At 55.0% G+C, this 56,926-nt stretch carries 56 protein-coding genes (2 of these 56 cut by a window edge); 16 read left to right on the top strand and 40 right to left on the bottom strand.

What is annotated here, in order from left to right; translation table 11 throughout:
• The 4 genes in view from yjfF to ytfQ are tightly spaced (at most 54 nt apart) and all read right to left on the bottom strand, a layout consistent with a single transcriptional unit that may run on beyond the window.
• Positions 1-290: the beginning of a galactofuranose ABC transporter, permease protein YjfF gene (yjfF, locus tag IP581_RS02385; RefSeq protein WP_017459122.1), read on the bottom strand. It extends 709 nt beyond the left edge of the window; only the first 290 of its 999 coding nucleotides appear in the window; its start codon is at positions 288-290; its stop codon lies off the left edge, out of view.
• On the bottom strand, positions 277-1,302 hold the full coding sequence (gene ytfT, locus IP581_RS02380; RefSeq protein ID WP_162494956.1) for a galactofuranose ABC transporter, ATP-binding protein YtfT: 1,026 nt from the start codon (positions 1,300-1,302) through the stop codon (positions 277-279). Before ytfT ends, yjfF begins: the two co-directional genes overlap by 14 nt.
• A gap of 10 nt (positions 1,303-1,312) precedes the next feature.
• Positions 1,313-2,815 (bottom strand): galactofuranose ABC transporter, ATP-binding protein YtfR, encoded by a 1,503-nt coding sequence (gene ytfR / locus IP581_RS02375; RefSeq protein ID WP_193821665.1) that lies wholly within the window; start codon positions 2,813-2,815, stop codon positions 1,313-1,315.
• 54 nt (positions 2,816-2,869) lie between these two features.
• On the bottom strand, positions 2,870-3,826 hold the full coding sequence (ytfQ, locus tag IP581_RS02370; RefSeq protein ID WP_086872959.1) for a galactofuranose ABC transporter substrate-binding protein YtfQ: 957 nt from the start codon (positions 3,824-3,826) through the stop codon (positions 2,870-2,872).
• A 400-nt stretch (positions 3,827-4,226) separates the two neighbouring features.
• On the opposite strand from ytfQ, the gene ppa reads away from it, so the two are divergent.
• Entirely contained in the window at positions 4,227-4,757 is a 531-nt protein-coding gene (gene ppa, locus IP581_RS02365) for an inorganic diphosphatase (RefSeq protein WP_020456272.1), read from the top strand.
• 137 nt (positions 4,758-4,894) lie between these two features.
• On the opposite strand, the gene IP581_RS02360 is transcribed toward ppa, so the two are convergent.
• From IP581_RS02360 to tamA, 4 genes are all read right to left on the bottom strand, one after another.
• On the bottom strand, positions 4,895-5,347 hold the full coding sequence (locus IP581_RS02360; RefSeq protein WP_193821664.1) for a hypothetical protein: 453 nt from the start codon (positions 5,345-5,347) through the stop codon (positions 4,895-4,897).
• A 61-nt stretch (positions 5,348-5,408) separates the two neighbouring features.
• Positions 5,409-5,759 (bottom strand): gamma-glutamylcyclotransferase family protein, encoded by a 351-nt coding sequence (locus IP581_RS02355; protein ID WP_086872962.1) that lies wholly within the window; start codon positions 5,757-5,759, stop codon positions 5,409-5,411.
• Between the two features lie 2 nt (positions 5,760-5,761).
• The gene (tamB, locus tag IP581_RS02350) at positions 5,762-9,538 is read right to left on the bottom strand and encodes an autotransporter assembly complex protein TamB (protein ID WP_193821663.1); all 3,777 of its coding nucleotides are present in this window, start codon (positions 9,536-9,538) and stop codon (positions 5,762-5,764) included.
• Entirely contained in the window at positions 9,535-11,268 is a 1,734-nt protein-coding gene (gene tamA, locus IP581_RS02345; RefSeq protein WP_086872964.1) for an autotransporter assembly complex protein TamA, read from the bottom strand. The genes tamB and tamA overlap by 4 nt, the downstream gene beginning before the upstream one ends.
• 245 nt (positions 11,269-11,513) lie before the next feature.
• Here tamA and msrA point away from each other — a divergent pair, with 245 nt between their 5' ends.
• Complete coding sequence (gene msrA, locus IP581_RS02340; protein WP_097401754.1) at positions 11,514-12,158, top strand: peptide-methionine (S)-S-oxide reductase MsrA; 645 nt, start codon at positions 11,514-11,516, stop codon at positions 12,156-12,158.
• Positions 12,159-12,340: 182 nt separating this feature from the next.
• Complete coding sequence (locus tag IP581_RS02335) at positions 12,341-13,675, top strand: hemolysin family protein (RefSeq protein WP_017459132.1); 1,335 nt, start codon at positions 12,341-12,343, stop codon at positions 13,673-13,675.
• A 74-nt stretch (positions 13,676-13,749) separates the two neighbouring features.
• Here IP581_RS02335 and IP581_RS02330 read toward each other — a convergent pair whose 3' ends face one another.
• Positions 13,750-13,956, bottom strand: a complete 207-nt coding sequence (locus IP581_RS02330) for a DUF1107 domain-containing protein (RefSeq protein ID WP_004857160.1) — start codon at positions 13,954-13,956, stop codon at positions 13,750-13,752.
• Positions 13,957-14,291: 335 nt separating this feature from the next.
• Between IP581_RS02330 and IP581_RS02325 the strand changes: the two genes are divergently transcribed.
• Positions 14,292-14,849 carry a YtfJ family protein gene (locus IP581_RS02325; RefSeq protein WP_097401755.1) on the top strand — a complete coding sequence of 186 codons (558 nt, stop codon included), beginning with the start codon at positions 14,292-14,294 and terminating at the stop codon, positions 14,847-14,849.
• On the opposite strand, the gene cysQ is transcribed toward IP581_RS02325, so the two are convergent.
• The gene (cysQ, locus tag IP581_RS02320) at positions 14,843-15,583 is read right to left on the bottom strand and encodes a 3'(2'),5'-bisphosphate nucleotidase CysQ (RefSeq protein ID WP_086872967.1); all 741 of its coding nucleotides are present in this window, start codon (positions 15,581-15,583) and stop codon (positions 14,843-14,845) included. The genes IP581_RS02325 and cysQ overlap by 7 nt on opposite strands.
• A gap of 189 nt (positions 15,584-15,772) precedes the next feature.
• Here cysQ and IP581_RS02315 point away from each other — a divergent pair, with 189 nt between their 5' ends.
• Entirely contained in the window at positions 15,773-17,716 is a 1,944-nt protein-coding gene (locus IP581_RS02315) for a bifunctional 2',3'-cyclic-nucleotide 2'-phosphodiesterase/3'-nucleotidase (RefSeq protein ID WP_193821662.1), read from the top strand.
• Here the strand turns inward: IP581_RS02315 and IP581_RS02310 are convergent, their stop codons facing one another.
• A complete protein-coding gene (locus IP581_RS02310; protein ID WP_193821661.1) occupies positions 17,717-18,127 on the bottom strand; it encodes a winged helix-turn-helix transcriptional regulator in 411 nt (136 codons plus the stop codon).
• An 85-nt stretch (positions 18,128-18,212) separates the two neighbouring features.
• Between IP581_RS02310 and IP581_RS02305 the strand changes: the two genes are divergently transcribed.
• From IP581_RS02305 to IP581_RS02295, 3 genes are all read left to right on the top strand, one after another.
• Positions 18,213-19,061: an SDR family oxidoreductase gene (locus IP581_RS02305; RefSeq protein WP_193821660.1), complete on the top strand. Its 849-nt coding sequence runs from the start codon at positions 18,213-18,215 to the stop codon at positions 19,059-19,061.
• Between the two features lie 81 nt (positions 19,062-19,142).
• Positions 19,143-19,967 carry an AraC family transcriptional regulator gene (locus tag IP581_RS02300; protein ID WP_097401759.1) on the top strand — a complete coding sequence of 275 codons (825 nt, stop codon included), beginning with the start codon at positions 19,143-19,145 and terminating at the stop codon, positions 19,965-19,967.
• A 75-nt stretch (positions 19,968-20,042) separates the two neighbouring features.
• Complete coding sequence (locus tag IP581_RS02295) at positions 20,043-21,008, top strand: DMT family transporter (protein ID WP_193821659.1); 966 nt, start codon at positions 20,043-20,045, stop codon at positions 21,006-21,008.
• Positions 21,009-21,194: 186 nt separating this feature from the next.
• On the opposite strand, the gene IP581_RS02290 is transcribed toward IP581_RS02295, so the two are convergent.
• Positions 21,195-22,850 carry a methyl-accepting chemotaxis protein gene (locus tag IP581_RS02290; RefSeq protein WP_086872973.1) on the bottom strand — a complete coding sequence of 552 codons (1,656 nt, stop codon included), beginning with the start codon at positions 22,848-22,850 and terminating at the stop codon, positions 21,195-21,197.
• Between the two features lie 273 nt (positions 22,851-23,123).
• Between IP581_RS02290 and ytfE the strand changes: the two genes are divergently transcribed.
• On the top strand, positions 23,124-23,786 hold the full coding sequence (ytfE, locus tag IP581_RS02285; RefSeq protein WP_097401762.1) for an iron-sulfur cluster repair protein YtfE: 663 nt from the start codon (positions 23,124-23,126) through the stop codon (positions 23,784-23,786).
• Between the two features lie 61 nt (positions 23,787-23,847).
• Here ytfE and cycA read toward each other — a convergent pair whose 3' ends face one another.
• On the bottom strand, positions 23,848-25,260 hold the full coding sequence (gene cycA / locus IP581_RS02280) for a D-serine/D-alanine/glycine transporter (protein ID WP_193821658.1): 1,413 nt from the start codon (positions 25,258-25,260) through the stop codon (positions 23,848-23,850).
• 300 nt (positions 25,261-25,560) lie between these two features.
• On the bottom strand, positions 25,561-26,181 hold the full coding sequence (gene fklB, locus IP581_RS02275; protein WP_020456255.1) for an FKBP-type peptidyl-prolyl cis-trans isomerase: 621 nt from the start codon (positions 26,179-26,181) through the stop codon (positions 25,561-25,563).
• 263 nt (positions 26,182-26,444) lie between these two features.
• Here fklB and IP581_RS02270 point away from each other — a divergent pair, with 263 nt between their 5' ends.
• Positions 26,445-27,095, top strand: a complete 651-nt coding sequence (locus IP581_RS02270; protein ID WP_193821657.1) for a LysM-like peptidoglycan-binding domain-containing protein — start codon at positions 26,445-26,447, stop codon at positions 27,093-27,095.
• A 20-nt stretch (positions 27,096-27,115) separates the two neighbouring features.
• Here the strand turns inward: IP581_RS02270 and IP581_RS02265 are convergent, their stop codons facing one another.
• The 5 genes from IP581_RS02265 to rpsF all read right to left on the bottom strand — a co-directional run bounded on the left by IP581_RS02265 (position 27,116) and on the right by rpsF (position 29,760).
• Complete coding sequence (locus IP581_RS02265) at positions 27,116-28,045, bottom strand: DMT family transporter (RefSeq protein WP_193821656.1); 930 nt, start codon at positions 28,043-28,045, stop codon at positions 27,116-27,118.
• A gap of 275 nt (positions 28,046-28,320) precedes the next feature.
• The gene (gene rplI, locus IP581_RS02260) at positions 28,321-28,770 is read right to left on the bottom strand and encodes a 50S ribosomal protein L9 (RefSeq protein ID WP_017459146.1); all 450 of its coding nucleotides are present in this window, start codon (positions 28,768-28,770) and stop codon (positions 28,321-28,323) included.
• A 41-nt stretch (positions 28,771-28,811) separates the two neighbouring features.
• Positions 28,812-29,039: a 30S ribosomal protein S18 gene (gene rpsR, locus IP581_RS02255; RefSeq protein WP_000135199.1), complete on the bottom strand. Its 228-nt coding sequence runs from the start codon at positions 29,037-29,039 to the stop codon at positions 28,812-28,814.
• Between the two features lie 4 nt (positions 29,040-29,043).
• On the bottom strand, positions 29,044-29,358 hold the full coding sequence (gene priB, locus IP581_RS02250) for a primosomal replication protein N (RefSeq protein WP_057066577.1): 315 nt from the start codon (positions 29,356-29,358) through the stop codon (positions 29,044-29,046).
• A 6-nt stretch (positions 29,359-29,364) separates the two neighbouring features.
• Positions 29,365-29,760 carry a 30S ribosomal protein S6 gene (gene rpsF / locus IP581_RS02245; RefSeq protein ID WP_020456251.1) on the bottom strand — a complete coding sequence of 132 codons (396 nt, stop codon included), beginning with the start codon at positions 29,758-29,760 and terminating at the stop codon, positions 29,365-29,367.
• Between the two features lie 343 nt (positions 29,761-30,103).
• Between rpsF and IP581_RS02240 the strand changes: the two genes are divergently transcribed.
• On the top strand, positions 30,104-30,376 hold the full coding sequence (locus IP581_RS02240) for a YdgH/BhsA/McbA family protein (RefSeq protein WP_193821655.1): 273 nt from the start codon (positions 30,104-30,106) through the stop codon (positions 30,374-30,376).
• 154 nt (positions 30,377-30,530) lie between these two features.
• On the top strand, positions 30,531-31,712 hold the full coding sequence (locus IP581_RS02235) for an MFS transporter (protein WP_193821654.1): 1,182 nt from the start codon (positions 30,531-30,533) through the stop codon (positions 31,710-31,712).
• On the opposite strand, the gene yjfP is transcribed toward IP581_RS02235, so the two are convergent.
• Positions 31,709-32,458 carry an esterase gene (gene yjfP / locus IP581_RS02230; protein WP_193821653.1) on the bottom strand — a complete coding sequence of 250 codons (750 nt, stop codon included), beginning with the start codon at positions 32,456-32,458 and terminating at the stop codon, positions 31,709-31,711. The two genes, IP581_RS02235 and yjfP, sit on opposite strands and share 4 nt — an antisense overlap.
• Before the next feature lie 187 nt (positions 32,459-32,645).
• On the opposite strand from yjfP, the gene bsmA reads away from it, so the two are divergent.
• The 3 genes from bsmA to IP581_RS02215 all read left to right on the top strand — a co-directional run bounded on the left by bsmA (position 32,646) and on the right by IP581_RS02215 (position 35,490).
• Positions 32,646-32,975: a biofilm peroxide resistance protein BsmA gene (gene bsmA / locus IP581_RS02225; protein WP_193821652.1), complete on the top strand. Its 330-nt coding sequence runs from the start codon at positions 32,646-32,648 to the stop codon at positions 32,973-32,975.
• A gap of 123 nt (positions 32,976-33,098) precedes the next feature.
• Positions 33,099-33,386 (top strand): DUF1471 family protease activator YjfN, encoded by a 288-nt coding sequence (gene yjfN, locus IP581_RS02220; protein ID WP_086872983.1) that lies wholly within the window; start codon positions 33,099-33,101, stop codon positions 33,384-33,386.
• A 169-nt stretch (positions 33,387-33,555) separates the two neighbouring features.
• Entirely contained in the window at positions 33,556-35,490 is a 1,935-nt protein-coding gene (locus IP581_RS02215; protein WP_086872984.1) for a methyl-accepting chemotaxis protein, read from the top strand.
• Here IP581_RS02215 and IP581_RS02210 read toward each other — a convergent pair.
• Complete coding sequence (locus IP581_RS02210) at positions 35,487-37,106, bottom strand: isovaleryl-CoA dehydrogenase (protein WP_193821651.1); 1,620 nt, start codon at positions 37,104-37,106, stop codon at positions 35,487-35,489. The two genes, IP581_RS02215 and IP581_RS02210, sit on opposite strands and share 4 nt — an antisense overlap.
• Before the next feature lie 193 nt (positions 37,107-37,299).
• Between IP581_RS02210 and IP581_RS02205 the strand changes: the two genes are divergently transcribed.
• Positions 37,300-38,589 carry an MFS transporter gene (locus IP581_RS02205; protein WP_193821650.1) on the top strand — a complete coding sequence of 430 codons (1,290 nt, stop codon included), beginning with the start codon at positions 37,300-37,302 and terminating at the stop codon, positions 38,587-38,589.
• Between the two features lie 42 nt (positions 38,590-38,631).
• Here IP581_RS02205 and IP581_RS02200 read toward each other — a convergent pair whose 3' ends face one another.
• The 19 genes from IP581_RS02200 to tsaE form a co-directional block, all read right to left on the bottom strand.
• Positions 38,632-39,795, bottom strand: a complete 1,164-nt coding sequence (locus IP581_RS02200; RefSeq protein WP_193821649.1) for a glutathionylspermidine synthase family protein — start codon at positions 39,793-39,795, stop codon at positions 38,632-38,634.
• A 2-nt stretch (positions 39,796-39,797) separates the two neighbouring features.
• On the bottom strand, positions 39,798-40,424 hold the full coding sequence (locus IP581_RS02195) for a DUF1190 domain-containing protein (RefSeq protein ID WP_086872987.1): 627 nt from the start codon (positions 40,422-40,424) through the stop codon (positions 39,798-39,800).
• A 9-nt stretch (positions 40,425-40,433) separates the two neighbouring features.
• Positions 40,434-40,832, bottom strand: a complete 399-nt coding sequence (locus IP581_RS02190; RefSeq protein WP_193821648.1) for a DUF350 domain-containing protein — start codon at positions 40,830-40,832, stop codon at positions 40,434-40,436.
• Positions 40,833-40,846: 14 nt separating this feature from the next.
• Positions 40,847-41,506, bottom strand: a complete 660-nt coding sequence (locus IP581_RS02185; protein ID WP_193822631.1) for a DUF2491 family protein — start codon at positions 41,504-41,506, stop codon at positions 40,847-40,849.
• A complete protein-coding gene (locus IP581_RS02180) occupies positions 41,506-42,204 on the bottom strand; it encodes a PspA/IM30 family protein (RefSeq protein ID WP_086872990.1) in 699 nt (232 codons plus the stop codon). Before IP581_RS02180 ends, IP581_RS02185 begins: the two co-directional genes overlap by 1 nt.
• Positions 42,205-42,224: 20 nt before the next feature.
• A complete protein-coding gene (locus tag IP581_RS02175; RefSeq protein ID WP_097401774.1) occupies positions 42,225-42,626 on the bottom strand; it encodes a YjfI family protein in 402 nt (133 codons plus the stop codon).
• Positions 42,627-42,752: 126 nt separating this feature from the next.
• Entirely contained in the window at positions 42,753-43,487 is a 735-nt protein-coding gene (rlmB, locus tag IP581_RS02170) for a 23S rRNA (guanosine(2251)-2'-O)-methyltransferase RlmB (RefSeq protein WP_045513728.1), read from the bottom strand.
• Between the two features lie 323 nt (positions 43,488-43,810).
• Positions 43,811-46,246, bottom strand: a complete 2,436-nt coding sequence (gene rnr / locus IP581_RS02165; protein ID WP_086872991.1) for a ribonuclease R — start codon at positions 46,244-46,246, stop codon at positions 43,811-43,813.
• A gap of 38 nt (positions 46,247-46,284) precedes the next feature.
• Positions 46,285-46,710: a nitric oxide-sensing transcriptional repressor NsrR gene (gene nsrR, locus IP581_RS02160; RefSeq protein ID WP_017459165.1), complete on the bottom strand. Its 426-nt coding sequence runs from the start codon at positions 46,708-46,710 to the stop codon at positions 46,285-46,287.
• Between the two features lie 152 nt (positions 46,711-46,862).
• Positions 46,863-48,161 (bottom strand): adenylosuccinate synthase, encoded by a 1,299-nt coding sequence (gene purA, locus IP581_RS02155; protein WP_017459166.1) that lies wholly within the window; start codon positions 48,159-48,161, stop codon positions 46,863-46,865.
• 102 nt (positions 48,162-48,263) lie between these two features.
• A complete protein-coding gene (locus IP581_RS02150; RefSeq protein ID WP_017459167.1) occupies positions 48,264-48,461 on the bottom strand; it encodes a DUF2065 domain-containing protein in 198 nt (65 codons plus the stop codon).
• Between the two features lie 72 nt (positions 48,462-48,533).
• A complete protein-coding gene (hflC, locus tag IP581_RS02145; protein WP_020456232.1) occupies positions 48,534-49,538 on the bottom strand; it encodes a protease modulator HflC in 1,005 nt (334 codons plus the stop codon).
• 2 nt (positions 49,539-49,540) lie between these two features.
• Positions 49,541-50,800 carry an FtsH protease activity modulator HflK gene (gene hflK / locus IP581_RS02140; RefSeq protein ID WP_086872992.1) on the bottom strand — a complete coding sequence of 420 codons (1,260 nt, stop codon included), beginning with the start codon at positions 50,798-50,800 and terminating at the stop codon, positions 49,541-49,543.
• Positions 50,801-50,881: 81 nt separating this feature from the next.
• On the bottom strand, positions 50,882-52,162 hold the full coding sequence (gene hflX / locus IP581_RS02135) for a ribosome rescue GTPase HflX (protein ID WP_086872993.1): 1,281 nt from the start codon (positions 52,160-52,162) through the stop codon (positions 50,882-50,884).
• 75 nt (positions 52,163-52,237) lie between these two features.
• Positions 52,238-52,543 carry an RNA chaperone Hfq gene (gene hfq / locus IP581_RS02130; RefSeq protein ID WP_017459171.1) on the bottom strand — a complete coding sequence of 102 codons (306 nt, stop codon included), beginning with the start codon at positions 52,541-52,543 and terminating at the stop codon, positions 52,238-52,240.
• A 96-nt stretch (positions 52,544-52,639) separates the two neighbouring features.
• A complete protein-coding gene (miaA, locus tag IP581_RS02125; protein ID WP_193821647.1) occupies positions 52,640-53,590 on the bottom strand; it encodes a tRNA (adenosine(37)-N6)-dimethylallyltransferase MiaA in 951 nt (316 codons plus the stop codon).
• A complete protein-coding gene (mutL, locus tag IP581_RS02120; RefSeq protein WP_193821646.1) occupies positions 53,583-55,436 on the bottom strand; it encodes a DNA mismatch repair endonuclease MutL in 1,854 nt (617 codons plus the stop codon). The genes miaA and mutL overlap by 8 nt, the downstream gene beginning before the upstream one ends.
• Positions 55,437-55,447: 11 nt before the next feature.
• Positions 55,448-56,776, bottom strand: coding sequence for an N-acetylmuramoyl-L-alanine amidase AmiB (gene amiB, locus IP581_RS02115; protein ID WP_193821645.1), 1,329 nt, complete (start codon positions 56,774-56,776; stop codon positions 55,448-55,450).
• Positions 56,777-56,792: 16 nt separating this feature from the next.
• On the bottom strand, positions 56,793-56,926 hold the final stretch of the coding sequence (tsaE, locus tag IP581_RS02110) for a tRNA (adenosine(37)-N6)-threonylcarbamoyltransferase complex ATPase subunit type 1 TsaE (protein WP_017459175.1). Its footprint extends 328 nt past the window's final position; only the last 134 of its 462 coding nucleotides appear in the window; the start codon falls outside the window, past its right edge; its stop codon occupies positions 56,793-56,795.

Genomic DNA, 56,926 nt, shown 5'->3' with positions numbered 1-56,926 from the left:
ATCAGCAAAATCAACGGGAACGCCAGCAGCGGCGAGATGCCCCAGTCGCCAATGGCTTTCGCCAGAAAAACACCGGTAAAGGCAATCACCGAACCAACGGATAAATCAATACCGCCAGAGAGGATCACGAAGGTCATACCAACGGCGATAATCCCCAGGAAAGCGTTATCCGTCAGGATGTTGCAAATCACGCGCGTCGAGGCGAAACCGGGAAACTGCGTCAGGCAGTAGAGGTAGCCGAGCACAAACACGCCCAGCGTTATCATTAGCGGTAAATTACGTTTTATCATGACCGCGAGCTCCTTTAATCAGCGCGATAAAGCGCGGCGACTGAACAATCAGTACGCACATCACCACCACCGCTTTCACCACCTGGTTGAGTTCCGGCTGGAAACCGGAGAGCAAAATGCCGGTATTCATGCCCTGAATAATCAGCGCCCCCACGACCGACAGTACCAGGTTGAAGCGCCCACCCATCAGCGAACCGCCACCGATAACCACCGCCAGAATCGCGTCCAGTTCCAGCCACAGTCCGGCGTTGTTGGCATCCGCACCGCGAATGTCCGCCGCGACAATCACCCCGGCTATCGCCGCGCACACGCCGCTCAGCACGTAAGTCAGCATTACCACAACGCGGGTATTCACCCCTGCGTTTTTCGCCGCGCGAATATTGATGCCGACCGCTTCAATGAACATGCCGAGGGCGGTTTTACGGGTGAACAGCCAGAACAGCACCAGCGTAACCAGCGCGATAATCACCGGCGTGGGAAACAGCAGCAGCGAACCGCTGCCCAGCCATGCCAGCGACGGGGCGTTAAAGGTGACAATCTGCCCGGAGGTGATCAACTGCGCGACCCCTCGCCCGGCGACCATCAAAATCAGCGTGGCGACAAACGGCTGGATCTTCAAAATCGCCACCAGAATGCCGTTCCACAACCCGGCCAGCACACCGGTGCCAATCGCCGCCAGCAGTACCACCGTCAGGCTGTGTCCGGCGACCGTTAACGACGCGGCCGTCGCGCCGGCAATCGCCATTACCGCCCCGACCGACAGATCAATGCCGCCGGTGGCAATCACCAGCGTCATTCCAATGGCCAGCAGCGCCACCGGCGCGGCGCGGTTAAGAATGTCTATCGGGCTACCGAACAGGCGACCATCCTGTAACACCACCTGATAAAAATGCGGTGCAACCAGGCTATCCACCACCAACACCAGCAGCAGCGCTATCAACTGCGGCGTTCCGGTCGGCCAGTTAAAACGGCGCTTTGGCGGCGTCGTTTGGCCAAGTGATTGAGGCATCACACTTTACTCCTTACGCCGCAATGGCATTCATGATCGCCGGAACGGACAACTCAGCGAGCGGGATCTCCGCCACCTGTTTACGATCGCGCATGATAATCACCCGATCCGCATAGCCCACCAGCTCTTCCAGTTCGGACGAAATAACCAGCAGCGCGAGCCCATCGGCACAGAGGGTTTCGATCAGGCGAATGATCTCCGCATGCGCCCCCACATCGATACCGCGCGTCGGCTCGTCGAGGATCAAAAATTGCGGGCGCGTCAGCAGCCAGCGCGACAGCAGCACTTTCTGTTGGTTGCCGCCGGAAAGAAACTCAATCGGCTGCTCGGCACTCGGTGTGCGAATGCCAAGCTGGCGAATAAAACGCTCGGCAATCGCGTTCTGCTCTTTGCGTGGGATAGGCCGCAGCCAGCCGCGCTGTGCCTGCAATGCCAGCACGATGTTTTCCCGCACCGACGCGGCGGCGATAATGCCGTCGGTTTTCCGGTCTTCCGGGCAAAAACCGATGCCCAGACACGAGGCCTGATGCGGCGAGCGTAAAGATTGTGTTTTGCCTTTGATGGTGGCGCTGCCGCTGTCGGCGGGTTTGATGCCAAAAATTACTTCGGCGGTTTCCGTACGACCGGAGCCTAACAGCCCCGCTAGCCCAACGATTTCGCCGGGGCGCACTTCCAGATCGAACGGCGCGATAACCCCTTTTTTGCCGTAACCATTGAACGCCGCGACCGGTTTTTCGCTCAGCAATGTACGTCCGGCGCGTTGCAGCGCGTTACTTTCCAGCTCACGGCCGAGCATCATTTTGACCAGCTCGATTTGCGGCAACTCGCTGGTCGGTTTGCAACCGACAAAACCACCGTTGCGCAGCACCGTGATACGGTCGCTCACTTCATACACTTGATCGAGAAAGTGGGTGACGAAGATCAGGCTGACGCCCTGATCGCGCAGCTGACGCATCAGGGTAAACAGCATCTCCACTTCCTGGGTATCGAGGCTGGCGGTGGGTTCATCAAGGATCAGCACTTTGGCGGAGAGATCGATAGCGCGGCAAATTGCCACAATCTGCTGCATCGCCACCGAATAACGGTTGAGCGGCTCGCGAACATCAAGCGAAAAACCGTAGGACTCCATTAACGCCGTCGCGCGTTTTTCCATCTCTTTACGGCGCAAGAAACCAAAACGCCGGGGTTCGCGGCCAATAAATAAGTTATCCGCCACCGACATATTCGGCAGCAGGTTGACTTCCTGGTATACCGTCCCGATGCCGAGCTGCTGGGCGTGGGCGGTATTTTTCGGATTGATTTGCTGGCCTTCCAGCCAGATAGCGCCTTTATCGGCGTGGTAAACGCCGGTTAACGCTTTAATCAGCGTCGATTTTCCGGCGCCGTTCTCCCCGAGCAGGGCCATGATTTCGCCGCGGTACAGGCTGAAATCCACGTTATCGAGCGCTTTTACGCCGGGAAAAAATTTACTTAAGCCTTCAGTACGCAGGATTTCCTGGTGTGCTTCCGCGTTCATTGTTGACCCCTCACACATTTACCCTCTCCCCATCGGGGAGAGGGTTTTTGCGACTCAGTAACCCATGTTTTTCTTTTTCTCTAACTCCTCTTTCGCCGTATCCGGCAGATAGAGCGTCGATTTGGTAATGGTCAACTTCGGCGGCAGCGTGCCATCTTTTTTGAATTTTTCCAGCGCGTCGAACGCCGGGCCAGCCATGTTTGGCGTCAGTTCGACGCTGGCATTGGCTTCGCCGTCGATCATCGCTTTGTAGATATCCGGCACGCCGTCGATGGAGCCGGTCAGAATGTCTTTGCCCGGTTTCAGACCCGCTTCTTTGATGGCCTGAATCGCGCCGATCGCCATATCATCGTTGTGGGCGTAAACCATGCAGATGTTTTTGCCGTTGTTTTCCGCCTTGATGAAGCTCTCCATCACCTCTTTACCTTTACTGCGGGTAAAGTCGCCAGACTGAGAACGGATAATCTTGATGTTGGACGCTTTGGAAATGGCTTCAGCAAACCCTTTCTTACGATCGATTGCCACGCTCGCACCCACGGTGCCTTGCAGCTCCACGACGTTACACGGTTTGCCATCAACGGTTTTCACCAGCCAGTCACCAATCAGCTTACCTTCCAGAATGTTGTCGGCGGTAACGGTGGTCATATAGAGCGATTTGTCTTTGACATCGATGGAGCGGTCGAGCAAGAACACCGGGATTTTGGCGTCTTTCGCTTCTTTCAACACCGGTTCCCAGCCTGTCGCTACCACCGGCGCGATAAAGATGGCATCAACGCCCTGGGCAATGAACGAACGTACCGCTTTGATTTGGTTTTCCTGTTTCTGCTGGGCGTCAGCAATCTTCAGCGTAATGCCGCGCTTGCTGGCTTCGCTTTTCGCGACGTTGGTTTCAGCGGCTCGCCAGCCGGATTCAGATCCAACCTGCGAAAATCCCACGGTTAACGGGGCGGCCATCGCCATAGACGACATGGCTGCCGAAACTGCTGTGACAAGAAGTAAGCGCTTCCACATAAGAGCATCCTCGTAGGGTTATTGTTGGCTACAACTTCACCTGCGGGAAAACTATAGACAATCGGAGATGTAACAGAATGCGTTACATCACAAATCGGAAAAGTGAATGAATTGTTGTTGACCAGTTGCGATCTGGCGCGCGAAAAGCGCGGTTTTAATTCACCTCATTTATCCATTGAAATTGCAGAAATTTACTGCGTACGGATGAGAATGAAATTTCGCTGTAATCGCTTACACAAAATTATTGATGATGCTGCTATGGTTATGGATAAAACGGTCAAAAATGGGTGTCAGAAAGCGTCTGAAAAAGTGTGAGGTGGTTAAAACAGCCCAAGACATTCACCGCCAGTTGGCTATAATACCCGGCACTTGTTTGCCACACATTTTAAAGGAAACAAACATGAGCTTATTGAACGTCCCGGCGGGTAAAGATCTGCCAGAAGATATCTACGTTGTTATTGAAATTCCGGCTAACGCTGACCCGATCAAATACGAAGTCGACAAAGAGAGCGGCGCGCTGTTCGTTGACCGTTTCATGTCCACCGCGATGTTCTATCCGTGCAACTACGGCTACATCAACCACACCCTCTCTCTGGATGGTGACCCGGTTGACGTGCTGGTGCCGACGCCGTACCCGCTGCAGCCAGGTTCTGTGATCCGCTGCCGTCCGGTTGGCGTGCTGAAAATGACCGACGAGTCTGGCGAAGATGCCAAACTGGTTGCCGTACCGCACACCAAACTGAGCAAAGAGTACGATCACATTAAAGATGTGAACGACCTGCCGGAACTGCTGAAAGCACAGATCACGCACTTCTTCGAGCACTACAAAGATCTCGAAAAAGGCAAATGGGTGAAAGTGGACGGCTGGGACAACGCTGAAGCGGCGAAAGCAGAAATCGTTGCCTCTTTCGAGCGCGCTGCGAAGAAGTAATCCGCGCTATCTGAAAAAAGCCCTGGTGCGCGTGATGCTACCGGGGCTTTTTTTCGCCCTGGCTTTGTGGGCTTTCGGTTTCTGCTCCAGGCAACGAAATGGCAGAGATCGGATATGCGCAGCGCACGCCGGCACGCTTACTCTGGCCGGGCTTTATGCCGCCAGACAGAGAACGCCAGCGCAATAACCGTGCTCAGTACCCGCTCCGGGTGGAAATAGTCGTGGGTAACATTCACGCCAACGCCTTGCGGTATTTGCGGCGCCAGCAGAAATTTATGTCCGGCGACAAACAGGCTAAACAGCGCCACGTTACCCAGCGCGATCCCAAGGCTTCTTGCCACAATCCTCTGCGCTGAAAAGCGCTGCCGCGCATTTTGTCGCAACAGCAAAACCAGTATCAGCAAGCCAGAAAAAGCGAATAGCAGGCCATTAATCAGCGTCGCCAGCAGGGTGGCGGAAACAGTGGTCGTTACCAGCTCGGCATGTCCCCAGAAAAAGTGGAGAAAAGGATAATAAGTGAGGTAGCCAAAACTAAAGAGCCCCGCCAGCAGCAGCGCTGCGGCAAATACCCAGGCTGTCTTACGTAACATGCTTCTCGTCCTCACTCTGGAAAAGAAAAACCGCGCCAGCGGCGCGGTTCTCTAAGTGTAATTACTTCTGGTACTGCTCGCGATCGAGCCAGTTACCGCTCTCGATCAAGGTTTTTCCCTCAACCGAACGCTGGTAAACATACATCCAGGCGCTGCCATAAGGCGTCTGGATCAACTGGCGTTTGTACTCGCCGCCCGCGGTGCGCAGCGCGTCCAGCTCACCGAGCGTTGCTGCGTCGATGCGATAGACTTCGCCCTTGACGCTTCCTTCACCGGGTACTGCGCCCGGATAGTGCCCCAGACTGTACAGCTGATGATTTTCGACACAAAAGTCCCCCAGCCACTGAGCATTGGTCATCCAGTGGCTGTTGCCCTGCTTGCGTCGTAAACTGCCGTAGACAAATATTCGCATTGCTAAAACTCAAACTGATAGAGCAAATCTAGTGCCTGATCTACGCCAGACACCGCTTCAAGATACAGCTTAGGCATCAGGCGATAACGTAACGTGAGAGTCGCCAGTGAGTCAAAAATTCCTACACCATATTTTACTTGTAGACCCGGTAGCACATAGCCGCTGACCACCACCTGCGAGGAGTCGCCGACGCCCTGGGTGTCCAGCGCCAGATTGCTGACGCCAAAAGTCTCGCCGATTTTACCCACAACCTGACCACTTTGTGCAACCCCTAAGCCAATCAGCATCGATGTCATCGCCGCACTGTCGCTCTGCTCGCTCTCCAGCCCCTGACCGCGAAGCAGGTAAGAGAGCGCTTCTTGCTGCGACATCGCCGGATCGGAGAAGATTTCCGCTTTCGGCTCATCGGCGGTGCCGGTGACACGAACCCCGGCAATCACATCGTTTTCTGTCGATTCCGGGTTACGAATCGCTTCGATATTCAGCATCGGTTGATCCGGCGGCCCGGAGAACAGCAGTTCACCTTTGCGCACCAGCAGATCCTGGCCGTACGCGTGGAAACGCCCTTCCGGGATGTTGATCTGCCCGTTCAGCCCCAGCCCCTGCTTATCCTGCGCCACTTTCAGATCGCCCGTCAGTCGCGCTTTCAGGCCGAAAGCATTGAGACGCACATTGTTGCCGACATGCACCGTCAGGTTGCTGTTGATCGGAATCGAGGCGCTTTTTGGCTGCTCAGGCTGCAAGTCGTTATTCAGCATCACTTCATCACTGGAGACACCCACCGCGCTTTCCGGTAAGTCATGCACCACAATGCGCGCCCACGGCACATCCACGTTGCCATCCAGCGTAAACAGGCTTGGCGTCGCTTCAAATACCACATCCGGCGAGACATCCAGGCGCACCATCGGCGGCACGGTAATGCGCACTTTGCTGCCTTTCGCCGCCACCCGCGCGCGCCAGTTATCGATTTGGCTCCAGTCGGCATCGCCGCTCAGGTTGATCTGCCCCTGCCCGGTACGCACCACGCCCTGCAAGGTCGAACTCATGCCGTTGAAATTCATCGCCAGCTGACTGGGTTGCATGTCAAACGGCATAAAGTTGCCGTCAATATCCAGCCCGTTCAGCCCCAGTTGCCCGAATAGCTGCGGGCTTTGCACGTTGCCGCCAAGACGTAAACTGGCATTCAGCGTGCCTGCCGCTTTCTCACCCCGGCTGAAAATGGCGTTCGCCATCGCCAGCGAGAAGTTACGGATATTGACGTTGCCGCCCAGATTGCGCCGCCCTTGCGGATCGGTTACCTGCACCTGGCCATCGAACTGACCGTTGTTGGTCAGGCGGAAAAGCCAGCCGAGATCGGCCCGGTTATCGCGCAGTTTTGCGTTGAGATTGAGGGTATCAAACGCGAGCGGCAGCGGTGCGTCGTTCACCACCTGCGTCACTTTCACACCGCGCCCGGCGAGCGTCACTTCCCCCTGCGGTAACCCCTCTTTGGTGGTGTCCCAACTGACATCCGCTTTACCGCTGAACACGCCGCTTGCTTGCGTGGTTTCCGGCATAAAGGGTTTCAGCATTGCCAGGTCGAAGCGGTTAAGATTCACGACCGCGCGGCCTTCTGCGCCTGAATCAATGGTTTGCGGAATGCAGAGTTCAGCGTTCGGGTTCAGCCAGCAGTGCGGACCGATAGCGATTTTCTGTTCCTGATTGCGGTAATCCAGCGTTACCGGACGGTTAATCGACCACGGACCAACCGGCGTGGCAAAACGTGTATCGCTCAGTGTCCCTTTCCAGCGCTGCTGCTGGCGATCAAAGCTGCCCGCCAGATTAAGCTGGCCGGAAACTGGCTCGCCCTGCACGCGCAACTGCAGTTTATGCTGCTGCTCATTGCCGTCCGCCGCCAGCGTCGCCAGGCTTACGTTAATGCCAGGCTGAGAAATACGTTCCACGCGTACATTCAGTTTGCCACCAATCTGATCGCTGGATTTCACATCGCCTTCCACCCGCACGCGAGCCACGGAAAGATCCTGCCAGCGCAGGTTATTGGCAGTAATGTCCGCCAGCGCCTGCGGCGCATCCACCGTACCGCGAATTTTCACCAGCCCTTTCGCCGTACCGCCAAGACCTGGCAGCGCGTTATTCAACCCCGGCGCATCAATCGTGGCATCAAGGTTGAGATCTTTAACCCCCAGCTCGCCTTTAATATCGGCGCTGTTTTTCCCCAGTTCCAGGTGTAAGCCGGGGATCGTCCACTGCAAATAGCTGTTGCCTTTAAGCTGCCCGTCAACGTTGACCTTGTTCTGCTTCACGTTGCCGTTCAATTTCAGCTCCGGCACATCAACCTGCCAGGTGCCGCCGTAGAGGCTGCCGCGCGTTTTGATGAGTCCATTCAGTTTTGACGGCCACTCCGGAAAGGCTTTTGCGGTATCGATATCTTTGAGCGTTAATTCACCGCGCCAGCTAATCGCCTGCTGCCAGTCGAGCAGCGCTTTCAGCTCGGTTTTGCCCTCCAGCGCGGCGATAACCAGTTTATCGAGGTTCAGTTGCTGCTCGTTGCCCTTACCATCAAGCGTAATGGTCGCAGGCGGTACATCCTGACCTTTCACCGCCGTGCGAAACGACAAAACATAGTCGGTCATTTTACCGGTGAACTTCAGGTTCAGGTCATCGGCCTGGTACTGTTTTCCCCCGGTAAACGGCCAGTAAAGCTGCTTACTGGTTATCTCCAGATTCAGCGGCAAACCGGCTTCGGCCAGCTGGGTTTGCGCACGCAAATCCATGTCGACCGGCCCGGAGAGATTGACGCCGACGTCGAGTTGCTTACGCATTTCGCCACCGACTTTCAGTTTCACTTTCTCACCTTTCAGCGGATCGATATTCAGCGTGGAATTGAGCGTAATATCCACCGGCCAGCTATCGCGCAACTGGGCGCTACCGGTGGCGCGCACCTGCCCCTGGTTAGAATCCACCTCCAGCGCGTCGAGTTTCATCTGCCCGTCGATACTGCTCACTTTCAGCAACAGGCTGCGCACCAGAATGTCGGTATCGCCGGTAAGACGCAGTTGTTCGCCACGAAACGCTTCAATATTGAGGTTGAGCGGCAGGTGAACATCGGTGATTTCCGGCAGCAGCGGCTTTTCAAACAGCGCTTTCATGGTTTCGCCGAGCGGTTTTTCCTGCGGCTGCGGGTTCTGAATTTTCGGTTCAACGACCTCTTTTTGCGCCACCTCGGCCACTTTCGGCAGCGCAATCAGCAGCCCTTGCAGCGAAGTGGGTTTCAGCGTCAGGTTTTTCTCCTGCCAGTTCAGACCAGTGCTGAAATCCATCACCGAAACGGTGGTGTCGTCGATCTTGATATTTACATTGTTAAGCGCCACCCGGCTAAGCGTTATCGGGTATGGCGTGGAGAGGTTCAGCGGCCCGCTCTCTTCCTCTTTTACCGGTGCGGCGGGCGGCATTTTTTTGCTGTCGATAGCGACATTGATATCTTTTAACGACAGATCGTTCACGCACAGGCTACTGTCGCGCAGGCAGCCGAGCTTCACCGCCAGATGCACTTCGCCCGCGTTAACCGCCACGCCCGGCTGGGTAAAACGGATGTTTTTTAGCGTCAGATCGCGCCAGCCGCCGGTGACCTGGCTAATCTCCAGCCCCGGCACCCAACGGTTGGCCGCGTTAAATAGCAGATGTAGCCCGCTGGTGGTGCCCACCAGAAAGACCACGGTGCCCAGCACCAGCAGGATAAACACCAGGACGCCGAGGCTGATTTTCTTCCATAAACTCATAATTCCGGCCCCAACCCGATGTAAAACTGTAATCCGTGTTCCTCTTTATCGCCGACCGGCACCGCGAAATCGAGCTTGATCGGCCCGACCGGCGACTCCCAGCGCACGCCAACACCCGCGCCGGTTTTCACATTGCTGCGACGGATGTCGCTCACCGCTTCGCCGCTGTCGACAAACGCCGCCCCCCACCACTTACCGGTGACGTTGTACTGGTATTCCAGTGATCCGGTCGCCAGTTTGGAGGCACCAATCAGCTTGCCGCTGTCATTTTTAGGCGCGATAGATTTGTATTTGTAACCACGAATACTGCGATCGCCCCCGGCGAAGAAGCGCAGATCCGGCGGCACGCGATCGAAATCGCCGGTTTCGATCCAACCCAGATTGCCGCGCATCACAAAACGGTGACGATCGTAAAGGGTGCGGATCCAGACGTTTTGCGCCTGCAATACTAAGAAGTCGACATCCGATCCCCAGGCGGTATTCGAATAATCCACCGAGTAGCGCTGCGAATCGCCCCAGGTTGGCATCAGGCCGCCGCGCGAACGGGTACGGCTGATCATCACGCCGGGATAAAGCAGCATCGTGGTGTTGGTGACATTCGCCTGGGTAAAGTGGTCGAGGCTCCAGCGCAGGTTAATGGCGCGCTGCCAGCCGCTGGAGAGATCCCAATAGCGCGACAGGGCGAGCGTGGTGGAATCCGCTTCGGTATCGTTCAGATCGGTACGTTTAAAGCCGCCCTGTACCAGGTAATATTGCTCCAGCGGGTTTTTCAGCAGCGGCATCTTATAGCTAAAATCAAGCTGCTGTTCCGGCGCGGAGATGCTGGTGCTGGTGGTCAGGCTGTGGCCGTAGGAGTTCATCCATGGCTTTTTCCATGTTGCTTTAACGCGCGGCCCGACGTCGGTCGAGTAGCCCACCCCGGTTTCAATGGTGTTTTCCGTGCGCGGTGACACCACGCCTTTAAGCGGCAACACTTTGGTTTTACGCGCTTTATCAAACTCTGGCGCGACAACCACCGAATTAAACCAGCCGGTGGCGGACAAACGGCGGTTTAGCTCTGCCAGATCCTGCGTCTGGTAATAATCGCCTTCGTGGAAGGGCACCAGGTTTTGCAGGTATTCGTCGCGGATTTGCGAGCCTTCAAACGTCACCGTACCAAAGCGGTAGCGCTGGCCGCTGTCGTAATCGATATCCCAGAACGCCTGGCGGCGCTCAAGGGCAATACCAAGCTGGCTTTTAAGGAACTGGCTGTCGAAGTAGCCTTTACGCAACGCCACGCTGGTGAGCGATTTTTTGAAATTGTCGTAATCGTTATGGTGCAGCACCGTACCGATAGCAGGGCGTTTTTTGAGTAAGTCGAGATAATCACGGTCCGTACGCGCGCCGCCGCGCAGGATCACGCTATTGCCGCCAATGCGCACCGGTTCACCGGCCTGCACGCGCGCAATCAGCACCTGGCGCCCTTTCGCTGGTGGCGGGCGCAGTTCGAAATCGATGGTGGGTTCGTAGTAGCCTAAGGCTTTTAACCCTTCGCGGATGGCGTCATCCACGCGCGCCTGAAAACGGCGGTCCGGGGTCACTTCATCACTTTCAATGGTGGACAACTGGGCGCGCACGTTTTTTTGCAACTGCCCGGTTAGCCCCTCCAGTTGTAATCGCACATTGGCGGCGAAAGCCGTTTCGCTCGCCAGCAGTAAAGCGGCAAAACATAACAGACGGATCTTTGGCACGTTCTCTCCTGAATATCCTTGTTCCCACCCCTGGAAGGAAACGTAAGCGCAGCTCCGCGCTGAGCCTGTTTTTGCCCTGCGGCAATTCACAAGCCGATAAAAACCCGTTAACACAGGTTGAAAAACGGACGACTACCCCAAAATTTCTTATGTTTAAATCTAGTCTGATTTATGGCGTTTATTGTGTTAAAACACAGGCCGCAACACAACCCTAACCGCAATTAGCCCCTCCGGGAGGTATCACCGTGAGTCTGTTCGATAAAAAAGAGCTTGTTTCCCAATCAGATGCATTGCCCGGACGCAATACACCAATGCCCGTTGCCAGTTTACATGCTGTTAACGGGCATTCAATGAGTCATGTTCCGGAAGGGATGGAGATCGCCCTGTTCGCGATGGGCTGCTTCTGGGGCGTAGAGCGCCTGTTCTGGCAATTAGATGGCGTTTACAGCACCGCCGCAGGCTATACCGGCGGCTATACGCCAAATCCGACCTACCGCGAAGTATGCTCCGGTCTGACCGGCCACGCGGAAGCGGTGCGCGTGGTATACGACCCGAGCGTGGTGAGTTATGAAAAACTGCTGCAGGTGTTCTGGGAAAACCACGATCCGGCGCAGGGCATGCGCCAGGGCAATGATTCCGGCACCCAGTATCGTTCCGGCATTTACCCGCTGACGCCGGAGCAAAGCGACGCCGCACAAGCCAGCCTTGTGCGCTTCCAGCAAGCAATGCGCAGTGCAGGCGATGCGCGTCAGGTAACGACTGAAATCAAAGCGGCGACGCCGTTCTATTACGCGGAAGATGAGCACCAACAATATCTGTATAAAAATCCGCACGGCTACTGCGGTATCGGCGGTATTGGTGTTTGTTTGCCACCGCAGCTTAACCCTTAAAAAGCCACGGGTTTTATCGCCGAAAAACGGCGTAAATTAAGCCTCTGGCAGCCTGCAACAGGCTTACGCTATACTACCCCTCGAAATTGCCGGTCCACCGCTTCGGGCCGGCTTTCATAAGTGTTTACCACATGGATATTCAAAAACCCCTTCCGAGGATCCGGTTAATAGCTGGATAAATTATGTTAAACAGTATCTTAGTCATACTCTGTCTGATCGCGGTAAGTGCGTTTTTCTCGTTGTCCGAGATCTCACTCGCCGCATCGCGAAAAATTAAGCTCAAACTGCTTGCCGATGAAGGCAATATCAACGCGCAACGCATTTTAAAAATGCAGGAAACGCCTGGTATGTTCTTTACGGTGGTGCAAATCGGCCTTAACGCCGTCGCCATTCTGGGCGGTATCGTCGGCGACGCGGCATTCTCCCCCGTTTTTCACGGCCTGCTGATCAATGTCGTTTCACCGGAGCTTGCTGAACAACTTAGCTTTATTATCTCTTTCTCGCTGGTAACCGGGTTATTCATTCTTTTTGCCGACCTGACACCGAAACGCATCGGTATGATTGCGCCTGAAGCCGTGGCTTTGCGTATCATCAACCCGATGCGCTTCTGCTTATTTGTTTTCCGCCCGCTGGTCTGGTTTTTCAACGGCCTGGCCAATGTCATTTTCCGCATCTTCAAACTGCCGATGGCGCGTAAAGATGACATTACCTCTGACGATATTTATGCGGTAGTGGAAGCCGGTGCGTTAGCCGGGGTGCTGCGTAAGCAGGAACACGAACTGATTGAGAACGTGTTTGAACTGGAATCGCGCACCGTGCCGTCGTCGATGACCTCGCGCGAAAACGTTATTTGGTTTGATCTGCACGAAGATGAACAGAGCCTGAAAAAGAAAGTGTCGGAGCATCCGCACTCGAAGTTTCTGGTCTGTAACGATGACATCGACCACATTGTTGGCTATGTCGATTCCAAAGATCTGCTGAACCGCGTGCTGGCAAACCAGAGCATGGCGCTGAATAGCGGCGTGCAGATCCGCAATACGCTGATTGTCCCGGATACGTTAACGCTCTCTGAAGCGCTGGAAAGTTTCAAAACCGCGGGCGAAGACTTTGCGGTGATCATGAACGAATACGCGCTGGTGGTGGGCGTTATTACCCTTAACGATGTGATGACGACACTGATGGGCGATCTGGTCGGCCAGGTGGAAGAGATGATCGTCGCGCGTGATGAAAACTCGTGGCTGATTGACGGCGGTACACCGATTGATGACGTGATGCGCGTGCTGGATATCGATGAATTCCCGCAGTCCGGTAACTACGAAACCATCGGCGGCTTTATGATGTTTATGCTGCGTAAAATCCCGAAACGCACCGATGCGGTGAAGTTTTCCGGCTACAAATTCGAAGTGGTGGATATCGATAACTACCGCATCGATCAACTGCTGGTGACCCGCATCGATACCCGCGCGGCGGTGTTAACGCCGAAGCTGCCGGACGCTGAGGGTAAAGGCGCGGCGTAATCTGTCGCAGAAATGTCAACGGCCCCTTTGGGGCCGTTTTTTTATAGTACTTAAACTACTGCATAGCACAGCTGTTAAGCCATCTCGGTCTGCAAACGCAACACCTGACGGTTAACTTCAGACATAACAGACAGATGCTGTTTGTCTTTCACTTTCGGGATCAGGATTTTGCCCTTATCGAACTCGAAAGCGCCAACGTCCTTGATATACAACCGTCCACGAAACAGGATTTTTACGTACTTAGCCACCTGAAGTGGGTTGTAACGTTGGAAAATTTTCATTCTTGTATCTCCTGTGAAACATTACGCTCTTGCGGTTCCACAATCGGACCAACGTAGATGAGCGCAAATTTTAATGCTCAATGACTATAGTTCAGAACCTAACCTATACATAGTGTGAATAACTTTATTTACCTTTTGATGACAATTATTCAGAATATTCTTTTCAACACCTTACTCTACGCAGTATAAGCCCACATTTTTTCACGGTTATGTGCGTTCGCCCGCAAACTGGCATCCAGATTGCGGGAAAAACGCATTGATCGCATTTATGATTAAAACGCGAGCCCAAGTGGTCGGATCACCTGCACAAACACAAGAGATAATAAGGAAACGCCATGACCCTACGTAACATCCTGGCAGCGACATGCCTGTTACTGCCGTTGGTTGCTTCAGCCCATAATTTTGAGAACAACCAACGCGTGCCGCCTGTGGGCATAGCCGACAGAGGGGAGTTGATTCTGGATAACGACAAGTTTAGCTATAAAAAATGGAATAGCGCTCAACTTCCAGGCAAAGTGCGAGTGGTGCAGCATATTGCCGGTCGAACCTCGGCAAAAGAGAAGAATGCCGCGCTGATTGAAGCGATCAAATCCGCAAAACTGCCGCACGATAAATACCAAACCACCACCATCGTTAACACCGATGACGCCATTCCCGGCAGCGCGATGTTTGTACGCAGCAGTATCGAAAGCAATAAGAAACTCTATCCGTGGTCACAATTCATTGTGGATAGCGAAGGCGTGACGCGCAAAGCCTGGAAACTGGACGAAGAGAGCTCGGCGATTGTGGTGCTGGATAAAGAGGGGCGCGTACAGTACGCAAAAGATGGTGGTCTGAGCCAGCAAGAGGTGCAGCAAGTCATCGACCTGCTGCACAAGCTGCTTAATCAGTAGAGCGAAACCCGAAAGCCGGGGTTGAGGAAGGATTCACGCGGGGTGTAATCCAGTGTGCGCCCCTGCCAGTCGTGGACATGCGCCCCGGCAGCGACCGCCACCGCATGGCCTGCCGCGGTGTCCCAGACGTTGGTGGGTCCAAAGCGCGGGTAAAGCTGCGCTTTACCTTCCGCCACGAGACAAAATTTCAGCGAGGAACCAATCGCCGTGGTCTGGTGTTCGCCAAGATGCTGTAAATACTCTTTCAGCTCATCATCGGCGTGTGAACGGCTCACCACCACCAGCGGCGGGCGCGCATCGCGTACCTGAATCTGCTGATGATGCCCCGCTTCATCTTTCCACGCCTTCCCTTCTGCGGCGGAATACATCACTTTCAGTACCGGCGCGTAAACCACGCCGAGCACCGGTTTTCCGTTCTCAATCAGGGCGATATTGACGGTAAACTCGCCGTTGCGTTTGATGAACTCTTTGGTGCCGTCCAGCGGGTCCACCAGCCAGTAACGCCCCCATGTCTGGCGAACCTCCCAGGTGGGTGGATCTTCTTCCGACAGCACCGGAATGTCCGGCGTCAACGCCTGTAAGCCGCGCACAATCACTCCGTGGGCGGCAATATCTGCGGCCGTCACCGGTGAGTCATCCACTTTGCTGGTGACTTCCATCGGCTTATGCCCATCGTAGACCTGCATAATGGCATCGCCCGCTTCGCGCGCGAGCTGGCAAATTGCATCTAACATTTTCCACCTCTTCTGTTCAGTGGTTTGTAACTCATTGTTTTACTTATATCGTATTGCGACGGAATCTGCCATCTGTGATAGCGATTGCGTTTTCTTTGCGCGCTTTTATGGCAGTATTCACAATTCTGTAAGCAACAAAATGTACATAACACTTTCTTTTGTGGCTTAGATCGAAAAAGGATGCCTCTGATGATTAAGTTTAGTGCAACGCTTCTGGCCACGCTGATTGCGGCCAGCGTGCAGGCGGCAACGGTGGATTTACGTATTCTGGAAACCACTGATTTGCATAGCAACATGATGGATTTTGATTACTACAAAGACACGGCGACGGAAAAGTTCGGCCTGGTGCGTACCGCCAGCCTGATTAACGCCGCGCGAAATGAAGTCAAAAACAGCGTGCTGGTGGATAACGGCGACTTAATCCAGGGCAGCCCGTTGGGCGATTACATGGCGGCGAAAGGGCTGAAAGCCGGGGAAGTTCACCCGGTTTATAAAGCAATGAACACCCTTGATTACGCCGTCGGCAATCTGGGCAACCACGAATTCAACTACGGTCTGGATTACCTGCACAAGGCGCTGGCTGGCGCGAAATTCCCGTATGTGAACGCCAATATCATCGACGCGAAAAGCAAAAAACCGCTGTTCACGCCTTACTTAATCAAAGAGACGCCGGTCACCGACAGCGAAGGCAAAACCCACACGCTGCGCATCGGTTACATCGGTTTTGTGCCGCCGCAAATCATGGTCTGGGATAAAGCCAACCTGAGCGGCAAAGTGACGGTGAACGACATTACCGAAACCGCGCGTAAATATGTGCCGGAAATGCGCGCCAAAGGGGCGGATTTAGTGGTCGTGGTCGCACACTCCGGGCTGTCGGCGGAGCCGTACCAGGCGATGGCGGAAAACTCCGTTTATTACCTTAGCGAAGTACCAGGCGTTGACGCGATCCTGTTTGGTCACGCCCATGCGGTGTTCCCGGGTAAAGATTTCGCTGCGATAAAAGGCGCAGATATCAAGAAAGGAACGTTGAACGGTATTCCTGCCGTGATGCCAGGCATGTGGGGCGATCATCTTGGCGTGGTCGATCTGGTGCTGAACAATGATTCCGGCAAATGGCAGGTGCGCGAATCGAAAGCTGAAGCGCGCCCGATTTATGACGCGGCGGCGAAAAAAGCCCTCGTTGGCGAGGACAGCAAGCTGGTGCAGATCCTCAAGCACGATCACGACGCCACCCGCGATTTTGTTGGTAAACCGATCGGTAAATCCGCCGACAACATGTACAGTTATCTGGCGCTGGTGCAGGACGATCCGACCGTACAGGTGGTCAACAACGCGCAGAAAGCCTACGTCGAACACTTTATTCAGGGCGATCCGGATCTGGCAAAACTGCCGGTGCTCTCTGCTGCCGCGCCGTTTAAAGTGGGCGGTCGTAAAAACGATCCCGCCAGTTATGTCGAAGTGGAAAAAGGCCAGTTAACCTTCCGCAATGCCGCCGATTTGTACCTCTACCCGAACACGCTGGTGGTGGTGAAAGCGACCGGCAAAGAGGTGAAAGAGTGGCTGGAGTGCTCCGCCGGTCAGTTTAACCAGATCGATCCGCACAGCGACAAGCCGCAAAGCCTGATCAACTGGGACGGTTTTCGCACCTATAACTTCGATGTGATTGATGGTGTGAACTACCAGATTGATGTCACGCAGCCAGCACGCTATGACGGCGAATGCCAGAGCGTTAACCCGCAGGCGGAACGCATTAAAAATCTGACCTTTAACGGCAAGCCGATTGATCCGAACGCGGTGTTCCTTGTTGCCACCAATAACTATCGCGCCTACAGTGGCAAGTTTGCCGGTACGGGCGACAGCCATATTGCCTTTGCCTCGCCGGATGAAAACCGTGCCGTGCTGGCGAAATGGATCAGCGATGAAACCCAGCGCGCGGGTGAAATTCACCCTGCCGCCGATAACAACTGGCAACTGGCGCCGATCGACAGCGACACGAAACTGGATATTCGTTTTGAAACCGCGCCCACGGATAAAGCCGCCGCGTTTATCAAAGAGAAAGCCCGCTACCCGATGGCGAAAGTCGCCAACGACGAGATCGGCTTTGCTATCTATAACGTTCAGTTAAACAAGTAATTATCCCGCCAACGCCTGCTGGCCTTCCCGTTCATCGCGGAAGGCCAGTACCTGCGGAACATTCAGTTCTATCCAGTCGGCAAGCGCGGCAACCTTCTCGCTGACCTGCTCACCCAGCGGTGTCAGACTATACTCGACATGCGGCGGCACCACCGGGTAAGCCACGCGGTTGATAAAGCCATCCTGCTCCAGCCATTGCAGGCTCTGCGCCAGCATCTTTTCACTGACGCCGCCCATTTTGCGGCGTAAATCGCTAAAGCGGTGAGTGCCATCGCGTAGCGCCACCAGGATCAGCACGCCCCAGCGGCTGGTGACATGTTTCAGAACCTCCCGCGAGGGACACTGCTCGGCGAACAGGTTGCCATTGCGCACCAGTTCACTCAGCGTTTGTGGTTGGGTGTCGATTTTCATACTTACCTTTTTGTACGTACTTACTAAAAGTTAGTTAAGGTGTTAGCGTACCACAACACTCACCGAACACCGAAGGAGAATACTCATGATCGCACTCACCGGCGCGACCGGCCAACTGGGCCAGTTTGTGGTAGAAGAACTGCTGAAAACCGTGGCGGCAAAAGAGATTGTCGCTATCGTTCGTAACCCGGCGAAAGCCGAAGCGCTCAGTAAGCAAGGCGTGCTGGTACGCCAGGCTGATTATGGCGACCAGGCCGCGCTAACGCAGGCGCTGGCGGGCGTCGATAAGCTGTTGCTGATTTCCAGCAGCGAAGTGGGTCAGCGCGCTTTGCAACACCGCAATGTGATTAACGCCGCCAAAACCGCCGGGGTGAAATTCATTGCTTACACCAGCCTGCTGCACGCCGATAAATCCCCGCTTGGTCTGCATGTTGAACATGTTGAAACCGAGAAAATGCTCGCCGATTCCGGCATTCCTTATGCCCTGCTGCGTAACGGCTGGTACAGCGAAAACTACCTGGCAAGCGCGCCAGCAGCACTGGCGCACGGGGTCTTTATTGGCGCTGCCGGTGACGGCAAAATCGCCTCCGCTACCCGCGCCGATTACGCTGCTGCCGCTGCGCGCGTGATAAGCGAAGAGGGACATGCGGGCAAAGTCTATGAACTGGCCGGTGACAACGGCTGGACGCTCACTGAACTGGCCGCGCTGCTCAGCAAAGCCAGTGGTAAAAACGTGGTCTACCAGAACCTGAGCGAAGCCGACTTCGCCGCCGCGCTGAAAGGGGCGGGTCTGCCGGAGGCGTTTGCCAATCTGCTGGCCGATTCCGACGCGGGCGCGGCAAAAGGCGGGCTGTTTGACGACAGCAAAACGCTGAGCAAATTAATTGGCCGCCCGACCACGTCGATTGAAAAGAGCGTCAACGACATTCTGTAAAGGTTACAAAGTGGTTAATTTTTGTAGCCTCCCGCCGGACCATCCCTAATAATGAAGGGATGATCCGTGTGGAGAGAGACCGTGGAAGGCGTACCTGAGCAGTTTACTGACGAACGAGATTGCGCGCGCTTTCGCCACCTGGCGTTACTGCCGGGGGTGGAGCTGTACCACGCGCATATATCGCGTTACGCCTTTGAGCCTCACACCCATGAAGCGTTTGGCATTGGCGCTATCGAAGCCGGTGCCGAACGCTTTCGTTATCGCGGTACGCAGTATGTCGCGCCGACGCATTCTGTAGTCACGATGAACCCTGATGAGCTGCACACTGGCGAGGCGGAAACCGCCGACGGCTGGCGCTATCGCATGGTTTATCTTGAGCCAGACCTACTGGAAGAGGTCACCGGGATCCGCCACTGGTGGTTTAGCGATGTGATGCGACACGATCCGCTGCGCACCCGGCAGATCTGCACCCAGATCCACGGCCTGTGGCACACCGACGATCCGCTGGCGCAACAGGGGATTTTGCTGGATCTCATTGATACCTTCCGCCCGCTGGCGCACCATGCGCCGCAGCGCCCGGAAGGCGCGCACCGGTTTGAGCGGGTTCGCGATTATCTGCATGACAACTATATGCACAGCCTGACGCTCGACGAGCTGGCGAAAGTGGCGGCGCTCAGCCCGTACCATTTTCAACGCCAGTTTAAGGCGCATTTTCATGTCACCCCGCACCAGATGCTGATGGCGATCCGCCTGTGGCGCGCCAAATCGTTTCTGACCCAGGGCATGGCCGCCGCCGATGTCGCCGCCGTTACTGGCCTGACCGATCAATCACACCTGACCCGCGCGTTTACCCACCGCTACGGCATCACGCCAGTGCGCTACCAAAAGCAGGTCACCCGCCGTTAATGCGCAATCTCATACAATATTCCCGCGCGTTGCTCTCCTACACTGTCCGCTGCCGATGTCACTGTAGGTGAAAAGATGATTAGTGGTGTGTTGTATGCCCTGCTTGCCGGGCTGTTGTGGGGGCTTATTTTTGTCGGCCCGTTGATCGTGCCGGATTACCCGGCGGCGCTGCAATCCACCGGGCGCTATCTGGCGCTGGGGATTATCGCCCTGCCGCTGGCGTGGCTGGGTCGCGCGCGCTTGCGCCAGCTTACGCGCAGCGACTGGTTCACTGCTTTATGGCTGACGATGATGGGCAACCTTATCTATTACGTCTGCCTGGCAAGCGCCATTCAGCGCACGGGCGCGCCGGTGTCGACGATGATTATCGCCACACTACCGGTGGTGATCCCGGTGTGCGCTAACCTGCTCTACAGCCAGCGTGACGGCAAACTCGCCTGGCAACGGCTGGCTCCCGCGCTGATCTGCATTGCGCTTGGGTTAGGTTGCGTCAATATCGCCGAACTGCGCCACGGACTGCCCAATTTCAGCGGCTGGCGCTACGGTTCCGGTATTGTGCTGGCGTTCACCTCGGTCGCATGCTGGGCCTGGTATGCGCTGCGCAATGCCCGCTGGCTGCGGGAAAACCCGGACAAAAACCCGATGATGTGGGCCACGGCACAAGCGCTGGTCACGCTTCCGGTGTCACTGGTGGGCTATCTTGCGGCATGCCTGTGGCTTGGTGTGCAACAACCCGATTTCACCCTGCCCTTCGGCCCGCGTCCGCTGGTGTTTATTACGCTGATGTTCACCATTGCGGTGCTCTGCTCGTGGGTAGGCGCATTGTGCTGGAACATTGCCTGCCAGCGGCTCCCGACGGTGATTGTCGGCCCGCTGATTGTCTTTGAAACCCTGGCCGGGCTGCTCTATACCTTTGTGCTGCGCCAAAGCCTGCCGCCGCTGCTCACCGTCTGCGGCATTATCTTGCTGGTCGGCGGCGTGCTGATGGCGGTGCTGTCGAAACCGGAAAGAGCCAGCGTCACCGCGCTGCGCGCAGAGTAAGAAGCCGTTTCCGCCCGGTTTCGCCCCGGGCGGTGAGCTAAAAACCATCAACGCGACTGCCCGCACAGTGGGCATGAATGCCAAAAATGCTCGGTCTGCCTGTGCGCACATCGTCGACTGTGATTTTCGGTTAGCCGTAAAAAAACCCGGCACAGGCCGGGTTTCAGGAGTGCGACTCAACCGTTATCAGAACGTTTCCCAGTTGGCCTCATTGAAGCTCTCCGGCGCTTTGGTCTGCGGTTTGCTGGCAGGCGTCACCAGCACCGGACGGCGTGCGCTACGCGTACGATTGACCTTGAATACCGCCACGGTTTCAGTCAGGCGTGCGGCCTGTTCTTCCAGCGCCGCAGCAGCGGCGGCAGACTCTTCCACCAGCGAGGCGTTCTGCTGGGTCACGCGATCCATCTCGGCAACGGCCTGGCCCACCTGATCGATACCACGGCTCTGCTCGTCAGAAGCAGACGAGATTTCGCCCATAATGTCGGTCACGCGCGTGACGGCGCTGACGATTTCAGCCATGGTTTCCCCGGCTTCATGCACCAGCGCGGCACCCGCATTGACGCGACTACTGGAGTCTTCAATCAGCCCTTTAATCTCTTTTGCTGCCTGCGCACTGCGCTGCGCCAGGGTACGTACTTCACCGGCAACCACGGCGAAACCACGGCCTTGTTCGCCCGCACGCGCCGCTTCAACGGCGGCGTTCAGCGCCAGGATGTTGGTCTGGAAGGCGATACCGTCAATCACGTTGGTGATCTGCGCGATTTTGCTGGAGCTGTTGGCAATCTCATCCATGGTGCGCACCACGCCATCCACCACGTCACCGCCTTTCTTCGCAGTACCGGAAGCATTCAGCGCCAGTTGCGTTGCCTGACGAGCGTTGTCGGCGTTCTGTTTCACCGTCGCGGTGAGCTGCTCCATGCTGGCGGCGGTCTCTTCCAGAGAAGCGGCCTGCTGCTCAGTGCGTGAAGAGAGATCGTTGCTGCCGGCAGAAATTTCACCCGCGCCGGTGTAAATGGTGTCTGCGCCATCGCGAACGACGCTCACGGTTTTCACCAGCGACTGCTGCATTTCTTTCACATTCTGCGCCAGCAGCGCCATTTCGTTTTTGCCTTCGGCGTCGATGTCATGCGTCAAATCGCCGGTCGCGATGTGACGAATATGATTCATCACTTCATGTAACGGCTTCAGCAGGACGCGCTGCATCGCTACCCAGCTCATGATGATCACCACCAGCACCACCAACATTACAGTGCCGAGGATCCACAAAATGCGCTGATAATCCTGTTCGTTCTGGGTGATCCCTTCGCTCGCCAGTACGGTCTGCGCATCGCGCCACGCACGATAGCTCTTCTGCATGGCAACTTGTTTCGCTTCGGCGTTCTGACGGAACATATCTTCCAGGTCGCCCGCCAGCAGCAGACGGTTCATTTCCGTCAACGTGGCATGGTAGACGCCGTACTGCGTTTCCAGATCTTTCGACAGGTTTTTATCCAGCCCTGGCGTGTCCGGAATAGTTTTGTACTTCTCGAAATGCTGTTGCGCCTGGTTCAGCAAATTGGTGGCCGTTTGCGCCAGTTCATTAAGCTGACCGCCATTAATCTGGCTGGCGGTGCTGCTTTGCAGACGCAGCATACCGCGGTTCAGCGTCACACGTGCCTGGTTGAGGCTGATCCAGGCATCGGTAAATTCGGAAACGTTCTGGCTGGAAACCTGGGAAACATTGAAGTTGTTTTTATCGTTATTAAGCGCACTGATGAACACGCCAGCCGAGATCAGCTGCATAGCACCAAGCACAAGTAAAACCATGATTAATAAAGTAATAACTTTTATTTTTTTAAACATTGTAAGCCTTTATAGCGTGCAGGATATTGTCTGGAGTCTTGGTATCGGCAGCGACGCGGAGTTGTTTAATTGTGATGCAGGTCGCAATCCAGTAATTTCCAATAAAAACGCCTGTATTCAACATGTTAAATCTGTAAGATTTTTTGTGATGAATATCACAGTTTTTCGCGAAAGAAAGGAATAAGGCGATTCCCGCTGCCCCAAAAGGGGTATATCATCGACTTAAAGATGCATTTAAAATACAACTTATAAATTCCACATGAGGTAACTGCTATGGCTTTCCGCGATCAACCCCTGGGTGAGCTGGCGCTCTCTATCCCCCGCGCCTCCGCACTGTTCCGTAAATATGATATGGATTACTGCTGCGGCGGTAAGCAGACGCTGGGCCGTTCTGCGGCCCGCAAAGAACTGGATATTGACGTCATCGAAGCCGAGCTGGCGACACTTGCCGGGCAGCCGATTGAGAAAGACTGGCGTGTGGCGGGGCTGGCGGAAATCATTGACCACATTATTGTGCGTTACCATGACCGTCACCGTGAACAATTGCCGGAACTGATCCTGCAGGCCACCAAAGTGGAGCGCGTCCACGCCGATAAACCGAACGTGCCGCGCGGCTTAACCAAATACCTGACCATGCTGCACGAAGAGCTTTCCAGCCACATGATGAAAGAGGAGCAGATCCTGTTCCCGATGATCAAACAGGGTATGGGTTCGCAGGCGATGGGGCCGATAAGCGTAATGGAGAGCGAGCACGATGAAGCGGGCGAACTGCTGGAAGTGATCAAACACATTACCAATAACGTCACACCGCCGCCGGAAGCCTGCACCACCTGGAAAGCGATGTATAACGGCATCAATACCTTGATTGACGATCTGATGGAACACATCAGCCTGGAAAACAATACTCTGTTCCCGCGTGCCCTCGCTGGCGAATAAATAAAGGCGCCCGAGAGCGCCCTGATTCATGGAAGTTTAGAGCCGCCGCGCGGCTCTTTTTTTATGGCTGGCGGTTAGCCAGACGCTTTTTGCCCGCGTACAGCCAGCCTGCGCCCAGCACCACAAACCACAGCGGCGTCACAATCAGCGCCTGACGGGTATCGGCTTCCAGCGTCAGCAGCACCAGTACAAAAACGAAGAACGCCATGCACACCCAGCACATCACTTTGCCGAGCGGCATTTTGTAGTTCGATTTTTCATGCAACTGCGGGCGCTGCTTACGGTACACCAGGTACGAGCAGAGGATGATCGTCCAGACGAACATAAACAGGATCGCCGATACGGTGGTGATCATGGTGAACGCGGCAATCGCGCTCGGATTCACGTACAGCATCACCACGCCGCCCAGCAGGCAGATACAGGAGAAGGTCAGTCCTTTCGCCGGGACCGCGCGTTTAGAGAGCCTGGCGAACGCTTTCGGCGCCACGCCATCCTGCGCCAGGCCGAACAGCATCCGGCTGGTGGAGAAGACACCGCTGTTGGCGGAAGAGGCCGCCGACGTCAGCACCACGAAGTTGATAATGCTCGCCGCCGCCGGAATACCCACCAGCACGAACAACTCAACAAACGGGCTCTTATCCGCCACCACGGAGCTCCACGGTGTCACCGACATGATCACAATCAGCGCGAAAACGTAGAACATAATGATGCGCACCGGAATCGAGTTGATGGCGCGCGGCAGGGATTTCTCCGGATCTTTGGTCTCCGCTGCGGTCGTACCGACCAGTTCAATCCCCACAAAAGCAAACACCGCGATCTGGAAACCGGCAAAGAACCCGCTGATACCTTTCGGGAACCAGCCGCCGTCATTCCACAGATGCGAGAAAGAGGCTTCAACGCCGGTCGGGGATTTAAAGTGCATCAGCACCATCACCACACCCACGATAATCAACGCGACAATGGCGACGATTTTGATCATCGCAAACCAGAACTCCATCTCGCCGAACATTTTCACCGTCGCGAGATTAAGACTCAGCAGCACGACGACAACGGCCAGTGCCGCTACCCAATCGGCGAGATTGGGGAACCAGAACTGCGCGTAAGCCGTGATGGCAACAACATCCGCCATGCCGGTTACCACCCAGCAAAACCAGTATGTCCAGCCGGTAAAATACCCCGCCCACGGCCCTAACAGGTCGGCGGCGAAGTCGCTAAAGGATTTGTATTCGAGATTTGACAGCAGTAATTCACCCATGGCGCGCATGACGAAAAACAGCATAAAGCCGATGATCATATAGACAAAAATGATCGACGGACCGGCGAGGCTGATGGTTTTCCCGGAGCCCATAAACAGCCCGGTCCCGATGGCACCACCAATGGCGATAAGCTGAATATGCCGGTTTGTGAGATTTCGCCGTAGCGACTGTTCAGTCGACGCCTGTTCGTCGGCCACGACTTTAACCTGATCTACCATGTTGTATTCCTGTCTGTGTTGTTGGGGCTCTACTGGCCTTTTTTAGTTGCGTGTTCCGCCCTTGTATGGACGCAAAGATATTAGGTAAGAATCGGCGGGATGAATACTCGGAATTAAAAACAATGTTAAATATTTGTTTAAAGTGAGTGTCATATCACTCAGGCAACGCGAAATAGCTCACAAAAATACACCCGATTGCGCTATTTGCAAGATAATCTGTCGGTATTGGTTTTATTAACAAACGATCAGCGCAGCAGGTGCCGCCCCTTCCCTGACGGGAAGAGGCATTCATGCGGGAAATTACAGAATTTCCAGCAGTTCCACTTCAAATACCAGCGTGCTGAACGGCGGAATAGACGCGCCAGCGCCGCGCTCGCCGTACGCGAGGTTGTGCGGAATGGTCAGTTCCCATTTGGAACCCACCGGCATCAGCGTCAGGGCTTCGATCCAGCCAGCAATCACGCCGTTAACCGGGAATTCAGCCGGTTCGCCGCGCGCAACGGAGCTGTCGAACACGCTGCCATCAATCAGTTTACCGGTGTAGTGCACACGCACACGGTCAGTACGCGCCGGGATAGCGCCTTCGCCCTGGGTGATAACGCGGAATTGCAGACCGGATTCGGTGCTGTTCACGCCTTCACGCTCGCGGTTCTCTTCCAGATATTTCACGCCTTCTGCCGCCATCTCTTCGAAACGGGAACGACGCACAGCGTCGGCACGCTCGTGGATTTCACGCAGCGCGCGGTGGACAACGTCGACCGGAACAGCGGGTTGTTTGCCTTCCAGTGCATCTGCGATACCTGCGACCAGCGCTTCCGGTAACAGCCCCTCTAACCCGGATTCGCTCAGCTGCTGTCCTACCTGCAAACCAATGCCGTAGCTGGCTTGCGCTTCGATCGTGTCAAAAGTTGGGGTTGTCATGGGTTTTCCTTTCATCGCTTTTTAAGGTAGCGCGCAGCATAACAGCCGCGCTGCACCGGGTAAAACTTTGTCGCAGGAAAGATGACAAATCGCAGGGAAAGGGAAAGAATACAGCAAGTAAGATTTATCCCGAATTGCGGTCACAAAATGCAGCTTTTTGTCGACTTTCAGGCAGTTAAAAACGGCGCACGCCGCGGTTGCGGAATAAAGTGTATATACTCAACGAGACAGGACATTACATGACGCGGAGCAGGAGGAAAGCCATGCCCGGGCGATTTGAACTGAAACCTACCCTGGTGAAAATCTGGCAAGCCCCGGACCATTTTCGCCTGATGGACCCGCTCCCGCCATTGCACCGTCGCGGCCTGATCCTCGCGGCTTTGCTGGTGGTTATCGGTTTTCTGTTACCGTCAACTGACGACAGCAACCGCGCCACCGCGCCTTCCGGCGCTCGCGAAGCGCAACTCAATCTTCCAGCCTCTTCACAGCCGCAACCTTCCACAACGGAACCCACACCGCCGCAGGTAGTAAGTGAGCCGCAGCAGACCGCGCCGAGCGCGGAAGCGTCCATGCAACAGCAGCAAACCGTAGAGCAGCAGCAACCGCGCCAGCATGTAACGCAGAACACGTTGCCCTCTTCCAGCGGCATCGAGCAACAGTGGCGCGCTTACCGTGTTGAAGAGGGGAAAACGTTGGCGCAACTGTTCCGCGATCACAATCTGCCGCCAACCGATGTTTATGCGATGGCCAAAGTGGAAGGCGACGGTAAACCGCTGAGCACCCTGCAAAGCGGCCAGATGGTGAAAATTCGCCAGAACGCCAACGGCGTAGTGACCGGGCTGACCATCGAAACCGGCGGCCAGCCGGTGCTGTTTACCCGTCAGCCGGACGGCAGCTTTATCCGCGCGCGTTAATCTACTCTGCCGGGTATACGTTACCCGGCTCGTTTGTTGACCCACCAAATTCCTGAGCAGACCAGCACCAGTGCGACCGCGTATTTGATTTCGAGAATATTTTCACCAAGGAAAATGGCGGAGAGCACCGAACCGGCAACCGGTATCACGAAATTGAACGGCGCGATCATACTGACGCGGTTCACTTTCAGCAGCATGCTCCACAGGGCGAACGCCACCGACGACAGCAACGTAAGATAGCCAAGGATTGCCACTGCGCTGACGCTATGCACTGCCAGCGTTCCGCCCGACAAATAGCCGCCAATCAGCAGCGCGACGCCGCCAATAGCCAGCTGCCAGCCGGTCATCACCGTCGGATCGACCGTCTGGGAAATACGTTTGCCATACAGCGTGGCGGCAGAGAGGATAAACGCCGCCAGCACAATGAAACCGTCGCCGTTCCAGACAAAAACAAAATCCCGCATACCGCTGTGAAAGTTCACCAGCATGACGCCGGCAAAACCCAAAATACAGCCGAGGCTTTTGTTGTAGCTGAGTTTGTCGTTTTGATAGATAAAGTGCGCCAATAGCACGCTGAAGAAGGTGCCGGTCGCGTTCATGATCGACCCGTTTACGCCAGTGGTATACGCCAGACCAATATAGAAGAAAGTGTATTGCAGGGTCGTTTGCGTTAACCCAAGCACCGTCAGTTGCCCAAACTGTGTCGCCGATAGTCTGCCGATCGGTTTACGCTGCGCCATCGCGAACAGCAGCAGCAACACGCCCGCAAACAGGAAACGATAACCGGCAAAGACCACTTTTGACGGGATGTCATCGGGGGCGATGTGAAAGAGTTCGTAGCCGTTTTTAATGGCCGGGTAAGAGCTACCCCAGAGCAGACAACAGAGCGTGGCGCAAGCGTAAGCCACATTTCGGCGGGCAAAAACGGACGCGGGCAGAGCGGTTTCCATGACAAATCTCAAAGATAAAATTGCGTTTCAATTATTATCCGAGGATGCATAAGAAATCACGATTCTGCAAGGAACAATGACCATTTCTGGTGGTGCTGAAAAGCAAAACGCCGGCACAAGGCCGGCGTTTTATTCCCCGTTGTATTTCGCGTTGCAGATGCGTTGGCCGCGTTCGCTCACACCAGTCACTTAGTTATCTAAGCTCCTGGCGATTCACTCACTTGCCGCCTTCCTGCAAGCCCGAACGACTCAGAGGCATTGCTGTGAGTAACGAATTACTCAGCAACAACGTTTACAGTCAGTTTAGCGAATACTTCGCTGTGAACCTGGAAGTCCACTTCGTGCTCACCAACAGTACGCAGAACGCCGTTCGGCAGGCGAACTTCGCTCTTCGCAACTTTCACGCCAGCTGCAGTTACAGCGTCAGCGATGTCGCGAGTACCGATGGAACCGAACAGTTTACCTTCGTCGCCAGATTTAGACGCGATGGTAACAGAGCCCAGTGCATTGATGCTTTCAGCGCGAGCGTTAGCAGCCGCCAGAACGTCAGCCAGTTTGGCTTCCAGTTCAGCGCGACGTGCTTCGAAATACTCAACGTTTTTCTTGGTAGCCGGAACAGCTTTACCCTGCGGTACCAGGAAGTTACGAGCGTAGCCCGCTTTAACGTTAACCTGATCACCCAGGCTACCCAGGTTTGCTACTTTATCAAGCAGAATAACTTGCATTACCTTATCCTCTCAAAGTCGTATTAATGGACCGTGACCGATTACTGATGACGATCAGTGTACGGCAGCAGGGACAGGTAGCGAGCGCGTTTGATAGCGCGTGCCAGCTGGCGCTGATATTTTGCACGGGTACCGGTGATACGGCTCGGGACAATCTTACCGCTTTCGGTGATGTAGTTTTTCAGCGTAGCGATATCTTTATAGTCGATCTCTTGAACGCCTTCCGCGGTGAAACGGCAGAACTTGCGACGACGGAAATAACGTGCCATTTGGCTAGTCTCCAGAATCTATCAATTCAATCTGCTCGGCATGCAGAACCATTTTGCTCAAGCCGTTCTTTGCCTTGTGGCAACTGATGAACCCCTGAACAGTTACTGCGCTGCCGACCGTTATACTGTGAGTAATGGCCTGGTTCTCCTGCCCGCTGATTATCACAGGCATTTGGCACCACGCCTGCCGGTGGAAACCGGCTTCCTCCTGCACAGAACGGTGCTCAAGCACGAACTGGCAGTGAGGAATTCCTGACGGGCTGACCTTACGAAGCGGCGCCCTGCACACTGTGCCGGACAACACCAGGCGGTTGGTCATCAGTAATTACTCTTCAGAATCCCCAGCATCTGCATCATCTGCGGTTTCGTTAGCGAAATCATCGCGACGCTCACGGCGCTCGTCTTTCGCTTTAACCATCGGAGATGCTTCGGTAACAGCGTGTTTAGTACGCATAACCATGCTGCGAATAACGGCATCGTTGAAGCGGAAGTTTGTTTCCAGCTCATCGATCACTTCCTGCGGAGCTTCAACGTTCATCAGAACGTAGTGGGCTTTGTGCAGTTTGTTGATCGGGTAAGCCAGCTGACGGCGGCCCCAGTCTTCCAGACGGTGGATCGTACCTTCTGCTGCAGTGATTGCACCAGTGTAACGTTCGATCATGCCCGGAACCTGTTCGCTCTGGTCAGGATGGACCATAAAAACGATTTCGTAATGACGCATCGAATTGCTCCTTACGGATTATTCAGCCTCCTGTCTGGGTCAGCCGAATCCCGGGGAGGCAAGGAACGTGTTAAAGGTCGGCTGAAAAATTGACGCGTCATAATACTGATGTCCCCTGTCAAACTCAAGGCAATTGCACAAATAATTCGCACTAAGCGCAAAGAGAAGCGCGCCTGGCGAATTAAAATTAAGCACAACGCATTACGGCAATTTTTTGAACGACAGCATCAGAAATGGTCGCGATACCTTTTCGGGCTAACGCGTAAACTTTACACAGGCCTCACACATAAGGAGGAGAGATGTTCAAGAACTAAAAAACGACGTTTTATCGGAGCATAACATCATGAAATACATCGCAATATTATTAACAACCTTGCTGCTTAGCGCCAATGCCGCAGCGGCAATTAAACTCAACAACCAGCAAGCCCGCAACATGGATGATGTACATAGCTTAGGCGTTATCTATATCAATCATAACTTCGCCACCGAGCATGACGCGGACGAGGCACTCAATGACGAGGCCGACGCCCACAGCGCCAAATATTACCGTGCAGAGCTCACGCATGAGCCGGGAAGCAACGGCAATCTGCACGCCAGCGCATTTATCTACCGCTAATCACACGGTTTACAGGCTAGTTCCTCTTGCATTTGCGGCCCCGCATTGGGGCCGCACACCTCAATAAGAATTTTTTCATTCGCCCTTACCAAACCGCTTTTTGACCGCTTTAATCATCGTCAGACATAGGCAAAGAAACTTGGCGGGCAAGACAATGTTCAAGCGGTTTTCAACGTTAGGTCGCATACCTGCAGGCGTCTGGATATTAGGCGGCGTCAGTATGTTGATGGATATTTCCTCGGAGATGATCCATAGCTTGTTGCCCCTGTTTATGGCCACGACGCTTGGCACAAGTGTCGTGATTATTGGCCTGATTGAAGGGCTGGCGGAAGCCACCGCGCTGATGGTGAAAGTCTTTTCCGGTATGTTCAGCGACTACATCGGCAAACGTAAAGGGCTGGCGCTGCTCGGTTATGGCATGGGCGCATTAAGCAAGCCGCTGTTTGCGCTGGCCTCAACGTCCAGTCTGGTATTTGGCGCACGCCTGATGGACCGGCTTGGCAAAGGCATTCGCGGTGCGCCGCGCGATGCGCTGGTTGCCGATGTCACCCCGGCAGGAATCCGCGGCGCGGCATTTGGGTTACGCCAGTCGCTGGACACCATAGGCGCGTTCCTCGGGCCATTGCTGGCGGTCGCATTGATGCTGCTGTGGAATGACAACTTTCAGGCCGTGTTCTGGATTGCGGTGATCCCCGGTGTACTGGCGGTCGCGCTGTTATTCTTTGGCCTGCACGAACCGAAAACTCCCATCACCCATAAACGCACCAATCCCATTAGCCGTGAAAATCTCAACCGGTTAAGCCGTGCTTACTGGTGGGTTGTGACGCTCGGTTTTGTTTTTACTCTCGCCCGCTTTAGCGAAGCGTTTCTGGTGCTGCGCGCCCAACAAATGCATATCCCCCTGGCGACAATCCCGCTGGTGATGGTCGCCATGAACCTGGTCTACGCGGTGACGGCGTATCCGTTTGGCAAATTGTCAGACCGCATCAGCCACAGCCGGTTATTACAGCTGGGTCTGGTGGTGCTGATCCTCGCGGATATGGCGCTGGCGCTCAGCCAGCACTGGAGCACGTTGCTGCTCGGTGTCGCACTGTGGGGCGTACACATGGGTATGACGCAAGGCTTGTTAGCAACCATGGTTGCCGATACCGCGCCAGCGGAACTGCGCGGCACGGCGTTTGGCATGTTCAATTTACTCAGCGGTGTTGCGCTGCTGCTGGCAAGCCTCGGTGCCGGCGTTTTGTGGGAAACCCACGGCGCGGCGTCAACCTTCTGGGCAGGTACCCTCATCTGCGTGCTCGCGCTGATGGTTATCCGCCTTCGCCGAGCGGCTTAAAGATAACGGCTAAAAAAGTCCGTTGTCGCACTCAGCGCGTGCGGGGTAATGCGGTGCTTTACCCCGGCTTCCCACTGGTAAGTGAGATGGGTGTCCAGCCCCTGTTCCTGCAACGCTTGCTGTAAACGGAAAGATTCCGCCGCTGGCACCACATCATCCTGCTCGCCGTGCCACAACAGCAGCGGGCGATCGGCGATGCGCGACAGTTGCGTACTGACATCCCACCGTGAGAGTGGAGCAATAATCGCGTCGAATTCACGCTGCTGTTCCGGCGTCGTCACCGCGAGCGGCGGGAAAAGCGTGCGGGCAAGGGAGGTGAAATAACCGGACCCCATCAGGTTTGCGACGCAGCGCACTTCCGGGTGACGCGTCATGATGCCCAGCGCAGTCATCCCGCCCATCGACGCACCGCCGACCGCCAGCCGCTGGTTATCAATCAATTCAAGGCGCGCCAGCGCGTCGCGCAGCGCGGCGAACTCTTCAATATTGCCTCTCAGAATTTGCCAGAACTGGTGCAAACGCCGCTCAACATCGCCACTAAAACGCGCACCATGATCGGGCGCGTCTGGCATCACCACGCGAAAACCGGCTTGCGCCAGCGCCACAGCGAAATAGCTGTAGACCAGCTTTGATGAGGTGAAGCCGTGATAAAACACGATACAAGGCAGCGGTTCGCCGCGTTTTCCCGCCGGGAAGGCATGCAATGTTTCGACACCCGCAAATTGTTCAACCTGAAGCTCAATCATTACTCCCTCCTTGATCTATAGTGCTGGTATGCCACTGGCGACAGCGAGGTGCAAGTCAGATTTCGCATGAGCATCTGATGACATTGCGAGATAGATTACGCTTTCAAAACACTTTCATTCGAAATTAGTGCTCGGGATAACATTTCGGGAACATTCCCCCAAACGGAAATTCACCAGGAACTACACTATGGCAATCAGGAGAGATGAGAAAACCATGCGTGCTTTACTGTGCATACTGTTCGCCTTGCTGTTAAGCGGCTGCGCAGTGCTGGAAGGTAAGCCGCAATCTGCACCGCCGGTTAGCGACCATCCGCAGGAAATCCGCCGTAATCAAACGCAGGAGCTCCGCGAGATTGGCGCCGTTAGCGTAACGGTACTGGGTTCTCCCATGGACGTGGAAGACGCAATCAAAGCCAAAGCCGTGGCTGCCAGCGCCGATTATTACGTCATCATCATGATGGATGACACCATAATTCCCGGTCGTTGGTTCGGACGCGCCCTGCTGTACAAGCAGTAGCGAGGCGTTGATTTTCAGGACATTTACATTGCTTTGCGTCCATTGATGTTCTCCTGTGCACAATAGGATTTTTCGAATCCGTTGCGCGAAAGGAAGCCCTGCAAAAAATCGGGGTAACGTAAAATGGAGCTGACTATGAAACGATCTCTTGCCTTAAACTCACTGTTGCTTTCTACCGGTTTGCTAAATACAACAGCGCAGCCTGCAGAGTTCGCCAGCGCTGACTGCGTGACGGGATTAAACGAAATCGGTCTTATCTCCGTCAATAATGTCTCAGGGAGCCTACAGGACGTGGAGCGGGTTATCGCGTTAAAAGCAGATGAACAGGGAGCCTCATGGTATCGCATTGTGCGAATGCAGGAAGATCAACACGTTGACCACTGGCGAGTGCAGGCCATTTTGTACGCCTGAGCCGCTGGAAAAAGCCACCTAAATCTGGTGGCTTTTTTATGCCCCTACAATCATTAAGATTATGTTATCGCAATGATACATCGGTGTAACATTTTGTTACATTGACAAACTAAATGTTATCGCAATTGTGCCGTTGAAGGAGCCACATACACAGAACAACGGACAAATTATGAGCGCCTTTTTTCGTCGCACCGGCCTCGGTGCAAAATTGTCACTCCTGACTGGCGCAAGCGTTGCAACGCTTTTCCTCTTATTCACTTTTCTGATGAGCAATAAAGCCAGCCAACAGCTGGAAACGCTGGCCATGGAAGACCTGCACAGCCAATCTACCGGGGTGGTGGATATGGTGGAAATGTTCAACAGTAGTCTCAGTGATGAGGTGGAGAGCTACACGCGCTTGTTCAGCAGTTTTCTGCCACAGCCGCTCGCGGTTGATCCACAACAGCGCCGCGAGATTAACGGTATCGATGTGCCGCTCTTCAAAGGCGGCGATAGTGAACTGCATAACAACAATGCTATCCCGGACGATTTCCTCAACCGTACAGGCGCTATCGCGACGCTATTCGTGCGCAGCGGTGACGACTTTGTGCGCGTTGCAACATCACTGCGTAAAGAGAATGGCGATCGTGCCATCGGCACTAAGCTGGATAAAGCCAGCCCGGCTTTTGCGCCGGTAATGAAAGGTGAAGTCTATCGCGGGCTGGCGCTGCTGTTTGGCAAACGCTACATCACCCAATACCAGCCGGTGAAAGACGCCAGCGGCAATACCATTGCCATTCTGTTTGTTGGCGTGGATATCACCCGTTCATGGGACGTGATGCGCAATAAGATCCTCGGTCGTAAGCTGGGTGAAAGCGGTCATTTCTTCGTGCTTGATCGTAACCAGGGCAAGAATTACGGCAACTACCTGTTCCACGATACCGACGAAGGCAAACGCCCGCAGTGGGATGAAAAAGATCTGCAAACCTTGCTGACAAGCAACAGCGGTACGCTGGCGCGCCAGAGCGCGGACGGCCGCACATTGCTGATGTCTTACACCGCGCTACCCGGCTGGAACTGGACAGTCGTTGGCGAAGTCGACAAAGCCGTGCTGCTGCGCGATGTCACCACCATGCGTAACCAATTCCTGCTGGCTGGCGTAGTGGTGTCCCTGCTGTTCGCCGCACTGTTTGTCGTCATCATTCGCCGCTGGCTCAGCCGCCCGCTGCGTAACGTTATCGAACTCGCTCAGCAGTATTCGGCAGGCGATCTGCGCGCCACTCTGGTGGTGGATCGTCATGATGAAGTCGGTCAGTTGATCGAAGCCATTAACGGCATTGGCGACGGGCTGCACAAGATTGTGTTGCAGGTGCGCGAATCCGCCGCCGAGATTAACCTCGGCACCAACGCCCTGGCCGCCGACAGCGGCGAGATCAGCGAGCAGATTAACAAGCAAGCCAGCAGCGTGGAGGAAACCTCCGCCAGCATGGAGCAGCTTGCCGCCACCGTGCAGCAAAACGCCGCCAACATGGAACAAACGCAAAGCCTGGTCAATGAAACCACCGACGCGGTGCAAAAAGGCGGGAAAACCGTCGATCACTCCGTGGCGACAATGGAAGACATTCGCGCGGCATCGCAGCGCATTGCCGACATTACCCATGTGATTGAATCCATCGCGTTCCAGACCAATATCCTGGCGCTGAACGCCGCAGTGGAAGCTGCGCGCGCGGGCGAACACGGTAAAGGTTTTGCCGTGGTTGCCCAGGAAGTACGCGCCCTGGCTGCGCGCAGCGCCAACGCGGTGAAAGAGATTGAAGCGCTGATTGGTGACACGCTGAAAAAAGTGGGCGAAGGCCACTCCCAGTCAGAAGCCACGCGAGTCGCCATGCAATCGATCATCAGCCACATGGATCAAATCAACCAACTGGTGCATGAAATCAACCATGCCTCCCGCGAACAATCAGCCGGGATCAACCAGGTTAATCTGGCAATGACGCACATCGGTGATGCCACGCACGTCAACGCCGGGCGCGTTTCACAAAGTGAGGAAACCGCCCGTACGCTGCGGGAAAAAGGCGCGCACCTGAGCGAGCTGGTAAGCCTGTTCCGCCTGAAGATGGATTAATTCGCTGCCCCCGTGGCGCGAAGCAGCAGGTCATTTTGCACCTGCTCGCTAATCAGTGACGTGCCACGGGTATCCAGCATCATCTGGCACCACGCCTGCGCCATCGGCGGCGATGCGTGGCGCAGCATTTGCGCCCCCGTCCCCAGCCGCCAAAGCAGTTGCGTAATCTCCCTACCCTGCGCTTCATCCGGTCTGCGTAGCCGCTGCTGAAGCTGTCGCCATGCGCGATCAAAATGGCGATCCTGCCCTTTCACCGCCGCAAAATCATCACTGAGCACATCCACTATCCCCGGCTGTTTACCCAACACGCGCAGCACATCCAGGCACATGACGTTGCCGGAACCTTCCCAGATGCTGTTGACCGGCATTTCGCGATACAAGCGCGGTAATTCGCTCTCTTCGCAATAGCCGATACCGCCAAGCACTTCCATCGCTTCGGCGACAAACGGGATGCCGCCTTTACAGACCGCAAATTTAGCCACCGGAGTAAACAGGCGCGCAAAAAGCACCTCTTGCTCATTGCGGCGGCTGTCCCATGCACGGGCGAGGCGAAACAGCATGGCGGTTTGCCCCTCCAGTTCCAGCGCCATCCGGCTCAGCACGTGGCGCATCAGCGGCTGATCGACCAGGTTTTTGCCAAACGCCTGCCGCCGGTGCGCGTGATACAGCGCCACCGAAAAGGCGCGGCGCATCAGCCCATGACTTCCCAGCGCGCAATCAAAGCGCGTTAGCCCGCCCATTTTGAGGATCTGCCGTACACCATCGCCCTCTTCGCCAAGCAGCCAGCCGCTGGCATCGCAAAACTCCGCTTCGCTACTGGCGTTAGAGCGGTTACCGAGCTTGTCTTTCAGGCGTTCCAGCCGCACACCGTTACGCTGACCGTCAGACAGAAAGCGCGGTACAAAGAAGCAGGAGAGCCCGCCTTTGGCCTGCGCCAGCACCAAATGCGCGTCACTTTGCGGTACGGAAAAGAACCATTTATGCCCCACCAGCCGGTATTCATCACCGCTTTTTTCCGCCCGGGTGGTGTTGCTCAGTACATCCGTTCCACCCTGTTTTTCGGTCATTCCCATCCCAATCAGCAGGCCGCGTTTCTGGTTGCCTGGCGCTAAATGCGGATCGTAACGATCGCTCAACAGCGGTTTTAACCAGTCGTGAAAAGGCATCGGCAATGCCTGTTGCAGCAGCGGCGTTGCGGCGAAGGTCATGGTGATGGGGCACAACGTGCCGGATTCAACTTGGGCGTGCAGCACAAACCGCGCCGCCCGCGCAACAAAAGCACCGACACGCGCCTCCTCCTCCCAGGCCAGGTTATGCACCCGGTTGGCGCACAGCCCCTGCATCAACAGATGCCACGCCGGGTGAAAACGGACATCATCCAGCCGCTCGCCAGTGGTGTCATAACGCAGCAGCTCCGGGGGATTGGCGTTGGCTAATCTTCCCAGCTCCAGTGATTCCGCCGCGCCCAATTGTTGCCCAAGGCTGGCGAGCAACTCGGCGTCCCACGCCGCGCCTTCGCGCACCACTGCCTCGCACAAAGGGCGATCAGAAAGAAAAAGGTTGCTGTTTTTTAACGGAATGGGTTGGTTAAAAACGGTATGCGTCTGCCAGTGCATCGTGTCTCCCTCCTTCAATGGCAATGAAGATAAGTATGGACAGCCCGCGCTAACGCTGCATGGGAGTAGGCTCACAAGGCCGCAATTTGACGGCAATCATTCGTGAAACGGCTCACACAATATAAGAATAATATATTTCATGAATGAGATTACTGATGAATAATTTATTCTCACCTTGCCATAGAGAATCCCAATGCCAGCTTCCCGACACGCACCAAAGGCGCACAAGCGCGCGTTAATTGCCGGCTCGATCGGCAACTTTATCGAGTGGTACGAATTCGCGGTCTACGGCTTTCTTGCCACCGTGATTGCGAAAAACTTCTTTCAACTCACGGGCGAAACAGGGCTCACCAGCCTGATCCTGACTTACGCCTCTTTTGCCGTCGCCTTTTTCTTTCGCCCGCTGGGGGCAATGGTGTTCGGGCGCATCGGTGACCGGATTGGCCGCAAGCCGACGCTGATTATCGTGCTGGTGATGATGACGCTCGCGACATTCGCAATTGGTCTTGCCCCGGTGTATGCCAGCATTGGCATCGCCGCGCCGCTCATCATCACCGGTTTGCGCATTTTGCAGGGGCTGTTTGCCGGGGGCGAATACGGTGGCGCGGTATCGCTGATGACGGAGTTCGCGCCGCGCGGCAAACGCGGGTTGTATGGTGCATGGCAATCTTTTACCGTGGCGCTGGGACTGCTGGCGGGTGCCGGTATTGTGGCGCTGCTTTCCGTGTTGCTGACGCCAGAAGCATTGCACGACTGGGGCTGGCGCATCCCCTTCTTCCTTGCGCTGCCGATGGGCGTTGTCGCGCTGTGGTTGCGGGTGAGCATGGAGGAGACGCCAAGTTTTGTGCAACAGCAGGCGCAACCGGCTACCGAACGCGCCCGGCTGAGCGACACATTCAAAGCCATCATCATGGGGATTGGCCGGGTGATGGTGTGGTCCGCCGCGGGTTATACCTACCTTGTGATCATGCCTGCGTATTTACAGTCGGCGCTACATACTGGCTTTAATCAGGCGCTACTGATTGCGGTGATATCCAATATTGGCTTTGCGTTGACGATCATTCCCTCCGGTATGCTGAGCGATCGTATCGGGCGCCGCACAGTGATGGTAATAGCCACCGCGCTGTTATTGATCCTCGCGTTGCCACTGCTGAAAATCCTGCAGGCGGAAACAAGCACGCTGGCGATAAAAGCCGCGGTGGTGCTGGTAGCGGGCGGTCTGGTCGGTATGCTGGCAGGCCCTGGCCCGGCGATGCTGGCGGAGATGTTTCCAACCCGCGTGCGTTATACCGGGCTTGGTCTGGCGTATTCGCTGTCGAACGCGCTGTTCTCCGGCTGCGCGGGGTTAATCATCACCGGGCTTATCAAAGAGACAGGAAATGTCGATATCCCGGCCTATTACGTGATGGCAACGGCGCTGGTCAGCATTGTGGCGCTGATGACGCTCAAAAAAGATGACCATTTGCGCTCGCTTGAGGAGTAACGTTTGAGCAGCCCGGCAGCGTTGCGCTTGCCGGGCGGTGAATTACCCGGCGATATAATGCGGCACAAACCGCGAGGTATCTTTGGTAATCAGGGTGCAATCTTCGCGGATACCCATGCCAACGGCTTCATCGTCTATCACCCAACTGCCAATCAGCGTGTAGCTGTCGCCAAAGCGCGGCAGCGGCTGAAAAGCCTGGTAGATCATCGGTTCTTCACCGTAGTCGCCCTCTTCATGGTCAATCACGTTGTGCGCCCCGTCGAAAAGGGTGACATTGCCGCCTTCGCGGGAAAACAGCGGCTTGCGCACGTAGCTGCCACCCGCCGCGATTTGCGGTTTTTCCCCGTCAAACCAGGCGGGCAGCAGGTTCGGATGATGGGGGAAGAAACGCCACAGCAGCGGCAATAATCCCTTATTGCTGAGCACGCTTTTCCACAACGGTTCCAGCCACTGTTCGCGGCGTTTACACAACAATGGGCCATTTTCGTCGCGCATCATCCATTCGAGCGGATAGAGCTTAAACGCCTGGCGAATAACGTTATCATCCAGATCCGTCAATACGCCGCCCAGCCCCAGTCCAACATCTTCGATATAAATAAACCGCGTATCGAGTCCGGCCTGACGGGCGCAATCTTCAAGGTAGAGCACCGTGCCGCGATCTTCCTCGGTTCCTTTACAGCAGCAAAAGTAGAGCGGGTGACGGCTCTGGATCTCGGCGAAACGGGCAATCAACTTGTCCTGAATGGCGTTGTACTGATCGGCGTCGCGCGGGAGTGTACCGTTACGCCGCGCATCCTCCATCCACAGCCACTGGAAATAGGCCGATTCGTACAGCGAGGTCGGCGTATCGGCGTTGTATTCGAGTAATTTCACCGGGTCTTTGCCGCACCAGACAAAATCCATCCGCCCGTAGAGCGACGGATCGCGGTTGCGCCAGCTTTCGGCAATCGCGTCCCAGTACAGCGGCGGGATCGCCAGTTGACGCAGGATCGCCTCGTCCTTCACGGCGCGATCCACGACCTCAAGGCACATCTGATGCAGTTCGGCGGTCGGCTTTTCGATCTGCTCTTCAATCTGGCGTAGCGTAAAACGGTAGGCCCGACTCTCATCCCAGTAAACCTCGTTATCAATGATATGGAAGTCGAAACCGTGGTCGCGGGCGATCCGCTCAAGATCCGGACGCACAGCAACATCATGACGCAGCATCGTTAGCCTCCCCAGCTTCCGCGCGCGCTGGAAGAGCGCCCGAAACCGCCACGTGATGAAGTCGTCGCTTTTTTGGTGGTATAACCGTAATGGCTACTCGCGCTGCTGCTTCCACCGGAACGCCAGCTGTAATCGCCGTCACGGTTGCGCCACACCGGGCGGGAGGCGTAGGAACTGCCGCCGCTGCTGTAGCTGTATTGCTCATCCCGGTCTTTACGCAAGGCTTTGCTGAGCAGAAAACCGCTGAGCACCGGCATCCAGCGCTGACCAATATTGTCGTAATAGCAATTATCGTATTGCTGCACGCAGTACGGCTGCGACATATTGCGCGGGATCTCTTGCTCAAAGTTCATGCGCGCGTTATTCCACGCATCGTTGCACACCTGCGCGGTGTTGCCGTCGTCAACGCAATCTTGCTGCGAGGTGTAATAAACACCGTCGCCGTCGTTATCGTCTTTATGATCGTTACAGCCTTTTAACGCAAAAAAGGCCGCACCGCCCATAATCGCCAGCGTCAGGTATTGCCCGCTTTTACGCTCTTTCGGCTGGGAGAAAATGGGCCGTTGGGCACGGTTCTGCGCTGGCGAAAGAATAGGATTTCTTTGCCGATTTGATCTCTTTCTGGCCATGATTTTCCATTACCACGTCATGCAGGCGGCATTAAAAATCCCGCCCGCCAGGGCCGCTGCCCCCATAAATATCCCGGCGGCAGTATTGCTGTTAATTATCTTGTCACTCAGTTTCGGCATATAGAGACGCACACCGCCGTAAACAAGTAACTGCACTACCAGTGCAATAACGCCCCAGATTAAATAATCCGGAATGCTTACCGAGTTAATCGCCGCGCTGGAGAGCGGAATAATATAGCCCAGCAGCGAACCACTAAATGCTAACGATGCGGCGACATTATTCTCTTTAATTAACCGCCATTCATCATGCGGGGTAATGCGCGTATAAACGAAAAGAAAACAGAGCACCATCGCAATGCCAATAAAGAAATAAGAGCAAAACGCCAGCAGCGATCCCAGAATATGCATGTCTACACCCATAATTAACCAATGACCTTTAATGATGTCAGCGGAATATCCACGCCCAGCGCGCGCGAGTAGATCCACTCCGGCTGGTTTTGCGCATTAAAGGTTTCTTCGCCGTTTAACAGCAAATATTCGAACACATCTGTGGTGACCTCACGCTGGTACGCCATCATAAAGTTGTGCACTTCCCAGCTTGCGCCAGCGTGGTTGTTGACGGTTTCCAGCGTGTAGACCGGTTCGATATCGCCCCGCTCTTCCGCGTTAAACACGCGCAGCCACTGGCAATCGCGCCAGCGTAACGCGGGCTTACCCATCGCTTTTGCGCTCAACATATCGCGCCAGGCTTTTTCGCCGGAAACCCCCGCGCTCTCTTCATACACAAACAGTTTGATGTCATCGATGTTGTGCGTTTCCAGGCCGCCCGAGGTGCTGATTTGCAGGAACTCATCGCCCGTGGTGTAGTAGCGATGAATCATGCATCCGGCACCGAGATCGAACGAACCGCACGCGCCAATGGTGTACTCTTCGCCGGGAAGCTGAACCAGCAAATCGTCTTCGCACAGGCGAAACAGCAGCGTATCTATGGTGAAACCCGCGTGCAGATGCAACCCAAGTGGACCTCTTACCGGGGCGGCCGCATCAGGCCGCCCCAGCAGGTTTTTCAGAAAAGAGAGCATCACGGTTTTTGTTGCTGTTGCAGACGCGCCAGCACATCCTGCGCCGAGGTTTTATCACTGCCGCCAATACCGGCCTGCGCCAGTTTTTCGTCGAGATCGCGTCCGTCCGCCACTTTCTCAAGCTGCGTTGCCGCGTCCAGTCGGGCCTGGCGTTCAGCCTGGCGCGCCTGCAGGCGTTTCAGGGACTCCGCCGCCGTCGCCACATTGTTGGACGCGCCCACGGTAGAAGTGGTAACAGCCTGTTGCGCGCGCTGCATCGCCTCGGTGGCTTTGATCACTTCCAGTTGCTGCTCAAACTGCTCAATACGCTGAGCCGTGGCGGTCACCGCTTTTTCAACGGCATCGCGCGACGTTTCAAGGTTTGCCAGCACCTGCTCTTCCGCCGCAATGGTATTTTCCAGACGGGCAATTTCGCTGGCGACTTCATTGAGCAAACCGGCGTCCACATTTTTCGCCATCGCTTCCAGCGCGCGGGCTTCAAGGCTCTCTTTACGTTCGCGCAAATCGGCCAGTTTATCATTGCTCAATTTAACGCGTGCCAGCAGGTCGACGCGGGATTTTCCCGCTTTATCCAGTTCAGCGCGCGCGTCGCGGATATGCTGCTCCAGCATACGCACACCCTGGGTCTCTTCAATCGACTCTTCTGCCTGAGCAATAAAAGATTTACCCAGCGTAAACAGGCTTTTTAAAATTCCCATACCACCACTCCCTGATAATGTTATTGGGTAAAATCATCGGTTAATTCAGCAAGATCCAGCGCGTTTTGCGCAAGTGTGGAGATTTCCAGCAGGATATCGTCAAGCGAGGAGTTCAGCGACAGCGCGCCGAAGGCGACATAATACTCTTCCCCACCGACAGGCGAGATGCCAACAGAAGATAACGGTAAAAGTTTTTGATTGCGCAGCAGGAAGGCGTTAAAAGCGTCCTGTTGTTTAATTTCACTTAAAGGACAAATATAGGTTTCAATAATTATCTGCCGGGAAGTCAGTAACAGATTTAATTGTAAGTCGCCGTAGTCATCCAGTTTAATAATTAACGCATCGGCTTCATGTCGGATATTTAAATTAAGCGTCGATGATTGCAATAATGCCGCGCTAAGTGTCTCTACAGTCCATGCCATCATTTATACCCTGCTTATTCCATCGCAATAAAAGTAAAAAGAGAAAATATCTGCCGGCAAATTCTACCAGTGTTCAGAGCAAAAAAAACCACCCGAATAAGGGTGGTTTTACCGTGCGCGGGAAGTTTAAAGCGCGCGCTGGCGCACCGCTTCAAACAGGCAGATACCGGTGGCGACAGAAACGTTGAGCGACGACACGCTGCCCGCCATCGGGATGCTGATCAGCTCATCACAGTGCTCCCGCGTCAGGCGGCGCATACCCTCACCTTCCGCACCCATTACCAGCGCCATACGCCCGGTCATTTTGCTCTGGAACAGGGTGTGATCCGCTTCGCCCGCTGTACCGACAATCCAGATATTCTCTTCCTGCAGCAGGCGCATGGTGCGCGCAAGGTTGGTCACGCGGATCAACGGTACGCTCTCTGCCGCGCCGCAGGCGACTTTTTTCGCCGTGGCATTCAGCTGTGCGGATTTGTCCTTCGGTACGATCACCGCATGTACGCCCGCCGCGTCTGCGCTACGTAAACAAGCGCCCAGGTTGTGCGGATCGGTGACACCATCCAGGATCAAAAAGAAGGGCTGTTCGAGGCTGGCGATCAGATCCGGCAGATCGTTTTCCTGGTACTGACGCCCTGGTTTCACGCGTGCAATGATCCCCTGATGCACCGCGCCTTCGCTTTTTTCATCCAGATACTGGCGGTTCGCCACCTGGATCACCACGCCTTGTGCTTCCAGCGCGTGGATCAGCGGCAGCAGACGTTTGTCCTCGCGGCCTTTCAGAATAAACACTTCCTGAAAACGCTCCGGGGCGCGCTCCAGCAGGGCCTGCACCGCGTGGATGCCGTAAATCATTTCACTCATTGATGGTACTCATTTGGGGCGGTTTCGCCGCGTTATATGGGCTGTGATACTCGTCACTGGCGCTCAGTATAACCGACCCGCGCGGCAGAAAGTACCTCCGCAGGTCAGGGGCTGCTTTGCCTGCTGATGAAAGGAGAGTTCACATTGCGCTCTCATCGCGTCTGATAAAACCAGGCCGTTAGCGAAGCGCCCAATCTGCGAATGACATAGTATGAATGAAGAAGGGGAATTTACTCGCAGGTCGCAAAGAATAACGATCACTACGGTCGTACTGAAATAACGTAGACAGAAAAAAGCCCTTCACAAGGAAGGGCTTCGCAATATTACTGAGCGGTTTTCTTTTTCGCCGCGCGTTTCGCTTTGGTCGCGGCGGCGATTTTTTGCGTTTTCGCCGAGGGTTTTTTGGCTTTTTTCGCTTTGCCTTTTCCACCTTCACCCCGGAAGGCGCTGTCTGGCTCGAAATTCACTTTTTTGCCCATCTGGCGACGCGGCGGCTTTTTCGCAGAGCCGTTTTTGCCTGCCGAACCTTTTTTCGCTCTTTCACGCTCGGTTTTCCCCACGTTACGCGGGCTGCGCTCACTGGAGATCAGCGAGAAGTCGATCTTGCGCTCATCCATATTGACCGCTTCGACTTTCACCTGCACCCGATCGCCGAGGCGATACGTTTGCCCGCCGGATTCACCAATCAACCGCTGACCGATCTGGTCAAAGCGGTAGTAATCGTTGTCCAGCGAGGAGACATGTACCAGCCCGTCGATAAAGAGATCGTCGAGCCGCACGAAGAAACCAAAGCCGGTGACGCTGGCGATAACGCCAGGGAAGGTGTTGCCGACCTGATCCTGCATAAAGTCGCATTTCAGCCAGTCCGAAACATCACGAGTGGCTTCATCGGCGCGGCGTTCGGTCATCGAACAGTGCTGGCCCAGTTGCAGCACCTCTTCCATGCTGTAGTGCCAGCCGCCCGTTTCGGTGCTGTTGCCCTTCAGCCCCTGCTCTTTCGCCAGTAAATATTTAATGGCGCGGTGCAGCGACAAATCGGGATAGCGACGAATCGGTGACGTAAAGTGTGCATAAGATTGCAGCGCCAGGCCGAAGTGGCCGCGATTTTCCGGATCGTAGATCGCCTGTTTCATCGAGCGCAGCAGCATGGTTTGCAGCATTTCGTGATCCGGGCGATCGGCAATCGATTCCAGTAGCTCGGCGTAATCGCGCGGCTCCGGTTTATTGCCACCAGGTAGTTCCAGACCCAGCTCAGCAAGCACGGAGCGGAACGCGGTGATCGCCTCAGTCGTGGGCTTATCGTGAATACGGAACAGCGCCGGCTCGTCGGCTTTCTCCACAAAACGCGCGGCGGAGATGTTGGCGAGGATCATGCACTCTTCAATGAGCTTGTGCGCATCGTTACGCTGAGTCTGCTCAATGCGCTCAATGCGGCGCTCGGCGTTGAAGATAAACTTCGCTTCTTCACTCTCAAACGAAATGCCACCGCGCTCAGCGCGCGCCTGATCGAGCACTTTATACAGGTTATGCAGTTCTTCGATGTGTTTCACCAGCGGCGCGTACTGCTCACGCAGTTCCTGATCGCCTTGCAGAATATGCCACACTTTGGTGTACGTCAGACGTGCGTGGGAACTCATCACCGCTTCGTAGAATTTAAAGCCGGTTAAACGCCCTTTTGAGGAGACGGTCATTTCACAGACCATGCACAGGCGATCCACTTGCGGATTCAGCGAGCACAGACCGTTCGACAGCACTTCCGGCAGCATCGGCACCACTTGCGACGGGAAGTAGACCGAGGTTCCGCGATTACGGGCTTCGTTATCAAGCGCCGTACCGTGACGTACGTAGTAGCTTACGTCGGCAATCGCTACCCACAAGCGCCAGCCACCGCCGCGTTTCTTCTCGCAATACACCGCGTCGTCAAAGTCGCGGGCATCTTCGCCATCAATGGTGACCAGCGGCAGGTCGCGCAGATCCACGCGTCCGACTTTGGCCTCTTCCGGCACTTGCTCTTTCAGCCCGGCGACCTGTTTTTCCACTTCCGGCGGCCACTGGTAAGGAATTTCATGGGTGCGCAGCGCCATGTCAACGGCCATGCCGGTACCCATGTTGTCGCCAAGCACTTCGACGATTTTACCAATCGCTTTTGTGCGGCGAGTTGGACGCTGCGTCAGCTCAACGACCACGACAAAGCCCATGCGCGCGCCCATAACCTCTTCAGGCGGGATAAGGATGTCGAAACTCATGCGGCTATCATCCGGCACGACAAAACCGACGCCTGCGTCAGTAAAGTAGCGGCCAACGATCTGCCCGGTTTTCGGCACCAGTACGCGTACGATGCGCGCTTCGCGACGACCTTTACGATCGGCACCCAGCGGTTGCGCCAGCACCTGATCGCCGTGAATGCACATTTTCATCTGCTCGCTGGAGAGATAAAGATCGTCTTTGCGGCCTTCAACGCGCAGAAAACCATAGCCGTCGCGATGACCAATCACCACGCCTTTGAGCAGATCGAGACGTTCCGGTAAGGCGTAGCACTGACGGCGGGTAAAGACTAATTGTCCGTCGCGTTCCATGGCGCGCAGACGTCGACGCAGCGCTTCTTGTTGCTCTTCACCTTCGATATTGAGTTCAATAGCCAGTTCATCCCGGCTGGCTGGTTTTTCGCGTTTGGCTAAGTGATCGAGGATGAATTCGCGGCTGGGAATGGGGTTGGTATATTTTTCAGATTCGCGTTCGAGGAAAGGATCTTGTGACATTGCGGTTCCTCCGTTGTCAGCTCTGGTGGGAATTTTCGTCATTCCACCAGCAATAATTTGTAAAGCGGTTGATTCTCTTCAACCAAATCGGCCAGCGTGTAGTTATCCAGCTCCTTAAGAAAACTTTGCACAGCTTTGGCAAGTGCCTTTTTCAGGCGACAGGCACTGGTGATATGGCAAAACTCGCTGCTGCAATTGACCAGTGCCAGCGGCTCCAGTGAGCGGACAACATCACCAATACGAATATCCTGCGCGGGTTTCCCCAGCCGGATCCCACCGTTTTTCCCACGGACGGCCGCGACGTAGCCTTCACGGCTCAGCTGATTGATTATCTTGACCATATGATTACGGGACACGCCATACGTTTCTGTAACTTCAGTAATGTTGGTCATTTGTCCTGCCGGCAGCGACGCCATGTAAATCAGGGCGCGCAAACCGTAATCGGTAAAGCTTGTTAACTGCACATCAACCTCATAAAAGGGGAAAAAAATGAGATACCCGCAGGTATTGACACTATTGATGATAAACCAGCCACCTGTCAGGTCGCTAATTTATTTGAACGGAAGGGTGAAATAAGCGAAGAAAAAGGGCGCGATTTACGCGCCCTTAAACCATATTATGCGTCGAACGGATCGCGCAGAATCATGGTTTCAGTACGATCCGGACCGGTGGAGATGATGTCGATCGGCACGCCGGTAAGTTCTTCAATGCGTTTGATGTAATTCAGCGCCGCCTGCGGCAGACCGCTGCGATCTTTTACACCAAAGGTCGATTCAGACCAGCCTGGCATGGTTTCGTAAATCGGCTCGATACCTTCCCAGTTGTCAGCCGCCAGCGGTGTGGTGGTGACTTCGCGGCCATCCGGCATGCGGTAAGCAACGCAGATTTTCACCTCTTTCAGACCGTCCAGCACGTCTAACTTGGTCAGGCAGAAGCCAGACAGGGAGTTAATCTGCACCGCGCGGCGCACAGCAACCGCGTCCAGCCAGCCGGTACGACGACGACGACCAGTCGTGGCGCCATATTCGTTACCCTGCTTGCAAAGGAACTCGCCGATGTCGTCGAACAGTTCGGTCGGGAACGGACCCGCGCCTACGCGCGTGGAGTAAGCTTTGATGATGCCGAGCACGTAATCCACGTAACGCGGGCCCAGGCCGGAACCTGTCGCGACACCGCCAGCGGTAGTGTTGGAGGAGGTCACATACGGATAAGTACCGTGATCGATATCCAGCAGCGTGCCCTGCGCGCCTTCGAACATCACGAAATCGCCGCGTTTACGCGCTTGATCCAGCAGATCGGAAACGTCTACCACCATTGCCGTCAAAATGTCGGCAATCGCCATGACATCATCCAGCACTTTCTGGTAGTCAACCGCTTCCACTTTGTAGAAGTTCACCAGCTGGAAGTTGTGATATTCCATCACTTCTTTCAGTTTGTCGGCGAAAGTGGCTTTATCGAACAGATCGCCAACACGCAGACCGCGACGAGCAACTTTATCTTCGTACGCCGGGCCGATACCACGACCGGTAGTACCGATAGCTTTCGCGCCGCGCGCTTTTTCACGCGCCACATCCAGCGCTACATGATAATCAAGGATTAACGGACATGCTTCAGAGAGCAGCAGACGTTCGCGAACCGGGATACCACGGTCTTCCAGTTCTTTCATCTCTTTCATCAGCGCAGCAGGAGACAGCACAACACCGTTACCGATGATGCTGGTGACGTTTTCGCGAAGAATGCCTGATGGAATAAGATGGAGGACGGTTTTTTCACCGTTGATTACGAGAGTATGGCCTGCGTTGTGACCGCCCTGGTAGCGTACAACATATTTAGCCCGTTCAGTCAGAAGATCAACAATCTTCCCTTTACCTTCGTCACCCCATTGGGTGCCCAGTACGACGACGTTGTTACCCATTTTTCAAAATCACCGTTTGCTTAAAAATGGATTCTACCACCGCTTTTTTTCAGATTCAGCACTTTTTCTGTGCAAAAATGCCCAAAGAACGCCTGATTTCCCTCAGCCAATCGTTTTCCTCAACATGTAGTAGATAACCACACCCGCGACCACAAGCCCACCGCCAAATCGACGCAAAAGATGGTCCGGCAACAGGCTCAGAGAGGCAATCATACGCCGCCAGGCACGCGGATAAAGCATCGGCCCAAGCCCCTCCAGTACCAAAACCAGCGCCAGAGCGAGCCAGATTGTCGAATTCATTGCTGATCCTTATAAACACAAAACCACCGCCGGAAAAGGCGGTGGTTTTTACGATGAAAACCGCAGGTTATCTTAACGAGTCGCGGAAGTCGGCGTCTTCATATAACGGAAGAAATCGCTATCCGGGCTAAGCACCATCACATCCTGGTTGCTCTGGAAGCTGCTTTCATAGGCGCGCAGACTACGGATAAAAGCATAGAAGTCCGGATCCTGGCTGAATGCATCAGCAAACAGTTTCGCCGCTTCAGCATCACCCTCACCACGCAGGATACGTCCCTGACGCTCCGATTCCGCCAGCGTTTTGGTCACTTCGTAATCCGCGGCAGCACGCAGTTTTTCCGCTTCTTCCTGACCCTGTGAACGGTGGCGACGGGCAACCGCTTCACGCTCGGCGCGCATACGGTTGTAGATCGCATCCGACACTTCAGTCGGCAGGTTAATCTGCTTAATACGCACATCAACCACTTCAATACCTAACGCCGCCATACTGTTCGGGTTGATAACCGGCACTTTACCGTTGGTTTCAGCCTGAACACGCTCAGCCGCTTTCGCGATGGCGTCATCGGCAGCAGGCGTCGACACTTCGTCTTCAGTGCCTGCAGAACCAGAGTTCAGCGCATCGCGCACTTCGAGCGTCAAACGACCGCGAGAATCGGTAACGATGTCTTTCACATCCAGACGACCGATTTCAGAACGCAGACGGTCAGAGAACTTACGTTTCAGCAGCACTTCCGCCTGGGAGACGTCGCCGCCGCCAGTCGCCAGATAGTAACGGCTGAAATCGCTGATACGCCACTTGATGTAAGAGTCGACGATCAGGTCTTTTTTCTCTTTGGTCACAAAGCGATCTGCCTGGTTATCCATGGTCTGGATACGTGCATCAAGCAGCTTAACCGACTCAATAAACGGCAGTTTGAAATGCAGACCCGGCGCATAAACCAACGGCTTGTTTTCATCATCACGCAGCACTTTACCAAAGCGCAGCGAGATACCGCGCTCGCCTTCTTTCACTACAAAAATAGAGGTGTAGAGCACTACCAGCACGATGATGATGATCGCGATAACTGACTTACGCATCGTTATTCCCCCTGACGCTGGTAGTCGTTACGCTGCGCGTTAACGCGGCGTTGGTCCATGATATCTCCCGCAGACGTTGCGGGGGCGCTGTTGGCGCTGCTACTGGAGCTTGACGCTGGCGGCAGACGCAGCAAGTTATTCGCGCCACTGTTGTCACTCTTTGCCGCAGGCGCGGCATTACCACCTTTCAGCATCTGATCCAGCGGTAGCACCATCAGGTTGCCGCCTTTATCGTTAACCAGCACTTTGCGGGTATGGCTCAGCACTTTTTCCATGGTTTCGATATACAGACGCTCACGGGTAATTTCCGGCGCGGCTTTATATTCCGGCAGGATCTTAGCAAAGCGCGCCACTTCACCCTGTGCTTCCAGGATGGTTTGCGTTTTGTACGCGCGCGCCTCTTCAAGGATACGCTGCGCCTGACCGTTCGCACGCGGCTGAACTTCGTTGGTATAAGCTTCGGCTTCACGGATGTACTGCTGCTCGTTTTCACGGGCGGCAATGGCATCATCAAACGCGGCTTTCACCTCTTCCGGCGGACGAGCGGCCTGGAAGTTAACGTCCAGCAGGGTAATCCCCATGTTATATGGGCGAATGGTCTCTTCCAGTTCGCGCTGGGTATCGCTACGAATAACGGTACGACCTTCGGTCAGAATACGATCCATGGTGTATTTGCCAATAACGCCGCGCAGCGCGCTATCCGTTGCCTGACGCAGGCTGTCGTCGGCGCTGGTAACGCTAAACAGATAGCGCTCAGGATCAGTAATGCGGTACTGCACGTTCATTTCAACGCGCACGACGTTTTCATCAGACGTCAACATCACGCCAGATGCCGCCAGTTCACGAACGGATTCCACGTTTACTGGAGTTACTTCATCAATAAAGGTCGGTTTCCAGTTCAGGCCCGGTTCGACCAAATGGCTAAACTTGCCAAAACGGGTGACAACGCCACGTTCCGCTTCTTTGATGGTGTAGAACCCGGTTGCAGCCCAGATAATAACGACCGCTGCGGCAACGATACCCACAATGCGCCCGCTCGCCTGGCCACGAGGGCCAGAAGAACCCGGATTACCGCCGCCGGTGCTTTTACCACCACCCAGGCCACCGAGTTTTTTACTCAGTTTACGGAAAATATCATCCAGATCAGGTGGCCCCTGATCGCGACCGCCTTTGTTTCCATTTCCCTCAGAGTTGCCGCCTGGTTTGCTGCTTCCCCACGGGTCGCGGTCTTGTCCGTTGTTACCGGGCTGATTCCACGCCATGTATGTGCTCCATATTTATTTGCGGTGTATACCCGGCCTTTGGCGGGCACCCCCAAAGGGGAAAAATCTTCAGGCTGCCGGTCAAACGACGTACTCTTCGAGTGCCGGTTCTTGTTTACAGAGTCGACGCCAGTCGACGATCGGCATACGCACCTGCATACCTACGCTGCCATCGTCTTCCATCCACTCTTTTTCTATTGCCTGAAGCTGGTGAAACCGACTTCTCAGACGCCCTTCCTGCGGCGGTAATCGCAGCGTGTGCTGCGCCACTTCACCCGCAAGACGTTCAGTCAAAGCCTGGAATAACAGTGGTACACCAACCCCTGTCTGCGCGGAGAGCCAGACACGGATCGGTTTGTTCTCTTCATCCCGATCAATACGCGGTTCGAAATCGTCCAGCATATCGATTTTGTTCATCACCAGCAGTGTCGGGATATCGTGCGCCTCAATCTCTTCCAGCACGGTGTTCACTGCATCGATGTTTTCCTGCACTCGCACATCGGCGGCGTCAATCACATGCAGCAACAGCGTCGCCTGGCGCGTCTCCTGCAAGGTTGCTTTAAACGCGGCAACCAAATCGTGCGGCAAGTGGCGAATAAACCCTACCGTGTCCGCCAGCACCGTTTCGCCGACATCCGCGACATCAATACGACGCAGGGTCGGATCGAGGGTGGCGAATAGCTGATCGGCCGCGTAGACCTGCGCCTGGGTTATCTGGTTAAACAGCGTGGATTTACCGGCGTTGGTATACCCCACCAGCGAGACCGTTGGAATATCGGCTTTCGTGCGGGAACGACGCCCCTGTTCACGCTGCTTTTCAACCTTTTCGAGGCGCGAGAGGATCTGAGTAATACGATTACGCAACAAACGACGGTCGGTTTCGAGCTGGGTTTCACCCGGACCGCGCAAACCAATGCCGCCCTTTTGTCGTTCAAGGTGGGTCCAGCCACGCACAAGGCGTGTCGCCAGATGGCGCAACTGCGCCAACTCTACTTGCAATTTCCCCTCATGCGTACGCGCACGCTGGGCAAAAATATCTAATATCAGACCGGTGCGATCGATGACTCGACATTCGCACAGTCTCTCCAGGTTACGTTCCTGGGCTGGGGTTAGCGCATGATCAAAGAGCACAACAGAAGCGCCCGCAGATTTTACGGCATCCGCAATTTCAACTGCTTTACCTTCACCAACAAAATATTTTGGATGCGGTGCTTTACGGCTACCGGTAATCACCTGCATTGCTTCGACACCGGCGGAAGAGACCAGAGATTCAAACTCCTGGAGGTCTTCCATATCTTTGTCTTGCGAAAAATAGATGTGTACCAGTACCGCCTGCTCACCGGCGTCATAACGGTCAAACAAGCGTAAACCCTCATAAAATACCAGCGGGGAACACAGCTTTACTGGCTCCCCGATCTGGAAAATCAGCCGTCAACCTTATTCGGTCTCTTCGCCTTCCTGCTGTGCAGAGCCCTGCGCGTTGCTACCGTGATGGTAGTTACTGCTGGTACCGCCGCCGGCATTGTTGCTGTGATGAGAAACCGGACGAGATGGAACAACAGTTGAAATCGCGTGCTTATAGACCATCTGACTGACCGTGTTTTTCAACAGGATCACGAACTGATCGAAAGACTCAATTTGCCCTTGCAGCTTAATACCATTCACCAAATAAATTGAAACTGGAACACGTTCCCGACGCAGTGCGTTCAGGAACGGATCTTGTAAAGATTGCCCCTTAGCCATTCTATCTTTTCCTTATATGCTTGTTTTGTACTTAGAACCCGTAAGTTCTGAAAACTGCGTAAAAATTTGCGCGCCATACGACTTAATTGTACACATTCACCCTGCGATAGCACTAACAACCTGCAGCACGTCACGGTAAGACTTTTCTGGCTTTTCACTCTCTAACCAGTGAACGCCATCCCAGCCCCGTAACCAGGTTATCTGCCGCTTGGCTAACTGCCTCGTCGCGCAAATACCTCGATAAACCATTTCATCGTATGAAATTTCGCCTTCAATGTATGACCACATCTGGCGGTATCCCACACAACGAATGGAAGGCATATCCGTATGCAAATCACCGCGAGCAAAAAGCGCCCGCACTTCTGCTTCAAAACCTGAAGCCAACATCTGATGAAAACGCTGCTCAATTCGTTGATGGAGCAGTTCACGGCTCGCCGGGGCGATGGCGAACTGATGCACCTGGTAAGGCAGAGCGTCTCCTGACGTTTGCGTCAGATCCGTTAAAGTTTTACCCGAAATGAAAAAAACTTCCAGTGCCCGGGAAAGCCTTTGCGGATCATTTGGATGAATCCGCGCTGCGGCAACGGGATCAATCTCCCGCAACTGCTGATGCAACGCTTCCCATCCACGCTCTGCCGCCTGTTTTTCAATGTCTGCTCGCACTTGCGCGTCTGCCGACGGAAGAGGCGATAACCCTTCCAGCAGCGCCTTAAAGTAGAGCATCGTACCGCCCACCAGCAGAGGAATACGCCCTGCATCGGTTATCTCTTTCATCTCCGCCAGCGCATCGCGGCGAAAATCAGCGGCGGAATAAGCTAACGCCGGATCGAGAATATCCAACAACCGGTGCGGCGCAGCTTGCAATTCTTCCGAACTTGGCTTGGCGGTACCGATATCCATTCCCCGATAGATAAGGGCTGAATCTACGCTTATCAACTCTACTGGCAAAACTTTACGAAGCTCAATGGCTAATGCAGTTTTGCCGGAGGCCGTGGGCCCCATCAAAAAAATAGCCTTCGGCAGGCCAGCCTTACTCACTTCACTCATTTTTCAGGGCGTTCATCGCCTTTTGCAAATCAACAGGTTGTAATAAACCATCCGGCGGGGTCTTCATCAGATGCGGACAAAGCCGTTCAACGTCGGCAAGCAGGGTTATCGCCTGCGCCACACTCCATTGTGGATGTTCGCTCACCAGCTGGCGCGCCAGCCAGTGAGAAATATTCACCGCATCAATGCTTGTCTGCTGCGCCAGGTAGCCTATCAGAGCGGGAATCAAGATTTGTAAATTTTGTTGGCGCAAGGGTAAAGGCACTGCGCGAATGGTCACGTGCTGTCCATCTGGCACAAATTCGATACCCATTTCCGCCAGCACTGCCTGCGCACGCTTCAACACTGCGCTCTCTTGCGCAGAGATTTTTAAACGCACCGGAATCAATAACGGCTGACCGCAGGCAGGCGCATGGTCTGGCGACAGTTGCGCATGGCGCAGCCAGCGTTCAGCCACCGGCAGCGCCAGCAATGCTAACTTTCCGTCACGCTCAAGTAGCGCGAAATGCGGCGCAATAAGCGTTAATACGCGACCAAAACTCTGGCTGTGCCCGTCCAGTGACGGAGCGACAGGCTCCGCATTTTCATGTTTACGTTCGACAACTGGTGTTTCCAGCAATTGCCGATAAAGCGCCCCCTGCTGTTTCTGATAACCCGGCTGAGCGTTAGGCCATGGCTGAGCGGTGGTACTGCTACGCGCTCCCCGGGAAGAAGGGGGGGAAACACGCGACGCTTGCGGCTCGCGAGCGACCAACGGTTCAGCAAACTGGTTGCGCCCTGCCGCCACGCGGTTTTCCGGCAGCGCTCTTGGCGCGGGTTCTTCAGAAAGCGGTAACGGTGTTTCCATCTGCTGTTGCAGCACACTCAACACGCCCTGGTAGATAAAATCATGTACCAGCCGCGACTGATGAAAGCGCACCTCATGTTTTGCCGGATGGACATTCACATCCACTTGATGCGGATCGATTTCCAGATAAAGCACAAACGCAGGCTGCTGATCCGCGCCCAGTTTATCTTCACAGGCCTGGCGAATAGCGTGGTTAATCAGCCGGTCGCGCATCATGCGACCATTCACATAACAATACTGGATTTCAGCGAAAGCGCTGGAGGTACTTTTGGGATCGGCCACCCAGCCGCGCAATGCTAAGTCACCATGCTGCCACTCAATGGCCAGCGCCTGCTCTAAAAATGGCGTACCGCAAATCGCGCCAAGGCGGCGCTCTTTCTGCCCCCCTTCAGCAACCGCGCGATACTGACGCACCAATTTACCGTTGTGATTGAGATTAATGGTGACATCAAAACGCGCCAGCGCGATGCGGCGGATCACTTCATCGATATGGCCGAACTCGGTTTTTTCCGTGCGCATGAATTTGCGTCGTGCGGGCGTGTTGTAAAACAGATCCAACACTTCAAGCGTCGTGCCCACGGGGTGGGCCGCAGGTTTCACGGTCACCGCCATCTCGCGCCCTTCGGCGTAAGCCTGCCAGGCTTCTTGCTGATCGGCAGTACGGGAAGTCAACGTTAAGCGGGAAACCGAGCTGATACTTGCCAGCGCTTCACCGCGAAAACCGAGGCTAATGATCGCTTCCAGGTCATCCAGAGACGCGATTTTGCTGGTGGCGTGACGTGCCAGCGCCAGCGCCAGCTCCTCTTTTTTGATGCCGACACCGTTATCACGGATTCGAATCAACTTCGCGCCACCGCGTTCGATATCAATATCAATACGCGTAGCGCCAGCATCAAGGCTGTTTTCCACTAACTCTTTCACCACCGACGCAGGGCGTTCAACCACTTCGCCCGCGGCGATCTGGTTCGCAAGCTGTGGCGGTAGAACCTGTATCGGCATGAAAAAAATCCTTAGTTGAGCAACCCGTTAGCAGATGAGCCCGCGCTGGCGGTTTGCCCGCCGCTCTGCGGCGAGGATTGCAACGGGTGTGCGAGGAAATAGTTACGCAGCCCGCCATAAATTGCTTCGGCAATTTGCTGCTGGTAGGCATCGCTTCCCAGTAGCCGCTCTTCGCTGCTGTTACTGATAAAACCAGTTTCGACCAGCACCGACGGAATATCCGGCGAGCGCAGAACACCAAGGCTAGCGTGCTCAGGGCGGCGTTTATGTAATGCACCGATGCGCTGAAGCTGGCTGAGCATACTGGTGGCGACATCATAGCCTACGCGCTGGGAATGGCCGAACTGTAAATCCAGCACCGCCTGGCTCAGATAAGGGTCGGACTGGCTATTTGCCAGTACATCGCCCGCACCGCCAAGCAGCTCGGACTGCTTCTCATGCTGCTCCAGCCAGCCCGCCATTTCACTGTTTGCACGGCGGTTAGATAACACCCATACCGAAGCGCCGGTCGCATCGCGATTAGGCGCGGCATCGGCATGAATCGAAACCAAAAAGTTTGCATTCTGCTTACGCGCCACGTCGGAGCGACCCATTACCGAAATAAAGTAATCGCCATCGCGGGTCATTACCGGTTTGAACATGGGGTCACTATTCAGTAATGCCCGCAGCTTCCGCGCAATGGAGATAGTGACATTTTTCTCCTGCGTTCCCCCTGCGCCAATCGCGCCGGGATCCTGACCGCCATGCCCGGCATCGATGGCAATCACCACTTTATCGCCAGAAACGGCGCGTGACTGCATCGCAGGCCGCGTGATGGTATTGCTGCTGGTGACGCTGGTGATGCGATCGTTTTCGCCTTTAAACGGATTACGTCCCGGTGCCGTTTGTTGCGACATAACCGCCGGGGTTTCTGGGCGTTTCACCACCACTTTTGGCGGCGGTGGAGGCGGAGGAACGTCGGCATCAATGGTAAAGACGACGGTGTAACCCGCACCGCTTTGCTGTTTCACCGCGCGGGTTTTACCGTTCTGCGTCAGATCCACCACCAGCCGAATCGACTGGTTGTCCTGTGCGGTACCGGCACGAATGCTTCTCACCAGATTATTGCCACTGAACTGCAGCGGCAGACCCTGAATAACGCCAGTCTGCTTGATGTCCAGCGCAACGCTGCGTTTGCCCTGTTGAGAAAACGAATAGTCTGGATCGCCCATAAAACTGAAAGTGATACGCGCCTGGCTATCGCCATTCGACACCTGAATATCCGCTAAACTCGCCGCACTCACCTGCGTACACAGCAGGAACAACGCGAGCGCCAACCAACTTTTCACGTGACAGATCATTCCGTCATCCTTCCGGTTAACCGGCCATACGTGCCAGTAACGAATCGCCAGATGAGGATACAGCGCTAATGCGCGCCTCACGCCCCTGTGCCTGGTAATCTAAATGGATTTCGACATCCGGGTCAGGCAGTACACCCGCACCTTGTTGCG

Source organism: Kosakonia pseudosacchari, assembly GCF_015167415.1.
In the GTDB taxonomy this organism is placed as follows: domain Bacteria; phylum Pseudomonadota; class Gammaproteobacteria; order Enterobacterales; family Enterobacteriaceae; genus Kosakonia; species Kosakonia pseudosacchari.
The sequence above is the reverse complement of the archived record's forward strand: the minus strand, read 5'-3'. Positions and strand labels throughout refer to the sequence as shown.

What these genes read in the sequence shown, in the direction of transcription:
- ytfR (WP_193821665.1), bottom strand. Translation starts at nt 2,815, where the DNA reads ATGAACGCGGAAGCACACCAGGAAATCCTGCGTACTGAAGGCTTAAGT.
- ytfQ (WP_086872959.1), bottom strand. Translation starts at nt 3,826, where the DNA reads ATGTGGAAGCGCTTACTTCTTGTCACAGCAGTTTCGGCAGCCATGTCG.
- ppa (WP_020456272.1), top strand. Translation starts at nt 4,227, where the DNA reads ATGAGCTTATTGAACGTCCCGGCGGGTAAAGATCTGCCAGAAGATATC.
- IP581_RS02360 (WP_193821664.1), bottom strand. Translation starts at nt 5,347, where the DNA reads ATGTTACGTAAGACAGCCTGGGTATTTGCCGCAGCGCTGCTGCTGGCG.
- IP581_RS02355 (WP_086872962.1), bottom strand. Translation starts at nt 5,759, where the DNA reads ATGCGAATATTTGTCTACGGCAGTTTACGACGCAAGCAGGGCAACAGC.
- tamB (WP_193821663.1), bottom strand. Translation starts at nt 9,538, where the DNA reads ATGAGTTTATGGAAGAAAATCAGCCTCGGCGTCCTGGTGTTTATCCTG.
- IP581_RS02335 (WP_017459132.1), top strand. Translation starts at nt 12,341, where the DNA reads ATGTTAAACAGTATCTTAGTCATACTCTGTCTGATCGCGGTAAGTGCG.
- IP581_RS02330 (WP_004857160.1), bottom strand. Translation starts at nt 13,956, where the DNA reads ATGAAAATTTTCCAACGTTACAACCCACTTCAGGTGGCTAAGTACGTA.
- IP581_RS02325 (WP_097401755.1), top strand. Translation starts at nt 14,292, where the DNA reads ATGACCCTACGTAACATCCTGGCAGCGACATGCCTGTTACTGCCGTTG.
- cysQ (WP_086872967.1), bottom strand. Translation starts at nt 15,583, where the DNA reads ATGTTAGATGCAATTTGCCAGCTCGCGCGCGAAGCGGGCGATGCCATT.
- IP581_RS02315 (WP_193821662.1), top strand. Translation starts at nt 15,773, where the DNA reads ATGATTAAGTTTAGTGCAACGCTTCTGGCCACGCTGATTGCGGCCAGC.
- IP581_RS02310 (WP_193821661.1), bottom strand. Translation starts at nt 18,127, where the DNA reads ATGAAAATCGACACCCAACCACAAACGCTGAGTGAACTGGTGCGCAAT.
- IP581_RS02305 (WP_193821660.1), top strand. Translation starts at nt 18,213, where the DNA reads ATGATCGCACTCACCGGCGCGACCGGCCAACTGGGCCAGTTTGTGGTA.
- IP581_RS02295 (WP_193821659.1), top strand. Translation starts at nt 20,043, where the DNA reads ATGATTAGTGGTGTGTTGTATGCCCTGCTTGCCGGGCTGTTGTGGGGG.
- IP581_RS02290 (WP_086872973.1), bottom strand. Translation starts at nt 22,850, where the DNA reads ATGTTTAAAAAAATAAAAGTTATTACTTTATTAATCATGGTTTTACTT.
- ytfE (WP_097401762.1), top strand. Translation starts at nt 23,124, where the DNA reads ATGGCTTTCCGCGATCAACCCCTGGGTGAGCTGGCGCTCTCTATCCCC.
- cycA (WP_193821658.1), bottom strand. Translation starts at nt 25,260, where the DNA reads ATGGTAGATCAGGTTAAAGTCGTGGCCGACGAACAGGCGTCGACTGAA.
- fklB (WP_020456255.1), bottom strand. Translation starts at nt 26,181, where the DNA reads ATGACAACCCCAACTTTTGACACGATCGAAGCGCAAGCCAGCTACGGC.
- IP581_RS02270 (WP_193821657.1), top strand. Translation starts at nt 26,445, where the DNA reads ATGCCCGGGCGATTTGAACTGAAACCTACCCTGGTGAAAATCTGGCAA.
- IP581_RS02265 (WP_193821656.1), bottom strand. Translation starts at nt 28,045, where the DNA reads ATGGAAACCGCTCTGCCCGCGTCCGTTTTTGCCCGCCGAAATGTGGCT.
- rplI (WP_017459146.1), bottom strand. Translation starts at nt 28,770, where the DNA reads ATGCAAGTTATTCTGCTTGATAAAGTAGCAAACCTGGGTAGCCTGGGT.
- rpsR (WP_000135199.1), bottom strand. Translation starts at nt 29,039, where the DNA reads ATGGCACGTTATTTCCGTCGTCGCAAGTTCTGCCGTTTCACCGCGGAA.
- priB (WP_057066577.1), bottom strand. Translation starts at nt 29,358, where the DNA reads ATGACCAACCGCCTGGTGTTGTCCGGCACAGTGTGCAGGGCGCCGCTT.
- rpsF (WP_020456251.1), bottom strand. Translation starts at nt 29,760, where the DNA reads ATGCGTCATTACGAAATCGTTTTTATGGTCCATCCTGACCAGAGCGAA.
- IP581_RS02240 (WP_193821655.1), top strand. Translation starts at nt 30,104, where the DNA reads ATGAAATACATCGCAATATTATTAACAACCTTGCTGCTTAGCGCCAAT.
- IP581_RS02235 (WP_193821654.1), top strand. Translation starts at nt 30,531, where the DNA reads ATGTTCAAGCGGTTTTCAACGTTAGGTCGCATACCTGCAGGCGTCTGG.
- yjfP (WP_193821653.1), bottom strand. Translation starts at nt 32,458, where the DNA reads ATGATTGAGCTTCAGGTTGAACAATTTGCGGGTGTCGAAACATTGCAT.
- bsmA (WP_193821652.1), top strand. Translation starts at nt 32,646, where the DNA reads ATGGCAATCAGGAGAGATGAGAAAACCATGCGTGCTTTACTGTGCATA.
- yjfN (WP_086872983.1), top strand. Translation starts at nt 33,099, where the DNA reads ATGGAGCTGACTATGAAACGATCTCTTGCCTTAAACTCACTGTTGCTT.
- IP581_RS02215 (WP_086872984.1), top strand. Translation starts at nt 33,556, where the DNA reads ATGAGCGCCTTTTTTCGTCGCACCGGCCTCGGTGCAAAATTGTCACTC.
- IP581_RS02210 (WP_193821651.1), bottom strand. Translation starts at nt 37,106, where the DNA reads ATGCACTGGCAGACGCATACCGTTTTTAACCAACCCATTCCGTTAAAA.
- IP581_RS02205 (WP_193821650.1), top strand. Translation starts at nt 37,300, where the DNA reads ATGCCAGCTTCCCGACACGCACCAAAGGCGCACAAGCGCGCGTTAATT.
- IP581_RS02200 (WP_193821649.1), bottom strand. Translation starts at nt 39,795, where the DNA reads ATGCTGCGTCATGATGTTGCTGTGCGTCCGGATCTTGAGCGGATCGCC.
- IP581_RS02195 (WP_086872987.1), bottom strand. Translation starts at nt 40,424, where the DNA reads ATGGCCAGAAAGAGATCAAATCGGCAAAGAAATCCTATTCTTTCGCCA.
- IP581_RS02190 (WP_193821648.1), bottom strand. Translation starts at nt 40,832, where the DNA reads ATGCATATTCTGGGATCGCTGCTGGCGTTTTGCTCTTATTTCTTTATT.
- IP581_RS02185 (WP_193822631.1), bottom strand. Translation starts at nt 41,506, where the DNA reads ATGCTCTCTTTTCTGAAAAACCTGCTGGGGCGGCCTGATGCGGCCGCC.
- IP581_RS02180 (WP_086872990.1), bottom strand. Translation starts at nt 42,204, where the DNA reads ATGGGAATTTTAAAAAGCCTGTTTACGCTGGGTAAATCTTTTATTGCT.
- IP581_RS02175 (WP_097401774.1), bottom strand. Translation starts at nt 42,626, where the DNA reads ATGGCATGGACTGTAGAGACACTTAGCGCGGCATTATTGCAATCATCG.
- rlmB (WP_045513728.1), bottom strand. Translation starts at nt 43,487, where the DNA reads ATGAGTGAAATGATTTACGGCATCCACGCGGTGCAGGCCCTGCTGGAG.
- rnr (WP_086872991.1), bottom strand. Translation starts at nt 46,246, where the DNA reads ATGTCACAAGATCCTTTCCTCGAACGCGAATCTGAAAAATATACCAAC.
- purA (WP_017459166.1), bottom strand. Translation starts at nt 48,161, where the DNA reads ATGGGTAACAACGTCGTCGTACTGGGCACCCAATGGGGTGACGAAGGT.
- IP581_RS02150 (WP_017459167.1), bottom strand. Translation starts at nt 48,461, where the DNA reads ATGAATTCGACAATCTGGCTCGCTCTGGCGCTGGTTTTGGTACTGGAG.
- hflC (WP_020456232.1), bottom strand. Translation starts at nt 49,538, where the DNA reads ATGCGTAAGTCAGTTATCGCGATCATCATCATCGTGCTGGTAGTGCTC.
- hflK (WP_086872992.1), bottom strand. Translation starts at nt 50,800, where the DNA reads ATGGCGTGGAATCAGCCCGGTAACAACGGACAAGACCGCGACCCGTGG.
- hfq (WP_017459171.1), bottom strand. Translation starts at nt 52,543, where the DNA reads ATGGCTAAGGGGCAATCTTTACAAGATCCGTTCCTGAACGCACTGCGT.
- miaA (WP_193821647.1), bottom strand. Translation starts at nt 53,590, where the DNA reads ATGAGTGAAGTGAGTAAGGCTGGCCTGCCGAAGGCTATTTTTTTGATG.
- mutL (WP_193821646.1), bottom strand. Translation starts at nt 55,436, where the DNA reads ATGCCGATACAGGTTCTACCGCCACAGCTTGCGAACCAGATCGCCGCG.
- amiB (WP_193821645.1), bottom strand. Translation starts at nt 56,776, where the DNA reads ATGATCTGTCACGTGAAAAGTTGGTTGGCGCTCGCGTTGTTCCTGCTG.